General features: G+C 31.6%; 57 protein-coding genes, 1 pseudogene and 1 riboswitch. Of the genes and pseudogenes, 25 read left to right on the top strand and 33 right to left on the bottom strand.

The genetic code is table 11. The annotated features are described in order from the left end of the window. Positions 1-386: 386 nt before the first annotated feature. Together nhaC and ACVBFA_RS09340 are read right to left on the bottom strand one after the other, a co-directional pair. Positions 387-1,784 carry a Na+/H+ antiporter NhaC gene (gene nhaC / locus ACVBFA_RS09345; protein ID WP_447158813.1) on the bottom strand — a complete coding sequence of 466 codons (1,398 nt, stop codon included), beginning with the start codon at positions 1,782-1,784 and terminating at the stop codon, positions 387-389. Positions 1,785-1,848: 64 nt separating this feature from the next. After that, a complete protein-coding gene (locus ACVBFA_RS09340; RefSeq protein ID WP_046044432.1) occupies positions 1,849-2,919 on the bottom strand; it encodes an NAD/NADP-dependent octopine/nopaline dehydrogenase family protein in 1,071 nt (356 codons plus the stop codon). Between the two features lie 379 nt (positions 2,920-3,298). Between ACVBFA_RS09340 and ACVBFA_RS09335 the strand changes: the two genes are divergently transcribed. The 5 genes from ACVBFA_RS09335 to ACVBFA_RS09315 all read left to right on the top strand — a co-directional run bounded on the left by ACVBFA_RS09335 (position 3,299) and on the right by ACVBFA_RS09315 (position 6,421). Further along, positions 3,299-3,793 carry a DUF4870 domain-containing protein gene (locus ACVBFA_RS09335; protein ID WP_002457976.1) on the top strand — a complete coding sequence of 165 codons (495 nt, stop codon included), beginning with the start codon at positions 3,299-3,301 and terminating at the stop codon, positions 3,791-3,793. A gap of 321 nt (positions 3,794-4,114) precedes the next feature. After that, positions 4,115-4,588 carry a CHAP domain-containing protein gene (locus ACVBFA_RS09330; protein WP_046044433.1) on the top strand — a complete coding sequence of 158 codons (474 nt, stop codon included), beginning with the start codon at positions 4,115-4,117 and terminating at the stop codon, positions 4,586-4,588. A 152-nt stretch (positions 4,589-4,740) separates the two neighbouring features. Further along, positions 4,741-5,067, top strand: a complete 327-nt coding sequence (locus ACVBFA_RS09325) for a DMT family transporter (protein WP_001830041.1) — start codon at positions 4,741-4,743, stop codon at positions 5,065-5,067. A gap of 5 nt (positions 5,068-5,072) precedes the next feature. Then, positions 5,073-5,390 (top strand): DMT family transporter, encoded by a 318-nt coding sequence (locus tag ACVBFA_RS09320; protein ID WP_002447282.1) that lies wholly within the window; start codon positions 5,073-5,075, stop codon positions 5,388-5,390. A 77-nt stretch (positions 5,391-5,467) separates the two neighbouring features. After that, positions 5,468-6,421 (top strand): 2-hydroxyacid dehydrogenase family protein, encoded by a 954-nt coding sequence (locus ACVBFA_RS09315; RefSeq protein ID WP_046044434.1) that lies wholly within the window; start codon positions 5,468-5,470, stop codon positions 6,419-6,421. Between the two features lie 140 nt (positions 6,422-6,561). Here the strand turns inward: ACVBFA_RS09315 and ACVBFA_RS09310 are convergent, their stop codons facing one another. From ACVBFA_RS09310 to ACVBFA_RS09280, 7 genes are all read right to left on the bottom strand, one after another. Beyond that, a complete protein-coding gene (locus ACVBFA_RS09310) occupies positions 6,562-7,686 on the bottom strand; it encodes an FAD-dependent monooxygenase (RefSeq protein WP_046044435.1) in 1,125 nt (374 codons plus the stop codon). 378 nt (positions 7,687-8,064) lie between these two features. Next, the gene (locus ACVBFA_RS09305) at positions 8,065-8,841 is read right to left on the bottom strand and encodes an N-acetylglucosaminidase (RefSeq protein ID WP_046044436.1); all 777 of its coding nucleotides are present in this window, start codon (positions 8,839-8,841) and stop codon (positions 8,065-8,067) included. A gap of 21 nt (positions 8,842-8,862) precedes the next feature. Further along, entirely contained in the window at positions 8,863-9,138 is a 276-nt protein-coding gene (locus tag ACVBFA_RS09300; RefSeq protein ID WP_002447277.1) for a hypothetical protein, read from the bottom strand. Between the two features lie 125 nt (positions 9,139-9,263). Beyond that, complete coding sequence (locus ACVBFA_RS09295) at positions 9,264-9,734, bottom strand: DUF1641 domain-containing protein (protein ID WP_002457980.1); 471 nt, start codon at positions 9,732-9,734, stop codon at positions 9,264-9,266. Positions 9,735-9,736: 2 nt separating this feature from the next. After that, positions 9,737-12,688 carry a formate dehydrogenase subunit alpha gene (fdhF, locus tag ACVBFA_RS09290; RefSeq protein WP_046044437.1) on the bottom strand — a complete coding sequence of 984 codons (2,952 nt, stop codon included), beginning with the start codon at positions 12,686-12,688 and terminating at the stop codon, positions 9,737-9,739. 478 nt (positions 12,689-13,166) lie between these two features. After that, positions 13,167-14,117, bottom strand: a complete 951-nt coding sequence (locus tag ACVBFA_RS09285; RefSeq protein ID WP_002447274.1) for an LCP family glycopolymer transferase — start codon at positions 14,115-14,117, stop codon at positions 13,167-13,169. Between the two features lie 188 nt (positions 14,118-14,305). Beyond that, the gene (locus tag ACVBFA_RS09280) at positions 14,306-15,121 is read right to left on the bottom strand and encodes an inositol monophosphatase family protein (RefSeq protein WP_002487145.1); all 816 of its coding nucleotides are present in this window, start codon (positions 15,119-15,121) and stop codon (positions 14,306-14,308) included. A gap of 426 nt (positions 15,122-15,547) precedes the next feature. On the opposite strand from ACVBFA_RS09280, the gene ACVBFA_RS09275 reads away from it, so the two are divergent. Next, entirely contained in the window at positions 15,548-16,237 is a 690-nt protein-coding gene (locus ACVBFA_RS09275) for a helix-turn-helix transcriptional regulator (RefSeq protein ID WP_046044438.1), read from the top strand. 181 nt (positions 16,238-16,418) lie between these two features. Here the strand turns inward: ACVBFA_RS09275 and ACVBFA_RS09270 are convergent, their stop codons facing one another. After that, positions 16,419-17,165 carry a CPBP family intramembrane glutamic endopeptidase gene (locus ACVBFA_RS09270; protein WP_002457985.1) on the bottom strand — a complete coding sequence of 249 codons (747 nt, stop codon included), beginning with the start codon at positions 17,163-17,165 and terminating at the stop codon, positions 16,419-16,421. A 51-nt stretch (positions 17,166-17,216) separates the two neighbouring features. Between ACVBFA_RS09270 and ACVBFA_RS09265 the strand changes: the two genes are divergently transcribed. From ACVBFA_RS09265 to ACVBFA_RS09245, 5 genes are all read left to right on the top strand, one after another. Further along, entirely contained in the window at positions 17,217-17,552 is a 336-nt protein-coding gene (locus tag ACVBFA_RS09265; RefSeq protein WP_002457986.1) for a hypothetical protein, read from the top strand. Positions 17,553-17,731: 179 nt separating this feature from the next. Further along, positions 17,732-18,784 carry a MupG family TIM beta-alpha barrel fold protein gene (locus ACVBFA_RS09260; RefSeq protein WP_046044439.1) on the top strand — a complete coding sequence of 351 codons (1,053 nt, stop codon included), beginning with the start codon at positions 17,732-17,734 and terminating at the stop codon, positions 18,782-18,784. Further along, complete coding sequence (gene murQ / locus ACVBFA_RS09255) at positions 18,781-19,668, top strand: N-acetylmuramic acid 6-phosphate etherase (protein ID WP_002447268.1); 888 nt, start codon at positions 18,781-18,783, stop codon at positions 19,666-19,668. The genes ACVBFA_RS09260 and murQ overlap by 4 nt, the downstream gene beginning before the upstream one ends. A gap of 12 nt (positions 19,669-19,680) precedes the next feature. After that, positions 19,681-21,105: a PTS transporter subunit EIIC gene (locus tag ACVBFA_RS09250; RefSeq protein WP_002487139.1), complete on the top strand. Its 1,425-nt coding sequence runs from the start codon at positions 19,681-19,683 to the stop codon at positions 21,103-21,105. Positions 21,106-21,118: 13 nt separating this feature from the next. Further along, the gene (locus ACVBFA_RS09245) at positions 21,119-21,991 is read left to right on the top strand and encodes a MurR/RpiR family transcriptional regulator (RefSeq protein ID WP_002447266.1); all 873 of its coding nucleotides are present in this window, start codon (positions 21,119-21,121) and stop codon (positions 21,989-21,991) included. Positions 21,992-22,119: 128 nt separating this feature from the next. Here the strand turns inward: ACVBFA_RS09245 and ACVBFA_RS09240 are convergent, their stop codons facing one another. Beyond that, a complete protein-coding gene (locus ACVBFA_RS09240) occupies positions 22,120-23,490 on the bottom strand; it encodes an amino acid permease (protein ID WP_002487136.1) in 1,371 nt (456 codons plus the stop codon). Positions 23,491-23,887: 397 nt separating this feature from the next. Between ACVBFA_RS09240 and ACVBFA_RS09235 the strand changes: the two genes are divergently transcribed. Next, positions 23,888-24,244 (top strand): hypothetical protein, encoded by a 357-nt coding sequence (locus ACVBFA_RS09235; protein ID WP_126122372.1) that lies wholly within the window; start codon positions 23,888-23,890, stop codon positions 24,242-24,244. Next, positions 24,241-24,426, top strand: coding sequence for a hypothetical protein (locus ACVBFA_RS09230; RefSeq protein WP_046044440.1), 186 nt, complete (start codon positions 24,241-24,243; stop codon positions 24,424-24,426). The genes ACVBFA_RS09235 and ACVBFA_RS09230 overlap by 4 nt, the downstream gene beginning before the upstream one ends. Positions 24,427-24,740: 314 nt before the next feature. Here the strand turns inward: ACVBFA_RS09230 and ACVBFA_RS09225 are convergent, their stop codons facing one another. Both ACVBFA_RS09225 and ACVBFA_RS09220 read right to left on the bottom strand, forming a co-directional pair. After that, a complete protein-coding gene (locus ACVBFA_RS09225; protein ID WP_002447262.1) occupies positions 24,741-24,929 on the bottom strand; it encodes a hypothetical protein in 189 nt (62 codons plus the stop codon). Positions 24,930-24,946: 17 nt separating this feature from the next. Next, entirely contained in the window at positions 24,947-25,582 is a 636-nt protein-coding gene (locus ACVBFA_RS09220; RefSeq protein ID WP_002500881.1) for an HAD-IA family hydrolase, read from the bottom strand. Between the two features lie 301 nt (positions 25,583-25,883). Here ACVBFA_RS09220 and ACVBFA_RS09215 point away from each other — a divergent pair, with 301 nt between their 5' ends. Then, complete coding sequence (locus tag ACVBFA_RS09215) at positions 25,884-26,414, top strand: hypothetical protein (protein WP_002457258.1); 531 nt, start codon at positions 25,884-25,886, stop codon at positions 26,412-26,414. Positions 26,415-26,518: 104 nt separating this feature from the next. Here ACVBFA_RS09215 and ACVBFA_RS09210 read toward each other — a convergent pair whose 3' ends face one another. Further along, positions 26,519-28,108: an alpha-glucoside-specific PTS transporter subunit IIBC gene (locus ACVBFA_RS09210; RefSeq protein WP_002487152.1), complete on the bottom strand. Its 1,590-nt coding sequence runs from the start codon at positions 28,106-28,108 to the stop codon at positions 26,519-26,521. 197 nt (positions 28,109-28,305) lie between these two features. Here ACVBFA_RS09210 and ACVBFA_RS09205 point away from each other — a divergent pair, with 197 nt between their 5' ends. After that, a complete protein-coding gene (locus ACVBFA_RS09205; RefSeq protein WP_002438434.1) occupies positions 28,306-29,067 on the top strand; it encodes a MurR/RpiR family transcriptional regulator in 762 nt (253 codons plus the stop codon). A 144-nt stretch (positions 29,068-29,211) separates the two neighbouring features. Here the strand turns inward: ACVBFA_RS09205 and ACVBFA_RS09200 are convergent, their stop codons facing one another. The 7 genes from ACVBFA_RS09200 to hutG all read right to left on the bottom strand — a co-directional run bounded on the left by ACVBFA_RS09200 (position 29,212) and on the right by hutG (position 36,644). Then, complete coding sequence (locus ACVBFA_RS09200; RefSeq protein ID WP_002457260.1) at positions 29,212-29,724, bottom strand: SRPBCC family protein; 513 nt, start codon at positions 29,722-29,724, stop codon at positions 29,212-29,214. 296 nt (positions 29,725-30,020) lie between these two features. Beyond that, complete coding sequence (locus ACVBFA_RS09195) at positions 30,021-31,322, bottom strand: Na+/H+ antiporter NhaC family protein (protein ID WP_001831611.1); 1,302 nt, start codon at positions 31,320-31,322, stop codon at positions 30,021-30,023. Between the two features lie 133 nt (positions 31,323-31,455). Next, positions 31,456-31,552, bottom strand: a riboswitch (SAM riboswitch). Positions 31,553-31,627: 75 nt separating this feature from the next. Then, complete coding sequence (locus tag ACVBFA_RS09190) at positions 31,628-32,215, bottom strand: hypothetical protein (protein ID WP_126122373.1); 588 nt, start codon at positions 32,213-32,215, stop codon at positions 31,628-31,630. Positions 32,216-32,258: 43 nt separating this feature from the next. Beyond that, positions 32,259-32,870: a flavin reductase family protein gene (locus ACVBFA_RS09185; RefSeq protein ID WP_002487147.1), complete on the bottom strand. Its 612-nt coding sequence runs from the start codon at positions 32,868-32,870 to the stop codon at positions 32,259-32,261. Between the two features lie 281 nt (positions 32,871-33,151). Beyond that, a complete protein-coding gene (locus tag ACVBFA_RS09180) occupies positions 33,152-34,033 on the bottom strand; it encodes an SDR family oxidoreductase (RefSeq protein WP_126122374.1) in 882 nt (293 codons plus the stop codon). A gap of 85 nt (positions 34,034-34,118) precedes the next feature. Beyond that, positions 34,119-35,237, bottom strand: coding sequence for an amidohydrolase (locus ACVBFA_RS09175; protein WP_002490809.1), 1,119 nt, complete (start codon positions 35,235-35,237; stop codon positions 34,119-34,121). A 471-nt stretch (positions 35,238-35,708) separates the two neighbouring features. Continuing rightward, a complete protein-coding gene (gene hutG, locus ACVBFA_RS09170; RefSeq protein ID WP_126122375.1) occupies positions 35,709-36,644 on the bottom strand; it encodes a formimidoylglutamase in 936 nt (311 codons plus the stop codon). A 247-nt stretch (positions 36,645-36,891) separates the two neighbouring features. On the opposite strand from hutG, the gene ACVBFA_RS09165 reads away from it, so the two are divergent. After that, entirely contained in the window at positions 36,892-38,040 is a 1,149-nt protein-coding gene (locus tag ACVBFA_RS09165; protein WP_126122376.1) for a CPBP family intramembrane glutamic endopeptidase, read from the top strand. Between the two features lie 405 nt (positions 38,041-38,445). Here the strand turns inward: ACVBFA_RS09165 and ACVBFA_RS09160 are convergent, their stop codons facing one another. After that, the gene (locus ACVBFA_RS09160) at positions 38,446-38,625 is read right to left on the bottom strand and encodes a hypothetical protein (RefSeq protein WP_002447249.1); all 180 of its coding nucleotides are present in this window, start codon (positions 38,623-38,625) and stop codon (positions 38,446-38,448) included. Between ACVBFA_RS09160 and ACVBFA_RS09155 the strand changes: the two are divergent. Then, positions 38,603-38,826 (top strand): annotated as a pseudogene (locus ACVBFA_RS09155) (hypothetical protein). The gene ACVBFA_RS09160 and the pseudogene ACVBFA_RS09155 overlap by 23 nt on opposite strands. Before the next feature lie 197 nt (positions 38,827-39,023). Here ACVBFA_RS09155 and ACVBFA_RS09150 read toward each other — a convergent pair. Continuing rightward, positions 39,024-39,716: a ribose 5-phosphate isomerase A gene (locus ACVBFA_RS09150; protein WP_126122377.1), complete on the bottom strand. Its 693-nt coding sequence runs from the start codon at positions 39,714-39,716 to the stop codon at positions 39,024-39,026. Positions 39,717-39,881: 165 nt separating this feature from the next. Between ACVBFA_RS09150 and ACVBFA_RS09145 the strand changes: the two genes are divergently transcribed. Continuing rightward, the gene (locus ACVBFA_RS09145) at positions 39,882-40,562 is read left to right on the top strand and encodes an MOSC domain-containing protein (protein ID WP_002457270.1); all 681 of its coding nucleotides are present in this window, start codon (positions 39,882-39,884) and stop codon (positions 40,560-40,562) included. Between the two features lie 77 nt (positions 40,563-40,639). Here the strand turns inward: ACVBFA_RS09145 and ACVBFA_RS09140 are convergent, their stop codons facing one another. Then, on the bottom strand, positions 40,640-41,650 hold the full coding sequence (locus ACVBFA_RS09140; RefSeq protein ID WP_126122378.1) for an aldose epimerase family protein: 1,011 nt from the start codon (positions 41,648-41,650) through the stop codon (positions 40,640-40,642). A 590-nt stretch (positions 41,651-42,240) separates the two neighbouring features. On the opposite strand from ACVBFA_RS09140, the gene ACVBFA_RS09135 reads away from it, so the two are divergent. Continuing rightward, positions 42,241-43,851, top strand: a complete 1,611-nt coding sequence (locus tag ACVBFA_RS09135) for a ribulokinase (RefSeq protein ID WP_126122379.1) — start codon at positions 42,241-42,243, stop codon at positions 43,849-43,851. 507 nt (positions 43,852-44,358) lie between these two features. Here ACVBFA_RS09135 and ACVBFA_RS09130 read toward each other — a convergent pair. Beyond that, positions 44,359-44,931, bottom strand: coding sequence for a DUF805 domain-containing protein (locus ACVBFA_RS09130; RefSeq protein ID WP_126122380.1), 573 nt, complete (start codon positions 44,929-44,931; stop codon positions 44,359-44,361). Positions 44,932-45,138: 207 nt separating this feature from the next. On the opposite strand from ACVBFA_RS09130, the gene ACVBFA_RS09125 reads away from it, so the two are divergent. Beyond that, complete coding sequence (locus tag ACVBFA_RS09125; RefSeq protein ID WP_002457274.1) at positions 45,139-45,747, top strand: DNA-3-methyladenine glycosylase; 609 nt, start codon at positions 45,139-45,141, stop codon at positions 45,745-45,747. Positions 45,748-45,901: 154 nt separating this feature from the next. Here the strand turns inward: ACVBFA_RS09125 and ACVBFA_RS09120 are convergent, their stop codons facing one another. From ACVBFA_RS09120 to ACVBFA_RS09110, 3 genes are read right to left on the bottom strand one after another with little or no spacing between them, the layout of a single operon-like run. Continuing rightward, entirely contained in the window at positions 45,902-46,705 is an 804-nt protein-coding gene (locus ACVBFA_RS09120) for a DUF4097 family beta strand repeat-containing protein (protein ID WP_046044449.1), read from the bottom strand. Then, positions 46,702-47,262, bottom strand: a complete 561-nt coding sequence (locus ACVBFA_RS09115; RefSeq protein WP_002491130.1) for a DUF1700 domain-containing protein — start codon at positions 47,260-47,262, stop codon at positions 46,702-46,704. The genes ACVBFA_RS09120 and ACVBFA_RS09115 overlap by 4 nt, the downstream gene beginning before the upstream one ends. Then, a complete protein-coding gene (locus ACVBFA_RS09110; protein ID WP_002447239.1) occupies positions 47,259-47,579 on the bottom strand; it encodes a PadR family transcriptional regulator in 321 nt (106 codons plus the stop codon). Before ACVBFA_RS09110 ends, ACVBFA_RS09115 begins: the two co-directional genes overlap by 4 nt. A gap of 318 nt (positions 47,580-47,897) precedes the next feature. On the opposite strand from ACVBFA_RS09110, the gene gltS reads away from it, so the two are divergent. Further along, positions 47,898-49,106, top strand: a complete 1,209-nt coding sequence (gene gltS, locus ACVBFA_RS09105) for a sodium/glutamate symporter (protein ID WP_002447238.1) — start codon at positions 47,898-47,900, stop codon at positions 49,104-49,106. Between the two features lie 155 nt (positions 49,107-49,261). Here gltS and fni read toward each other — a convergent pair whose 3' ends face one another. Both fni and corA read right to left on the bottom strand, forming a co-directional pair. Further along, positions 49,262-50,311, bottom strand: a complete 1,050-nt coding sequence (gene fni, locus ACVBFA_RS09100) for a type 2 isopentenyl-diphosphate Delta-isomerase (protein ID WP_002487588.1) — start codon at positions 50,309-50,311, stop codon at positions 49,262-49,264. Positions 50,312-50,354: 43 nt separating this feature from the next. Further along, positions 50,355-51,302 carry a magnesium/cobalt transporter CorA gene (gene corA / locus ACVBFA_RS09095; protein WP_002447236.1) on the bottom strand — a complete coding sequence of 316 codons (948 nt, stop codon included), beginning with the start codon at positions 51,300-51,302 and terminating at the stop codon, positions 50,355-50,357. Between the two features lie 106 nt (positions 51,303-51,408). On the opposite strand from corA, the gene ACVBFA_RS09090 reads away from it, so the two are divergent. Continuing rightward, positions 51,409-51,885 carry a thioesterase family protein gene (locus ACVBFA_RS09090; protein ID WP_126122381.1) on the top strand — a complete coding sequence of 159 codons (477 nt, stop codon included), beginning with the start codon at positions 51,409-51,411 and terminating at the stop codon, positions 51,883-51,885. Positions 51,886-51,887: 2 nt separating this feature from the next. Continuing rightward, positions 51,888-52,274, top strand: coding sequence for a hypothetical protein (locus ACVBFA_RS09085; protein ID WP_002491122.1), 387 nt, complete (start codon positions 51,888-51,890; stop codon positions 52,272-52,274). Between the two features lie 138 nt (positions 52,275-52,412). Here ACVBFA_RS09085 and ACVBFA_RS09080 read toward each other — a convergent pair whose 3' ends face one another. Beyond that, a complete protein-coding gene (locus tag ACVBFA_RS09080; protein ID WP_126122382.1) occupies positions 52,413-53,312 on the bottom strand; it encodes an alpha/beta hydrolase in 900 nt (299 codons plus the stop codon). Positions 53,313-53,528: 216 nt separating this feature from the next. Between ACVBFA_RS09080 and ACVBFA_RS09075 the strand changes: the two genes are divergently transcribed. Further along, positions 53,529-54,161 carry a hypothetical protein gene (locus ACVBFA_RS09075; RefSeq protein ID WP_126122781.1) on the top strand — a complete coding sequence of 211 codons (633 nt, stop codon included), beginning with the start codon at positions 53,529-53,531 and terminating at the stop codon, positions 54,159-54,161. Between the two features lie 179 nt (positions 54,162-54,340). Here ACVBFA_RS09075 and ACVBFA_RS09070 read toward each other — a convergent pair whose 3' ends face one another. Continuing rightward, the gene (locus ACVBFA_RS09070; RefSeq protein WP_126122643.1) at positions 54,341-56,317 is read right to left on the bottom strand and encodes a DHA2 family efflux MFS transporter permease subunit; all 1,977 of its coding nucleotides are present in this window, start codon (positions 56,315-56,317) and stop codon (positions 54,341-54,343) included. A 12-nt stretch (positions 56,318-56,329) separates the two neighbouring features. Continuing rightward, positions 56,330-56,977 carry an HlyD family secretion protein gene (locus ACVBFA_RS09065; protein ID WP_001831502.1) on the bottom strand — a complete coding sequence of 216 codons (648 nt, stop codon included), beginning with the start codon at positions 56,975-56,977 and terminating at the stop codon, positions 56,330-56,332. Between the two features lie 140 nt (positions 56,978-57,117). Between ACVBFA_RS09065 and ACVBFA_RS09060 the strand changes: the two genes are divergently transcribed. Next, positions 57,118-57,669 carry a TetR/AcrR family transcriptional regulator gene (locus tag ACVBFA_RS09060; RefSeq protein WP_020363046.1) on the top strand — a complete coding sequence of 184 codons (552 nt, stop codon included), beginning with the start codon at positions 57,118-57,120 and terminating at the stop codon, positions 57,667-57,669. Positions 57,670-57,671: the final 2 nt, after the last annotated feature.

Genomic DNA, 57,671 nt, shown 5'->3' with positions numbered 1-57,671 from the left:
GGTATTTTTTAGCAGTATTTTACCAACTTATACAGTGTAGAGCCATTGTCTTTATATAAAATTAAAGTAATACATCAACACTCTATGATTATAGATATTAAAAAATTGAGATTAAAACGTATTAATAAACGCTTTAACCTCAATTACAACTTTTAACAAATTCAATTGTTGTGGTAGTTTTCTCAATAATTATGCCATTTCAAAAATAGTGTCAAAAGAATTCGTCGTGTACTGTCATGCATTTATTTCGCTACAAGACAAATACATGATATGTACATAAAGGATATTAACAAACTTGAAACGACTTATGATACTATAGCTACAATTCATATCGTAAGTTAATGTTTCAACTATTATTTACATTCCACTTACGATAATATTTAAACTTATTTTCTACTTATTTTTTTAATTCCTATACCTGTAAAGCCATAAATTATTGCAATGAAGGCACATAAGTAACATGGGATTGCCCATATAAAGAACTGATCAACTGAAACATTAAGTTGTTGTGCATAATATATACCAGATGTGCCCCATGGAATGAGTGGCAATACCATTGTACTTGAATCTTCAAGTGTACGCGATAACACTGCCTTTGAGACATTCATCTTTTCGAACATATCTTTCATAAGTACGCCTACCATAATAATAACTATTGAAGCAACTCCTGCTGCAAATACTAGCATAATACTACAAACTACAGTTATTAATACTAGTGTTCCAACTGACTTTACTCCTTTAGCTATTGTCTCTAAAATTACGTCTAAACAACCTGCCTTTTCAACAATACCAGCAAAAGCATAACCACAAAATATAGTTACAATGATTTGAGTCATGCTCATTATACCACCCTGCTCTATCAACGTTTTGGCATTATCTGAAATATGAGACTGGTGTAGCATCGTATGATTAAATCCATCAAAACAAGCTTTAAAACCATCTTTCATATTAAATTGATGATTAAATGTTCCAATAACCAATGCACTAATACTAGAGATAAGCATTGACGGTACTGTAGAGATTCTAAATATTAAACATAAAATGATGATAATAAGTGGGATCCACACCCAAAAATTCAAGTTATAAATTGTTGATAATTCTTTTAATAGATTTTGAATTTGTTTTGTATTTGCATCTCCCTTAAATTGTAATCCAACAATAAACCATATAGCCAACCCTATTATAGATGCAGGGATTGTTGTCCACATCATCGATTTAATATGAGCAAAAATATTAACTTTAGTTACGAGAGCTGCCAAATTTGTAGTATCAGATAATGGAGACATTTTATCACCAAAAACAGCCCCTGCAATAATGGCACCAGCAGCCATACCTGCTGGCACACCTAATTGATTAGCAATTGATATGAGTGCAATGCCTGCTGTTGATGCTGATCCCCAAGCTGTTCCTGTAGCAATTGAAGTCATTGCACTGATTATAAATGCAGATACTAATAAATAACTTGGGTTTAAAAATTTAAGTCCATAGTAAATTAACGCTGGAACTGTTCCAGAATACATCCAACTTCCTACAATGATTCCAACAGCTAAAATAATAAAGAGGGCTGGCATCGCCGTGCTCAATCGATGAGTAATCCCTTCTTCTAAATCCTTCCATTTTAACCCCACTCTATGTGCAATCAATGCTGCATAAGCTGAAGAAATTAATAATAGTACTTGTATCGGAACATCAAAGAAAACAAAACCGATTACCACAACGACAACCATAACTAAAATAGTTGAAATAGATTCTAAAAATGTAGGATATCTATACTTTTGAGTCATACTTTTGCTCCCTTCAGTATGATTTGAAACAAAACCTCTTTTCTTAAATTTTAATTGCTAAACATTACTCTAATCCTAATTTATCTAAGCCTAATTCCTCGATAGTGAGGCCTTCTTCAAAGAAATCGCGTTCAAGAATTGTTGAAGCTATCATAATAACAGCATCGATATTAGGTGTCGGGACATCAATGACACGTCCTAAACTAGACCATAGTACTAATCCATATGCAATATCTTCAGTTAAATAACGATTTTCAACATGATTCGGTCCTGGAATTTGAGAAAACACAGGGCTAGTATTAAAAAGACGATTTAACGGTTCATCCTCATCTTTACGTTCCAAATAACCTCTTTGAATCCTTGATTCTTTGGCAGTCGATAATTCAAAACCTAATTTTCTCCCTAAATTTAAACGTTCTATCTCAATAGCATGTAATAATCTCACAGTATGCTTTGTTATGCCTTCTTTATATAAAGAAAACTCATCTGAGTAATCAATACGTCCAACGTTCAATAATGTTGGTCCAGGATGTACTTCTGGGTTACCATTTTCAAGATTCGTTTTAAGTAAACTTTCTTCTTTCACAAGATAATCGTAAATTTTAGATACCTTTTCATAACTTTCATTTAACTCACTACGATCAAATGTTGAAAAGAACACACGGCGAACATTTAAAGATAAATCTACTTTAGCATTGTTAAAATCAACACGTGTACCATATGTTAATGTATTTGCTTCTGCAAAATGTGGATGTACATCAATATGACGATCTTCTAATACATTCATAAATCGTATTGAGCCCATTGAAGCAGCAATGTTAAAGAAAATGAGATGGTCGTTCGTCACAAATTTTGACATCACTTTAGCATAATATTCAATGAATGATGAAGGAATAATAACTTGGACGATGTCTGCACCATCTAAAACGTACTCCATATCATCACTAATATCAGTAAACTCTACAAACTTCTCTTCTCCCTCATTATTAAAATCAAAACCACCTTTTTCTAGGGCCGCATCAAATTTACTAATAGATTCATTACGACAATATAATCGTACATCATGCCCTTTATCTACCATATCCACTGCAGCAGTTACTGCACCATTACCTGAACCTACAATAGCTATTTTCATTTTTTTACCTCTTTTCACTAATTTTTATGATTATACTACAATAAGTCACTATAATATTTTGTATTCTTACCATAAAAAAGGAGTGGTTCTCAATTCAAACATAATCTGATTGAACGATGTGCCTCTCCACATGTATGTAATGATTAAAATATGTACTAGAACTGCATTATAATATGAAATTTTATCGTTTACTTTACTATTATATATAACGCTTAAAATTTTATTAATAACAACAGTACTATATAACCAAATTATCTATATTTCAAACTACTTCGTCAATCGATATAAAGACCAAATTTAACATTTAATAAATAATTAATTATTGATACAATTATAGTTATATTAAGTAAATTTTTTACAAATGGAGGCAAAACCTATTATGGACAAAGAAACGAATTACAATGAATTAGAATCTAAGAATGTGTCTAATCAAGCTTCAACAGACAATTTATCGAATGACAATACAATACACCACCAATCAACTATTCAAAATGAGGAAAGTCAAGATAATCGTTTAATGGCAATGTTAATTTATTTATTAAGTTTATTTACTGGTATCATTGGTCCTTTGATTATTTGGTTACTCAAACGTAAAGAGTCTCGACTTGTTGATGTATCTGGGAAAACGTATCTGAACTATTTTATTTCTTATACTATCTATTCAACAGTAGGCGTGATATGTATGTTTATGATTGTTCCTTTAATGAATATAAGTGAAAGTTTAGCCATCTTATTATTAATTTTGCTGCTGGTGGTAGTCTTCATCTTATTGGCATTGTTAATAATGTCATTTGTGTGTACAATTATTGCTTGCGTAAAATATATGTCTGGCAAAACTTACACTATCCCACTCACGATACCGTTTATAAAATAAGTTACATTATTACAGAATCATTGTAATAAAACACTTGAAATTATTTACATTATGACCCTTCAAATCTTGATTTGAAGCACATTAACAATATAAATTGAGTTCGTAATCTTGGTTATCTTTTATTACATAGATAATCAAGGTTTTTTTATTTTGTTTACGAATAAGTAACAATCCCCATATTTTCAATTAAATCTGTTAAAGTATTCAGTGTTGTTAAGAACAACTACATGTACACATGAATGAGTAAACATGTTAATAACTTTTTAAATCAATTTGCAGTACATCTAATAAATAATACAATTTTTGGAGGCGTTAAATATTATGAAAAAAATCAAAACAATCTCGACATTGGTAGCTGGACTTGGTATAGCATTCCTAGGTCACACAACACATGCAGATGCGGCTGAAAATAATAATCAACAACAAAGTACATATAACTATAGTACAACTGATGTATCATTTTCTAAATCAGGAAATTTATATACTTCTGGCCAATGTACTTGGTATGTTTACGATAAAACTGGTGGAAAAATCGGATCAACATGGGGGAATGCAAATAGCTGGGCAACTGCAGCTCAAGCAGCAGGATTCACTGTAAATAATACACCTGAAGAAGGTGCAATTATGCAATCATCTGAAGGTGCTTTCGGACACGTTGCTTTCGTTGAAAGTGTCAATAATGATGGTTCAATTACTGTATCAGAAATGAACTATGATGGTGGTCCATTCGCTATAAGCACACGAACAATCTCTGCCAATGAAGCAAGTTCATATAATTACATCCACCTAAACTAATCAGTATTTAAACTAATAAAATTGCTCCAATCTATTCTTATGTAAGAATAGATTGGATTTTTTATTTAATAGGAATGTTTGTGAGAAGCCATTGCCTCGAAGTTACTAATTTGAGAAAATGGTTCTATTACTTTAATAGGAGGAATAAAAGAATGCAATGGCTTAAAGTTATATTAGCCGGTTTTATTGAAATCATCTGGGTCACCGGACTTGATCAAGCGCATTCATTGTTTACATGGATATTCACCCTCTTTTTTATTGCTTTAAGCTTTTTTCTAGTCATTGATGCTTCGAAGCACTTACCAGTTGGTACAGTATATGCATTTTTTGTTGGAATCGGTGCTGTTGGTACAGTGTTAGTTGATATGATTTTCTTCAACCAACCATTTACTTTCACTAAAATATTTTTAATAATGACCCTTATTTTAGGAATAATAGGATTAAAACTTACAACTGATGCAACGAAAGAAGGGAGATAAAAAGTATGGCTTGGTTATTTCTAATGATAGCCGGAAGTTTTGAAATTTTGGGTGTTGTTCTTTTAAACGAGCTATCACGTACAAAGAATAAAATTTATGTCATTTTTTTAGGATTAGCATTTATATTAAGCTTTAGTACGTTAAAATTTGCAATGGTATCTATTCCTATGGGGACTGCCTACGCTATATGGACAGGAATTGGTACAGCTGGTGGTACATTGATTGGAATGATTTTTTATGGAGAGTCTACACGTATAAGTAGAATTTTATGTATTTTATTAATCATCATTTCAGTTGTTGGATTACGTTTAATAAGTTATTAATATCAATCATTAAGGTTTAATGATTGTTTGCGCTTTCTTATTTTACTATACTATTCATAAAAGAAGGAGTGATGGTTATGACAAAAGTTTATATTGCAGGCGCAATACCTGAAGTGGGACTTAACTTATTGAAAGAACATTTTGAGGTAGACATGTATGATGGCGAGGGGCTTATTGATAAAGAAACCTTAAAAAAAGGGGTAGAACATGCAGATGCATTAGTAAGTTTACTATCAACTTCTGTTGATAAAGATATTATTGATAGTGCTAATAACCTTAAAATTATAGCGAATTATGGTGCAGGTTTTAATAATATTGATGTCGAATATGCAAGACAACAAAATATAGATGTTACAAATACACCACACGCTTCGACAAATGCTACTGCTGATTTAACAATCGGCTTAATTTTATCAGTAGCGCGTAGAATTGTAGAAGGAGATCATTTATCCAGAACAACAGGTTTTGATGGTTGGGCACCCTTATTCTTCCGAGGTAGAGAGGTATCAGGAAAAACTATTGGTATTATAGGTTTAGGTGAAATTGGAGGTGCAGTGGCTAAACGCGCACGTGCATTTGATATGGATGTACTTTACACTGGTCCTCATCGTAAAGAGGAAAAAGAGCGAGATATCGGTGCGAAATATGTAGATTTAGATACTTTACTTAAAAATGCAGATTTTATTACAATCAATGCGGCATATAATCCATCACTGCATCATATGATTGATACTGAACAATTTAAGAAAATGAAATCTACTGCCTATCTAATTAATGCAGGACGTGGTCCAATAGTAAATGAACATGCTTTAGTTGAAGCACTTGATAATAAAGCTATTGAAGGTGCTGCATTGGATGTATATGAATTTGAGCCAGAAATTACCGATGCATTAAAATCATTTAAAAACGTTGTGCTTACACCTCACATTGGTAATGCAACATTTGAAGCTAGAGATATGATGGCTAAAATTGTTGCGAATGATACAATAAAAAAATTAAATGGTGACGAACCTCAGTTTATTGTCAATTAACTGATGCATTCAACAACATAAACACAAAAAGAGCTATGAAGATATTGAGTTGAGTCTCTATCTTCATAGCTCTTTATTTATTAAAATTACTGCATTTTTAATATTTAACTTTATCATTTAACAATATATGTCATCATATATTACTTTTCTTTGGATTTGTATAAAAATTTTGTTTGAGCTGATGCCAAAGCATTTGGTATCAATTTCATCGCGGTATTTCTAAGTTTAACAGTTAATTTATGATGCTTTTGAGCCATTTTACCTATCTTTTTCGAACGTCTAATCACTTTTGCGGTATGTTTAACTCTAAGTTTATCGTAACGCTCAATCGCTTTATTAAAATCATATTTTTCTAAACAATTAACTAATACAATTGCATCTTCCATAGCTTGACTAGCACCTTGTCCCATATTAGGCGTAGTGGCATGCGCAGCATCGCCCATTAAAATAGTACGTCCATAAACGAATGTCTTCAGCGGTTTTAAATCATATATGTCATGAAGTAATATACCTGTTTCACTTTGCTTTTCTAACACTTTTCTCACTTCATCTGGAAAGTGATTAAAATATGCTTGAAGATGGGGTTTTCCAAAAGATTGATATTTTGGATCTCCTTCTTTAGCATGAACAGAAATAAACCAATAAGCACGTTGATTAATTAATGGGACTATACCTACTCGCCCTTTAACACCCCAATATTCATTCGCAACATGTTGGTCATTAAATTGTACATCTTCAACCATTCCTCTAAAACATGTGTAACCATTGTAACGAATTTTAGTTCGCGCACCTACAGACTCTCTTACTACAGAATGTATCCCATCAGCACCAATACACAAATCAAATGATTCACTTTCCTGTTTGATAAAATGTAGGGTAACCTTACAACTCGTTTGTTCAATTTTAGTAACTTTAAAGCCTGTGTGAATAGATGATTCTTTGACATATGACTGTATGATTTCAATTAAAGTTTGTCTAGATAATGCGACATTTAGGGAATGAGTCTTCAACTTAGCGCTCATTAATGGGGTGCCTTGCTCATCATAAATATTCATTGCAGTAAGATTTTGACCAGCATTTTTAATGCCTTTAGCAAGGTCATGATGCCCTAATTTTTTTAAAACATTATCTCCTATCCCAATACCAGCGCTCAATTCGTTTATAGAATTATTTTTTTCAAACACTTTAACTTGATGACCTTGTTCTTCTAATAACGCAGCAGCAGTTAAACCACCTATACCTGCGCCTACTATTGCTATTTTCATGTTTTACACCTCAAATTTATCATTCTTTATTATTTTAGCACACACACACATGTTGAAAAGCAAACCCTTCTATTTTAATTGTCAATTAATACAATTCTCTTGTTAAAAATAATGAATATATCTATTCGTTCTATCGTTAATGCTCAATTTAAATTTTCACTCTATTGAAAAAAATATTTAAATATTCTACATGGATATATGCTTCCGAATATTCTTTTAAAGCTAAAAAACCTGAGACATCTTTTATTGTCCCAAGTTTTTTATCATATAGCTAATCATTGGCAAAGTTAAAACTATTCTGTTTGAAGCTTTTCATATATAAATTGCCCAAATAGAATGAAACACTTAGTTGATTGCTCAATCATTCTCTAATTTTATTTATTTGTAATATTTTTTTCTTATATGATCTTTTTTTATTCCATATTTATCATAGTATTTCTCCATTAAATCAGCTATATTATTAGCCCACTGAATATCACTAGCATATTGATGTTGGCCTGGATTTTGTGGATTCCACCGCATTTGATATAAGTTCAATTGATTATTTTTAAAGTAATGGAATCTCACAAACCACGCGCCGCCCATTATCGCTTTTTCAGGAGTGGTCCACTTCTTCTGTTTAGCAAAACTTTTACCAGTCTTTACAGCATCTTCGTCAAAAGCACCAATACCAAAAAAGTTATAATAGTGATGGTCACCTTCTTTAATTCCATTTGATAAATCTGATTGACCATTTCCTGTCTCAACTAGTGCATGACTAATGAGATATAGGATATTCACTTCATATTTATCTTGGGCTTTAATAAACGTTGATCCCTTATTTTCTAAAATACCTTTTCCTTTTAAAATATGGTTAACTTCCTTCTCTGACATAGGTACTTTTTCTGATATATCCATGTACTTCAAATTGTTATCACTATGTTTTATTTGCATAGCTTTCTCTATATCTTGTTTGGAAGCATATATAAACTTACCATTAACTTCTTTAGTATGGATATTTCCTTCACTTGTTTGAAGTGACACCGCTTCTTTAAATGTATGTTTAACATCATTTTTAAAAAGGTTTGTATCAAATATAAGAAAAAGTATTGCTAAAATAGCGAGTATGCTAATTATGAACAATGTTGTCATACGAAGCCGAGTATTCTTTAACATTTCAACAAACTCCTAAAAATTTTAAGATAATACAAAATAGGCTACTACGATAGCAATCATCACTATAAAGAAAGAGACATTAATTGCAATTTTCATACCTGTACGGTGTCTGAACATAACATTAAAAATAACGAGACTAATTGTTAATGATACAACAAAAAATGCAATAGCTAACATGAGTTTTAGCATAATTAGACAAATGATTCCAATAACTAATAGTACATTAGATGTGATTGCTAGAGCTTTTAATACTTTAGGATTGATATGCGTCACTCCTTCTATGATTTTTAATAACATTATTAATCATACATGATTAGAAGAATAAATGTCGACTCATAATACGTTAAAAAGTTTTTATATCAAATGTACTAGAAATTTAAGGTATAGATGTTAGTTTAAAAGTGTATTAAACCGTAATAGATTTAGTTATTACTAGACATTCCTCTAAGCAGATTTAACATATAAGTCATACTACGATTGAGATCATCATCACGTAAAAATCCAACAAGACTTTTAATTGTTGTTTTGTCACCAGGTTTTGTTAGATTCGCAGCATGTATCCCTCTGTTTAAACGAGATAATAATTCACTTAAATCTTTAACATCTAATTCTCCTAGCAAAAAGACAAGTTGTGCCATATTTGTTAAAACGCCTGAATATATATCTTTATTCAATTCAACGGCAAATTTATTAATGATGACTTGTCTTGCTTTTAAACCACCATTTAATGCATCCAGAATTTTAGCTTCATCTAGTATACCAATTAAACGTATTGCTTTTAAAATACTATCTTTATTTTCTACAATTGCATCGATAACATCATTCAAACTTTCTTGTTTAATTTGCTCATATGATTTTTTTAAACGTTTAATTTCAGTAATTCTCTCTGCCATTATCAATCACTCATCTTTCCTGGGAATACATAATCTGAGCGCTCCCATTTTTTTTGAACTTGAACACTATATTGTGGTTGCCGCTGTTTATTAACTCGGAAATTCGTTGGATTCAATGGAGATTTGCCTCTTTTCTTCACAACTTCCATTCGTGCATGTGTTCGTTTGTAGGAAGGCGTATCTGTATAAGGATCTACGTCACTATTCGTAAGAGCATTAATAGCACCTAAATCTCCATTTTCTAATGCATCATTATTTAATGGAATATATATTTCTTTTCCTTTTACTCTATCAGTAATGTGTGCTAGTAAAGAAGCCTCTCCAGTCTCAGAAATCAATTTAATTTCAGCTCCTTCATGAATGTCACGACTTTGTGCAAGCTCGGGTGAAATTTCAACAAATGCTCGAGGTACTTTATATTTAATCATTTCTGTTTGATACGTCATATTACCTTCATGGAAATGCTCAAGTAATCGACCGTTATTGACATGTAAATCATATACTTCATCTTCTTTAAAATAGTTATCAAAGGTTAATGGATATAATTTAGCTTTCTTATTTTCAAAATTAAACCCATCGATATAAAGTATTGGAGTGTCTTTACCATCTTTATTTACAGGCCATTGTAAACTATTAAAACCTTCTAAACGATCATAACTTACACCTGCATACGATGGTGTTACTCGTGCAATTTCATCCATAATTTCACTTGGATGCTGATACTCCCAATTCGCCCCTAGTCGATTTGCAATAAGTTGAAAAATTTCCCAATCCGGCTTTGAATCTCCAAGCGAATCTAATGCTTTATACAATCTTTGTATGCGTCGCTCCGTATTAGTAAAAGTTCCATCTTTTTCTAGTGAAGGACTTGCTGGTAGAACTACATCTGCAAACGTAGCTGTAAATGTTAAAAACTCATCTTGAACTACCATAAAGTCTAACTTTTCAAAAGCAGCTTGAACAAAATTAATATTAGAATCTACGATACCTGTATCTTCTCCATACAAATACAACGAATGAATATCACCATTATGTATTCCTTCAATCATTTGATGATTATCTCTACCAGGTTTATCATTTAACTTTACTCCATACTCTTTTTCAAATTTAGCACGTATTTTATCATCACTGATAAGTTGGTACCCAGGAAATTGATCTGGCATACTTCCCATGTCACTACATCCTTGAACGTTATTATGACCTCTTAAAGGATATGCTCCAGCACCAGGTTTTCTATAATTACCAGTAATGAGTAATAAATTAGAAATAGCAGTACTTGAATCACTTCCAATATCTTGTTGTGTTATACCCATCGCCCAACATATCGCTACTGAATCAGCTTTTGCTACTTCATGCGCAAATTGTATTAACCGTTCTTTCGGAATTCCTGTTACTTCCTCTGCAAATACCATTGAAAATGGTTCTAGTGATTGGTAATATGTATCAAAGTGATCAACCCACTTTTCTATAAATGATTTATCATGTAAGTTGTTATCAATAATATATTTAGTGACAGCACTTAACCAAGCTAAATCGGTGCCAGGTTTGGGTTGATAAAAAACATCTGCACGTTCTGCCATTTCATGTTTTCTTATATCAAAAACATGTGACTTTTGACCAAATAACTTTTGTGCACGTTTCATTCGTGAAGCAATTACAGGGTGCGCTTCTGCCGTGTTAGTACCTATTAATACAGTCATAGATGCTTTTTCTAAATCAACAATCCCGCCTGCATCTCCACCGATACCTACTGTTCTTACCAATCCTTTGGTCGCTGGTGCTTGACAATAGCGCGAACAATTATCTACATTATTTGTACCAATAACTTGACGAGATAATTTTTGCATTAAATAAGATTCTTCATTAGTTGCTTTGGATGAAGAAATAAATGACAAGCTATCCGCGCCATATTGCTCTTTAATTCTTTCAAAATTGTTAGCAATAACTTGTAGGGCCTCTTCCCATTCAACTTCATGAAACATACCTTCTTTTCTCACTAAAGGTTTCGTTAATCGTTGATCTGAGTTAATGTGTCCCCATGAAAACTTACCTTTTACACATGTTGCTATTTTATTTGCTGGAGAATCATGGGAAGGTTGAACTTTTAATATTTCTCTATCTTTCGTCCATACTTCAAACGAACAACCTACGCCACAATATGTACAAACAGTTTTAGTTTTATTGACACGTTCTTTACGCATTTCTGCTTCAGAATCAGATACAGCTAATAAAGTACCATAGCCAGGTTCTGATTTTTTAATAATATCAATCATAGATGCTAGTGAACCAGGTTCTGTATCTGTGAGATATCCCACATTACCTTCCATATTAACTTCCATCATTGCATTACATGGGCATACAGTCGCACATTGACCACATGAAACACATGATGATTCATTAATTGGGACATCATTATCCCAAATTACTCTTGGATAATCTCTTTCCCAATCTATTCGTATTGTTTCATTAACTTCAACATCTTGACATGCTTCAACACAACGTCCGCATAAAATACATTGATTTGGATCATATCTATAAAAAGGGCCATAATCTTTTTCATATGGTTTTCTCTTATACTCATAAGTTTGATGTTGTATTCCCCACTTATCCATCGCATTATGTATTTCACAATCGCCATTATTATAATCACAAACTGTACAATACAACATATGTTTTTCTAAAATACGATCTAATGCTTCTTTTTGGCTAGTTTTTACGTGGTGATTGTATGTATTTACCGTCATTGAGGATTCAATCGATGTTCCACATGCTCGGGCAATATCTCCATTGATTTCTACCATGCATGTATCACATGTTTGAATTGGTCCCATCGATTCGTTATAGCAAATGGCTGGTACAAATGTATTTCTAGAGCGTATAAATTCAAGTAAATTCGTCCCTGCTTCAACAAGATAATCTTTACCATCTAGATTAATTTTTATCTCCTTAGACATATATTTTTCTCCCCCCATTAAATTATTCACTGTTAAACACTTTAGACTTTATAACTTAATTGATTAAATCTACAATTTAACTTTTAGTAGAATTACTTAAATTGTATTACTTTACTCTATAAAAGTTAAGCGTTTACATAATAAATATAATAAAATCAATTTAATTGAAAATGAATATCAATTAAAGAGTGAAATGAATAAATTAATTTCTTTATTTCAAGCCATTTAACATTGAATATCTTAACTTTTTGCTTATAAGACATTGAATTACATAGTGCCTCATTTTATTTAAATATTAGTTAGAAGAAAATGGTATATAATGCAATATATTCCTTAAAAATAAAGCAAAAATGTTTAAAAACTAAAATAAGAATATTTAACTCAGCCATCCTTAATTTGTCAAAAAAACCTAGAACATTTCGTTCTAGGTTTTAAACTCAAGCATTACACTATATGTGATTTTAAAGCTTTTTCTTTTTTATAAATTTAAATTGTCTCTTAGTAATTGTGTATTTTCATTTTTAGATGCATCACTTGGTATGAAATAGTACAAACCGTCATTTTGTATACCACCTTCACCCTCTAACTGATGTCGATTAACTTGGTCATTAGCATCTTTATACTTAGTTCTAATTGTATTGAGATCACCTAATTTTAAATCTGTTTTAACATTTTTCTGGATTTGATTCATTAATGTATTAAAATGAGTGATTGAAGATGCGCTTGTCATCTTATCTGCCATTGCTTCTAAGATAAGTTGCTGACGCTCTTGTCTACCAAAATCGCCTCCTGCACCATCTTCTTTACGACTTCTAATAAAGTCCATGGCAGCATCACCATCTACATGTGTTTTTTCACCTTTAACAAAATGATTAGCACCCATTGTAAATGTACTATTACTTACGACATCTACGCCACCTAATGTATCAATCATGTCATGTAGTCCATCCATGTCAATCGTAGCGTAATGATCGATTGGAACATTCATTAATTTTTCAATTGTTTTAACAGCCATGTTAGGACCGCCATAAGCATAGGCATGGTTAATTTTTTCTTCAGTACCTCGACCTGCAATTTCTGCTTTGGTATCACGTGGAATACTTACTAGCTCAGTTTTCTTTTCTTTCGGATTAATGGAAAGTACCATGATTGTATCACTACGTTCCCCACCGCCTTGTTGTTTTCGCTTTTCATCAGAATCTACGCCAAAGAGTGCAATAGTAAATGGATCACCATTTTTTAAATTTACTTTTCCAGAACGTAGTTCAGAATGATTTCGATTTAAGGGGTTATGTATCTTGTCTCCTGTAATAAATATTTTTGCACTTACATAAATAACTGCAATGATTGCTAATAGAAATAAAATTCCCACTACCCATAGTAGTATTTTCATCGGCAGGCTCATTTTTCTTTTATCTGATCTTTGCATCCCTACCACTCCTATTCAATAATTTTGTTGTTTTATGATACATAGGTCATTATATTATAAATAAATTTATTTGGTATACATCTACAGACCTATTCATTAATTATTTTAAATTTTCTTTAAGAAATCGTATAGCTTAAATGTATAAAATCTCTATAGAGCTAATTTGATATAATTTATAAAAATATACATTAACCATGCTCTATATGATGAATACTCTTTGAATAGGCTTCTCCTTCATTTAAGATACGTATCATATCATCGTAACAACCAGGATTGCTAATGATAAATGGGCCTGCCGTACTAAAATCAAGAGGTTCACCATTTATTTGTGTCATAATCAAACCTAGTTCTCTTGCAAAAAGAAATTGTGCTGAAATATCCCATGGCTTAGGATTCGTGTTAATGTGTGCCCCGAACTGACCTTTTATCACTCGAATAGAATCAAGACCACAAGACCCAATAATTCTAAAATCAAAGGCTGATTGAAATAAAGATTGAATCGTCTCTTCTTTTAACACTTGTGGTTTAAATGAAATAATTGCATCTCTTAAACCTATTCTTTTTGGCAATGTCATTAATTGATTGTTCTCGTAAGCTCCCACACCAGCAATTGCTCTATATAATCTTTGATGTGGATAATCATAAATATATGAAAGTTTAGGTTCCCCATCAATAAAATATCCTATAATGATACAGTAATCTTCTTGTTGTTTCACTAAATTACTTGTTCCATCTATAGGATCCATAATCCAAAGGTGACCCTCGTAAGGTGTTATATCTGAGTTATCTTTCTCTTCAGCTAATAATTGATGTGTGGGATAATGTTCCTGAAGAAAGTTTTGAAAATGATTCTGAATTTGTTTATCAACATTGGTAACTAAATCAAACCTATCTTTTTTTGTTGATGTTTCCATCTTCTCAACCAAACGCGGAATGATATTGTCTAAACCGCGTATCCATTGACATATATATTCATCTAATTTTTTTAAATAAAGTTCTGTCATATTTTCACCTTCATTTCATTATTTCAAAGACTATAGTGTTATCATTTAAATCATTATAGTTATATGTAAAATCTATTGTAAATCATAGAGTCATAAAATCAGAATTTGTATTAATAAATATTAAAAAATCGGCTAGTCAATAACTAGCCGACAAATAGAAAGGAAAGTAAGTAATAAATATTGAAGATGTTTTGATGTAACTTGAACGATTATACAGCTATCTAATATGTAGCTCTACCCCTTTGTCTAATCGCTCCCCCTGTTACAAATATTATATTATCATATTGTTTTTGTTTTTGTAAGCGTTTTCTAAAAGTTTTTTGTATAATTTTACACTATTATAGAGTTAAAACAGACAAAATGTCATCATTGTCGCTTATATGTTATAATAATTGTAATATGTAATGTTTATGGAGGTGACTTTCATTGAATAAATTAGAACGTCAAAATCGAATAATTCAAACTATTCAAAATTCTGACAAAATTACTGCTTCGCAACTTGCAAAACAATTTAAAGTATCTAAGCGAACTATTTTACGTGATATTGATGAATTAGAAGATCAAGGGGTAAAAGTATATGCTCGTCATGGCAAATTAGGCGGTTATCAAATCAAAGATGCACATGCTAAAATCACCTTATCGTTAACTGAACAGCAACTTTCGGCATTATTTTTAACACTAAATGAAAGTCAGTCCTATTCCACTTTACCTTATCAAAATGAAATTCGAGCAATAATCAAGCAATGTTTAAATTTACCTCAAACACGATTACGTAAATTGCTTAAAAAAATGGATTATTATATAAAATTTGAAGATTCTAATCATGTCACATTACCTCATTTATTTTCTGATATTTTAATTTATTGCACGGAGCGCAATGTGATGTTAGTAGATTTAAATGAAGATGGTCAAACTCAAGCTGAAAATGTTATTTTTATAGGTTTAATATGCAAAAATGCCGTTTGGCATGCTGTAGTATTTGAAATCGGTAGAGGTTACACTCGTGAATTATCTATCATGAATATTCAAGATATCTCATATTCTTTTGAAAAAACAATACAAACTCAAGATATCTCAATTGAAAATTATAGACAGTTTTTAGCGCCTTCTGAATGATAAAAATAAAGCCTGGGATAGCCGAAAGGCCCCCAGGCAATTTAGTACACTAGTAGTTGTCTATAGAGTTATAAATGTACATTTATCCATTTTTAAACTTTTATTTTCTTCCCAGTGACAAAACTATACCTCTCTTTAGTCATTTCCCGTTATAACTACTGCTCGGAAATATATTTTCAAATCATTTACTGAATACAACTATAATTGTCCAAATGAATGATATGAAATTATTTAACATATGTAAGCTAATTGATGAAGCTAAGTTTCTATTCGATTTTAAGTAAACATATACTAATGCTATTGCCAGTATTAAATATGCTCCAAATTCAAATGGGGACTTAGCATCACTCACATGTATATATGTAAAAGACAATGCTGATATAACCCCCATCACAATAAAGTTAAACTTTTTACCTAGTTCACCTATTAACAAATGTCTAAATACCAATTCTTCAACAATAGGTCCTACAATTACAATAAGTACAAATGCAAAAGGAATAAATATACCACTTTTAAATAATTCATTAAGTTCAAGTTCATTTTGCGTTTCACTATATTGCAAATATTTAGGTAATAGTTCAATTAATTTGTCATAAACATTAGAAATAATAAAAGATGCACACATGACGATAATTATAAACAACCAATGCTTTTTCAAATAGTCAAAACCACTCTTAACTCTATCTACAAATGAATTGATATGTAAAAAATAAAAAGCTAATATCACTAAAATATATGACATAAATTGTCCTAAAGTTCCAATCATAGTAAGTTGTAATTCATTAATATTTTGAAAAGCTATAGCAGCAATTGTTAAACCTATAAAGCTAAATATAAATATACATAGAAAGCCTATCGCAATTAAACTGAAATCACGCCATACTATATCTTTAAACCTATAACTTTGCCTTTTTTTATCTTTTTTCATCATTGTATCCTTTCCACTCACCAACAATTATTCAATCATATGGGAGGCTTTATGAATTATTTAGAAATTTCACTACATATTGAACAACAACTTGTTAAATTACTCTCTCTGAGTGAAAGTGCGAAATACTATGCACTCATACATCATAACAAATTTGAATCTTTTATAGATGATTTCAACCTTACTGTAAATCAAGAGATGAAATGGGCAATGTCTCATCAATTGTTGTTGAATTCTAATGATACGCTTGTGTCATACTGTCAATTGATTCGAAGGTTAAACGATTCCCCACTTTTAACTTTAAACCAAGGACATATCATTTATTACATTAATACACAACAAACACTCATTCACCGACAGTTACTTAAACATAAACAAGCCCTTTAGTATATTCAAATGTTACTATACTATTATACTATTAATTATATATTAACGTTAAAAATAATTATAAATATCAATCTCTTATAATTAAAACATTAAATTATTTATTCTATTTACTAAATTGTAAACTTGTTGCAATAAGGTTATAATTAGCCATGATTAGGTATCAAGAAGGAGTGTATAAAATGCTTGGTTTCTCAGTCTATCTAGGACAGAATTTAGATCGAGATTATATTTTAAATATGGCTGACTTAGGCTATGATGTAGTTTTTACTTCACTACAGATACCTGAGGAAGACAAGAAAAATCAAATGGCTTATTTGGGAGACTTATGCCAACTATTATCAGCCTATCAAATCACTTATATTATCGATGTAACCCCTTCATTACTTAATCAAACTATTTACAGTTATATGAACCAATTACCTCATGGGGATTTTTATATTCGTATAGATAATCAATTAAATATTGACCTTATCAAAGACATTATCAGTCAAGGCTTCAAATGCTGCCTTAATGCTAGTACGTTAACTGATAGCATGTTAGCGCACATATATCGTACTGATTTTAATAATCAACTTTTATACTGTCATAATTACTATCCTAGACCTGATACTGGTTTATCTATCTCATTTATTGAAGAAAAAAATCAACTCATTAGAAAATACGATGCGCATGCAAAAATTTGTGCTTTTATACCTGGCACGCAGAAAAGAGGTCCCTTATTCAAAGGTCTTCCTACAGTTGAAAAACATCGTTTTGAACACCCTCTTATTGCTGCACAAGACCTTCAATTAAAGGGTATATCTAACATTATAATTAGTGATACGCTATTATCACACATTTATGCGGAACAATTATCTAATATGTGGCTATATCGACACTTTATTTTACACTTAGATCAACTAGACTCCTCATTTACATCACAAGTTTTAAAGATACACACATCAAGATTAGATTCACCTGAACATTTAATTCGGTCCCAATATTCTCGTACAGATAATCAACAGACTGTCCCAATGATAGGATCGGCACATAGAGATCAAGGAGATATCACAATTGATAATCACCTGAATGGTCGTTATGAAGGAGAAATTCAAGTTATAAAAGCTCCTATGCCAGGTCATTCCCACATCAATTGTATTGGTCATGTTTGTGATAAAGATGTTCCATTGTTATCACTGATTCAACCAGGAGATACTTTTAAATTTGTATATACGAAGGAGAATAACAAATGAATCATTTAACTACTGAAACGAGAAATATACAAACAATGCATTTGGATGAAATGAATCTAAAAGATGCATTAAAGACTATGAATCAAGAAGATCAATTTGTACCTAAAGCGATAGAACCTGTTATTCCTAATTTAACAAAAGTGATAGAGAGTGCAATTCAACGCTTTAATAATGGAGGGCGAATTATTTATATTGGTGCTGGTACAAGTGGAAGACTTGGCGTACTAGATGCGGCAGAATGTGTCCCAACTTTTAACGTTTCACCAAATGACATTATTGGGATTATCGCTGGTGGACAAAAAGCTATGACGGTAGCTATTGAAGGTGCAGAAGATGATGCTGAACAAGGTGCACAGGATTTAAAGAACATTCATCTTCAATCCAAAGATATTGTAGTGGGTATTTCTGCTAGTGGACGTACACCATATGTAAAAGGTGCACTAGATTATGCAAATAAATTAAATGCAGAAACAGTCGCACTCTCTTGTAACGTTCACAGTGATATAAGTAAAAATTCAAATCACGTATTAGAAATCAATGTGGGGCCTGAAGTATTAACAGGCTCTACGAGATTAAAATCAGGTACTGCTCAAAAACTAGTTTTAAATATGATTTCTACAATGACAATGATTGGCGTGGGTAAAGTTTATGATAATTTAATGGTTGATTTACGGCCTACAAATCAAAAGTTAATCCATCGTTCTATTCGCATCATTCAAGATGTGTGTGATTTAAATCATCAAGAGGCTATAGAATTATATGAAAAATCAGACCACAATATCAAAATAGCTATCGTAATGCACTTATGTTCCACAACACAACAAGATGCAAGACTTCGTTTAAAACAAAATAATGGAGTGATTAAGCAAGCTATCAACACTTAAGGAGGAGATTCCATGAGTAAAGAAGAACGTCTTGCCAAAGACATTACCCACGCATTAGGCGGTTCTCAAAACATAAGTAATATCATCCATTGTATGACTCGAGTTCGTATTAAAGTACACAATGATGCAAAAGTTAATTATGATGAATTAAAATCTATCAATGGCGTATTAGGCGTTGTTGAAGATGAAAGAATTCAAGTTGTTGTTGGGCCGGGTATTGTTAATAAAGTTGCTAAACATATGGCTGACCAGTCAGGAGCAACTCTAGCTGAAGAGACGACTGAAAATCAAAGTTATAAATCACAAGCAGAAAAACGTGCGTATGAACATAAACAACAATTCCAAAGTCAACGTAAACAAAGTAAATGGAATAAAGTGTTAAAATCTATTGCTAATATCTTTATACCTTTAATACCAGCATTTATAGGTGCAGGATTAATCGGTGGGATTGCAGCAATACTCAGTAACTTGCTTACAGCCGGTTCCATTTCAGGTCAATGGATTGAACAAATTGTGACAGTCTTAAATGTTATTAAAGATGGCATGCTATTTTACTTAGCTATTTTTACTGGTATAAACTCTGCAAAAGTATTTGGTGCTACACCAGGTTTAGGTGGTGTCATCGGGGGTACTACACTACTAACCGGTATCACGGATGACAATCCAATTAAAAATATTTTCACTGGAGAACATCTAGCTGCAGGACAAGGCGGTATTATTGGTGTTATCTTTGCAGTTTGGTTATTAAGCATGGTTGAGAAACGTCTACATAAAATAATACCTAACTCTATTGATATCATCGTAACGCCCACAATAACCTTACTACTTATTGGTTTGTTAACTATATTTATAATCATGCCACTAGCTGGCTTTGTTTCCGATGGACTTGTTTATGTCATTAACTGGATTATTGGAGTAGGAGGTATTTTCAGTGGATTCATTATAGGAGCATTCTTTTTACCTTTAGTCATGCTGGGATTACATCATATCTTCACCCCAATCCATATCGAGTTAATCAATCAAACTGGCTCCACTTACTTGTTACCTATTGCCGCAATGGCTGGTGCTGGACAAGTCGGTGCGGCGATTGCATTGTGGGTGAGATGCGGTAAAAATAAAGAATTACGTAATACGCTCAAAGGTGCCCTTCCTGTAGGGTTCTTAGGTATAGGTGAACCTTTAATTTATGGTGTAACACTGCCGTTAGGTCGCCCTTTCTTCACTGCGTGCATAGGTGGCGGTGTTGGTGGTGCTGTCATTGGTGGTATCGGTCATATTGGTGCGACAGCTGTAGGACCAAGTGGTATTTCATTATTACCATTGATTGCCAATAATATGTATCTCGGTTACATCGTAGGTTTACTAGCTGCTTATGCGGGTGGCTTTATCTTTACTTATTTCTTCGGCACAACTAAAGAAATGAGAAATCCTGAATAAATGGGTGATTTAATTGCCAAACATTTTGTATAAGATTGACAACCAGTATCCCTATTTTACTAAAAACGAGAAAAAAATTGCGCAATTTATTCTCAACTATCCTCATAAAGTTGTTAATATGACTTCTCAAGAAATTGCAAATCAATTAGAAACTAGTTCTACTTCTATCATACGTCTAAGTAAAAAGGTGACACCAGGTGGTTTTAATGAACTTAAAACACGTTTGTCTAAATTTTTACCTAAAGAAGTCACACAATATAATGTTGAGTTAGTTGATAACGAAAGTACAATTTCACTTAAAAACAAATTGCATTCTCGCTCTAAGGCAGCGTTAAGTAATGCTAATGAAACCATTAACGCTGCTATCATCGATGAAATTTGTGATCTAATTAAAAAATCTGAAACTATATTTATTTACGGCTATGGTGCCTCTTTTGTTGTAGCAACAGATTTATATCAAAAATTATCTCGCATCGGTCTAAATATTCAACTAGTGCATGAAACTCATATTTTTACCACTATGTTAGCAACACGTAACTCTAATGATTGTGTTATATTTATATCTAACAATGGTACTCAAAGTGAAATGCAATCTATTGCCAAAGTCATTGCAGATTATCACATTCCCATTGCGACTATTTCAAGCACTTCTGATAATCCAGTTGCAAAGCAATCTAATATTGTTTTAACCTATGGACAAACCGATGAAAATGAGATGCGCATGGGAGCCACAACTTCATTATTTGCACAAATGTTTACTATTGATATATTGTACTATCGATATATTGCGCTAAATTATCAATCATCTTTAGATTTTATTACTCAATCAAAAATCGCGTTAGATAATTACCGTAAACATCTCTCGAATATAGATTTCAAACATTAAAATAATAAAAAGCGATTCTTTATACTTATCCTAGAAAAGATAATGTATGAAAGAATCGCTTTAATTTATACTAACTCTTAAAAATTACTGATTTTAACAATCAATTGTCATTTCATCTTTTATTATATTTATCGTTCCTTTTTGTGATATCTAATAAAATAATAAAGTGTCACAGCTGTTAAAAACACGATACCAATGACAACCGATACCACAGTTTCTTTGTTAAGTAACATACCAACTAATACTAGGAGTAAAAACATGATAGTTAAATAATTGGCAATTGCTCCTCCCGGCATTTTGAAAGGATGATTGTGAACCTTTTCAGGATGTAACCTTCTAAATCTTAGATGACTAAATAAAATCATAAACCAAGGTATCATTCCCGGTAGAATAGAGGCGCTATATACATATACAAAGATACTATCAGCTCCATCAATAATTAATGGAAGTATGACATTTAATAAAGCACCAATTAATATTCCCATAGATACTGCAAATACAGTATAGAAAGGTACGCCATTTTTCATTACTTTAGTAAATACTTTAGGCATTTGTCCTTTTTTTGCCAAAGTATAAATCATTCGACTTGCACTAAAAATACCTGAATTACAACCAGACAATGCTGCCGTTAAGACTACAAAGTTAATTAAACCAGCAGCAAACGTTATTCCCACTTTAGCAAAGGTTGCAACAAAAGGACTACCAATATTACCTAATTGGTTCCAAGGATATACTGATACAATGACAAAAATTGCACCAATATAGAAAATTAAAATTCTCCATATTACTCCGTTGACTGCCTTTACAATATTTTTTTGAGGATTTTTGGTTTCACCTGCTGAAATCCCAATCAATTCAACACCTTGGTATGATCCAATCACAATAGATAAAGCAAAGAAAAATCCAATGAATCCATTTGGCATAAATCCACCATGTGACCATAAGTTAGAAATCCCTATTGGATTCCCTCCATTACCTATACCAAATAAAATTAATCCTAATCCTGCAATAATCATTAATACAATAGTTACAACTTTAATTAAGGCAAACCAAAATTCAAACTCTCCAAACGCTTTTACTGAAACTAGGTTAGCCGCCATCAAAAAGAGAACTGCTATCACTCCTGGTATCCAATTAGGAAGGCTTGGAAACCAGTAGTTCATATATTCTCCTACTGCAATCACTTCACTCATGCCGACGACAACCCATTGAAATACATTGCTCCAAGCAGTCATGTAGCCAGCTGCTGGATGAATATAGTCACTAGCAAACGTCGCAAAAGAACCAGTGGTTGGATTAATATATATCATTTCACCCATGGCTCTCATGATTAAAAATAAAAAAATACCAGCAATTAAATATGCGAGAATAACTGATGGACCTGTCCACTTAATTGTACTTGTTGCTCCCATAAAAAGACCAACACCAATTGTTCCACCAAGAGCAATCATCTGCATCTGACGTGCATTCAATCCCCTTTGCAACTCATTATTTTCCATAACTTGACCCCATCTCTAAATCTAGATTGAATTTTTGATAATCTTATTTCCGTAATTATACTACAAATTGACAAAATTGAAACAATATTTTTACAATTCTGTAAAAGCGCTTACCTATCCTGCTAAGATGTTTTCTTGCTTTTTGAAAACACTCATATTAAAATCTTTTTGATAATAGAGATTATAGAGCAAACGAAATAGTTCAGAACACACTCTTATAGTTGATTTAAAATATTAACAGCTTACCACCTAGCTATATAACACAAAAGATTGTTAAAACTATATACAATGTCATTTCAAATTTAACTTAAATCACTTTACCATTTTACCTATGTCTTTGCTCTTAATAATTATTTAAATATGATATACTTTTTTTAAATAGTAAAGGAGTGCTCATATGAATAAAGCGCTTGTTATACGTGCAATCAAATTTTCTTTAATATTTATGACTGCATTTTTAATTCTTAATTTATTGACTATGAAAGAGGCTTCAATATCGTCTATTATTGTACGAACTGTCATTGCAGCTATTGTTTTCTTTGTCATTTATATCATTGTATTTACAATTTTAAGTTCGTCAGAACGTAAAATTATTTATGGTACAACTTTACCTATTGCGCTTTTTATATGCCTTATATTCGGAGCAATTTTCTTCACTCCGCGTATAGGTATCATTGTCGGACTAATTTTGGGTGTGATTGCTGGTGTCATATGGGAGTTCTTAAATAGAAAAAATGGAGGTCACACATCTTGACTATTATTATCGGACTCATTGTAATTATTTTGTTAATCATTAGTTTACTTCCAAATTATAAAGCAATGGTATTAGCTAAGCAGCAAGGCCAAAGACCTACACGATATACTATTATGGTAGGCATTGACTTATTATTAATTATACTTATATTAGTAACATTAGTATTAAAATTGATTATGTAGGTTCAACAAATTTACTGTTGAATAGACGATAAAAAAGTCTGGGACATTATGATTTATGTACCAGACTTTTTTAGTAAAGACACTCGATGATGGACTTAAACATATGCCACAATCTATCATGGTTTTCAAATCTCATTATTGGTGAACAACTAAGATATTCATACGAATTTTGAGCCTTTCATTTAATAATTTTATTCAAACTAGTATAAATCACTAATGTAGATTTTAGATTTTTTCTATAATATAAATAACAAGTTGATTTTAGTTAAGTTAGCTTAAACATTGTTCTATATCAACTCATACTGTAAGTAGTATTATAATTTGCCTTGAAGTAACAAAAAATAGCAAACCGTAGCGAGAATAAGGTATACAAGAGAGCCAATAATAAACGATCGAAATTGAACATGTAAAGGTGTGCGTTTATTAAATATCGGTCCCAATATGAGATTACCCACTCCTATAATAACTGGACCTGCTATGAAAAATAGGATAATATAGCCCATTTTTAAATACCTCCAATTTATTCTTTAAATAAAAAATTCTTTATATCTTCAAATTCCATATCTTGTCCAACATATTGAACTGTCGAAAAATCTTGATCCTTCGTTATTATATTCGTATTAACGACAACATCTAATCCTGCTAGCATCGCTGCAGTAGCACCATTGACAGAATCTTCAATTGCTAAGCAGGTTGTAGGATTATAATTCAGCTCTTGTACAGCTTTTAAATAAATTTCGGGATTAGGTTGAACACTCTCAACATTTTCACGACCAACAACAACATCAATGTATGTATCTAGTCCTAATTGTTTAAATATAGGATATATATTCTTTTTATAACTACTTGTGGCAATCGCCATTGGGATATGACGTTTTTTTAAATATTGCATCAATTGAATGATTGTGGGATTTACCGGCAATTGAATAATTGTTTGATAATATTGATCATAAATTTTTTCTTTATTTTTGAAACCAATAGCATCTTCTAAATATGTATGTAATCCAGTAGTTTCACCGCCAATAAATTGTTTATAAAATTCTAAAGAAATCGGCGCTTCTTGATGGATTTTTAAATGTGTATTTATTAAATCGAACAAATGTTTTTCGGTATCAATGACAGTACCATCAAAATCAAACACTACTGCTTTATACATGTTGTCATCTCCTTTCAATATTTATTATTTTTCATACTAACATAATTTGATATAAACTTGCCTCTAAATAACTAAGCATCAAATAATATAAAATCTAATTCATAACTATGCTATGAATAAAACTTTTCCTTCAATGATTACTCATTCGAAATAAGATAACTATAATTCTTTCAACTTCAATCAAAAGTCTTAGTGATTCTAAAAAAAAAGAGTGGTACAATTTATTTAAACGAACAGCGTATAAAATATAAGCATTCATATCATTTCCACACATATATTGTTAACGATTGGAGGTCCCCATATGTTGATTGATAAATTTGAAACCTACATCATTAATGTTGCAGGTTTGAAATCTCGCTCAACGCGAAAAAAATTAATACATTTATGTAAAGAAATTACTTTTTGTGAATCCTTTCAGTATTCTATCATTAAGCAAAACGATGTGTTCGCATTGGAAGTTAGCCTCCCCAAGCAACAACTACCTTATCTGATAAGTTTCTTAAGTTTCCACAATTATGCTATTTATCAAATACTTTTACCCAGCCGTGTAAATGAACTTCTTGATTCAGAACAACTTTACCAATCTATTAAGCGCTTTGATTTAGCAATCGATGGTTTACAAGATGCCTTCATTAAAGATAAAGTCATTGATATTATGAATATGTTTGTGAATCATCACAATGTGAATTATACATTAAATAATAATTGCGCAAGCGTCACATGTCCTCCTGAGATTTTCACAAAGCTGCTTCAAACTATTGCAACGCGTAACATTGATATCCTATCAGCAAGTTATAGAGCAAAGATGCTACATAAAGCACGCATTTCATAAATAGAAAGATAGAATATATAAGCAAGAATAACTTATTTACAAATATAAATACAAAAACTCCCAAAATAATCTCTATTTGAATTATTTTGGGAGTTACTTTATTTCTAAGATAGATCATCATTTACAATATTTTCAAACGCTTCTCTTACCTGAGGTACAGACATTCCAACGACAACTTGAACACTCTTGCCGCTTTTTACTAAACCATGAGACATTTGATTATGTGTAAAATAGGCACTTTCTTGAACTTTACTTTCGTCTTTAACAGTTAAACGTAGGCGCGTCGTACAATTTGTAACGTCTTTAATATTTTCTTTTCCTCCAAGACCTTCTAGGTAGTACATCGCCTTTTCTTCATATTCACTATTAGGTGAATGATTGCGAGTTGAATCTCCTTTTTTATCATTATAATCTTGTTTAGAAAATAATTTGACTTCTTCTTCACCTTTCTTACGTCCTGGTAATGGAATATCAAATTTTAAAATTAAATATTTAAATAAGAAGTAATAAATCGCAACAAAGATTAGACCAATTACTACTTGAAAGACATATGTCATCCAATGTGCTTTTCCTAAAGGTATCCAGTTAGTTGCTATAAAATCTAGTACACCGCCACCCATATTACCTACGACACCAAATCCATACATCAGTGTATCCATAGTTGCTGCTAGTAGTGCATGTAATACGAATAAAAATGGCGCAATAAATAAGAAAGTAAATTCAAGTGGTTCTGTAATACCAGCTACTACTGCCGTAAGTGTTGCTGGTATTAATAATGCAGCAACTTTTTTACGATTTTCTTTTGGTGTAGTTGCATACATTGCCAATGCTATACCTAGGCAACCAAAAACTTTGCCATTTCCTTGCAACATAAAACCATATGGAAATTGTTCTTTAAGTGGTTTGTTACTTTCGGCAAACTGATTTAAGTGTTGCAACCATTCTGCTTTCAAACCATGATTAACAACTACTGGACCTACTTCGATTGGTGCATAGATAAAATGATGCAATCCTGTAGGTATTAGTACACGTTCTAAGAAATGATATAACCAAACACCTATATATCCTGATGCAACAATAAAATATTGAATTGAAGCAATACCGTGTTGAATCGTTGGCCAAACAACACATGTGATTGCTGCCACTGGTAGCATGACAAAGAAAGAGATTGTTACAACAAATGTTAATCCTTGAAATACACCTAACATTTCAGGTAAACGCTTACTGTAATATCTATTATGTATCCACGTTATTATTCCTGATATAATGATTGCACCTAAAATATTGGTATCTAACGTTTCAATACCTGCAATCGATTTTAATCCTGTTGTGTTTTCTACACCTTTTTTTAAATTAGCGCCAAAAGTATGTGGCCATTGAGTTAAAATTGCATTGATAAAAGTGTTAAACATTAAATATCCCATTAGAGCTGCTAAAGCTGCATGTCCTGGAGCTTTTTTAGCAAGAGATAACGGTAAACCAACTACAAAGACAATTTCCATATGTGTAAATATTACCCAACCACCTGATTCAATAACAGACCAAAATTTAAACCAAAATGTATGCTGTTCAGCTAAGCCTCCCATGATGGTTGGATTTTTAAATAATGTAGCGAATCCCAAAACAATACCGAAGAAAGCAAACATCAAAACAGGTACTATCATTGCACTACCAAATCGTTTAATTGCATTCATTTTTGAATACCTCCCTCTTCCCTTAACTATGATAACTAATATATGTTTACCTTTATTGCTCTTTATTTAATAAGTTATTACCAATATATAGTAAACGCTTACATAATGACAATGACGTTGACGCACTTTGAAACATTTTTGTATAATTAGATTATATTTTCATATAAAGAAAATATTTTCAATGATGAGGTGTTAAGATGATTTTAGATGAACGAGTAAACTCTAATTTCGATCAATTAAATGATAATGATATACAAATTGCACATTATGTTAATACACATATAGATGTTTGTAAAAATATGAAAATACAAGATTTAGCCTCACAGACACATGCTTCAAATGCTACGATTCATCGCTTCACTCGTAAACTAGGTTTTGATGGTTATAGTGATTTTAAATCCTTTTTAAAATTTGAAGATAGTAAGAATCATCAACTTCCTTCTGATTCTATGGAGCAATTTAAACAAGAAATTGAAAATACATTCAACTATTTAGAACGTATTGATTATCGTTTATTAACTCACAAAATGCATCATGCTACAACAATATACTTATATGGTACTGGACGTGCACAGATGAATGTCGCTGAAGAAGCACAACGTATACTGTTGACTATGCATAAAAATATTATATTGTTACATGATGTTCATGAACTAAAGATGGTGTTAAACAAGACAATTCCTGAAGATTTGTTTTTCATTATTTCACTTTCTGGCGAAACACATCAACTTAAAGAAGTCACACAATTGCTTCAACTGAGACAAAAATATTTTATTTCCGTAACAACAATGAAGGACAATACATTGGCACAACAAGCTGATTACAATGTCTATGTTTCAAGCAATACCTTCTATTTAAACGATGGTACCGATTATTCCAGTTTTATTAGTTATCACATTTTCTTTGAAACACTACTAAGAAAATATAACGAATATAAAGAGAATCATGAATTAACATAGGAAAGTGAGTCATCATTATCATTGAATGCAATTCTCACTTTACATATAAATATTATTTGGCATTTCCATTTTCAACTTAGACAATGACTATTAAAACGTTAAAAAGCCTGGAACAACAACTTTTGTTGTCCCAGGCTTTTTAGTTTAGTTATGACGCTGTTCCTCAATTTCATCTATCACATTTTGCATTTGATCAATCATCAATTCAAATCCATGTGCTGTTGAATCATGATATTCTTTTTTCTTTTGCTTATATTCTAATGTTGTTAAACGTCTTTCCTTTTCAATAAAAGAGCGATAGTAAAAGAACATTTGAGTCCCGCCATTCTCTCTTTCAAAGAACTCTACTTCAATGACATCCTCTTCCTCACTTAGTCCTGGCATTCCAATCGTCATCTTGATATATTCATCTAAAACTAACTCTTCATATGTACCTTCTATGATGTTTTGTTTACCATTTCTACTATCAATGATGCGATACTTTCCTCCCTCTTGAATATCTGCATCAAACGATTTATTCGTGCGTTGTGTGGTCATAAACCATTTTTTTAAGATATCTGTTTTTGTCCATGCCTCATAAACGACCTCTGGTGTATATTTAAGTAATCTCTCAATGTCGATTTCAACATATTCATTTTCCACATTATATTTTGCCATTTCATTTCACCTACTTTCACTCTTAATACTATTTTAACGTATTTGAGCTAGGTCACAAACTTTGAGCTCTATAAAATTAAATTATATTAAATAAAACTTATAATTTTAGTGATTTTTAACTTTTTAAATTCAAGATTGAGTGTATAGTCTTGTCCTTATCAACATTTTACTACTATTCTAAATTGCTTGATACTCAACTTAAAAATAAGATACAGATGGTGAGTATCAAAGAATCATTATAAAACTGTCAACAATCATAAGATTGTTGACAGCCAATATATACTATGGGTCGTATTTTATTTCTTTGACGATTGATTTAAACGAGGTACTCTTAAAATAATTGCTACTAATCCACAAACACCTAATAATATTGGATAAATACTATATTGTAACATTAGGAATGGGGAAATTCCGGCTACACCTGCTGCTGAAATCACTTGCGGGCTGTATGGTAATAATCCTTGAAAACACCCACCAAAGATATCTAATATACTTGCTGATTTCCTTGGATCGACATCATATTCATCAGCAATATTTTTAGCTAATGGTCCAGCCATAATAATAGAAATTGTATTATTTGCTGTTGAAATGTCAGCTGCACTCACTAAACTCGCTATACCTAGTTCTGCACCACGCTTTGATTTTACTTTTGACCTTACAAAATTAAGCAACCAATCAATACCACCATTATGTTGAATAATTCCTACTAGACCGCCTATAAGCAATGCAATCATAGCAATATCTTCCATTCCGATAATCCCTTTAGAAATAGCATTTAAAAGGCCATTCCAACCAAAAGAACCATCAATCAGTCCAATTATACCGGCTAATACAGTACCTCCTATTAATACAATAATTACATTAATACCAACTAACGCAAGAATCAAAACTAACAAGTATGGTATAACTTTAATTAAATTATAATCATAGTTTTTAGTATGATCTATGGAAATACCATTTGTTAAAAAGAATAAAATAATGATTGTAATAATCGCACCTGGTAATACAATTTTAAAATTGACTTTAAATTTATCACTCATTTTTGTTTTTTGTGTTCTTACTGCTGCAATAGTGGTATCAGAAATCATAGATAGATTATCACCAAACATCGCTCCCCCAACAACTGTTGCCATGGCTAATGCAGCTGGTACATCTGTTGCTTGTGCAAATCCAAAACCTACTGGTGCAATAGCTGCAACTGTGCCGACAGAAGTTCCCATTGAAATTGATACAAACATACAAATAATAAATAGTCCAACAATTATTAAATTTTGAGGAATAAGTGATAAGCCTAAATTAACTGTAGATGACACGCCACCCATTTTTTCAGCAGTCGTCGAAAAAGCTCCAGCAAGGATAAAAATAAGCATCATCAAAATGATATTAGAGTGACCTGCACCTTTTGTAAATACCTCTACTTTTTTCGCAAAAGTTTCCTTGCGATTCATCAGTAAGGCAACAATAACAGTAATTGTAATAGCAACATTTAATGGCATAGTGGTAAAATCACCAGAAATAATACCAACACCTAGAAATAGTAAGACAAATAACAATAAAGGAATTAATGCCCAAGCATTGCCATTCTTCATCTCTTTCATAATCTAACCTACTTTCCCGTATAATGGATTGATAAATTTTATACTAAAAAATTCCTATCTATTTAATCAATAACTCAAAAATAAAAAACCAGGGCACGTAATCATGCCCCAGTCTCAGTTAACATCGTGTTTAACCTTATCTTCTAACCTTCTCGGTTACTGGAATTGGCACATGATACAATGTTGCCGAAGCTTCTTTGGGCCAGTCCCTCCACTTCTCTTGATAAGTTATTGAATTGTGTTTAACGTTACAAGATATTTGCAATAACGTCAACACTTATTATTTTAAATATTTTAATAATAGTTTACATATTTTCAATAATAGTAAAGTATTTTTCAAAAATAGCCACACTTATTGATGCAAAGATGAATATCGCTAATGCAAGTCCAAAAATAACCATTAACTTTAAATATAATGATATGAGCATTGAAATGATTACTACAACAATCACAGTAAAAAATATATTCTTAAGACGTTGTGCCTTATGTCTTGATATTACTTTACGTTTTATCCGTTCAGATGATAACCTCTCCTCTAATTGAGATGATGTAATATGTAATTTCGTTTCTAATAAAACTGCAGTACCCACTGTTAATACCAGAATAAGTATCACTATCCATAAAGGCTGTTGCTCTATAAAGCTAACCACGTAAATACCAGAATATAGTATGCCCGAAAGCATACCAAGGATACGATCGAGTTTAGGGCTCATCCATATAATATGATTTCTAATATTATTATTAACAAAATATACATTTTTCAATCCACTCGTTATAAAAGTAATAATCACTATGACATGTAACAATATGGGATAATCATTAATAACGTATAAGACAATCAGTCCTATAACTAAAATGAGCAACGGCATGAATTTATATAGATATGCTTTCATCAATGACACCCTTAAAATGATATTTGTAAATATCTTTTTATCTTTATGAAGTAGGACGATTAACTGTAAATGTTTGACCTAACAAAGAGTAATCATTTCCAGCTAACCTAGCTACCGGATTTAATTGATTTGCATCAATTTTACTATCTTCAAAATAAACTTCTTCATCAATATGGTACATGACAATTTCACCAATTATCAAATCACTCCCGTTATCTTTGTTGCCCAATTGTACTATTTGATGAAGCTTACACTCAAACCTTACTTTTGCTTCTTTGATTGCTGGAACATTAATTAAATCAGAATCAATCATACTTAGAGAAGTTCTCTTAAGTTCATTAACACCATATTCTAACGGGGCAGCAGTTTCATTCACATCATTAACAATAGCCTCATCAGTAATATGCACAACAAACTCACCTGATTGTTCTATATTTATTGAGGTGTCTTTTCTATTTCCATTTGTACGTTGAACAGCAATTGCGATCATAGGTGGTGTATGATTAACTACATTAAAAAAACTAAACGGGGCTGCGTTGATATCCCCTTTTAAATTTTGAGTAGTTACAAATGCTATCGGCCTAGGTATGATACTTCCACTAAGTAATTTGTAATTTTGCTTATCTGAAAGTGTTTCAGCTTTTATTTTTTTCACTATCAATCAATCCAATCAATTTTTATTTAAAGTATAAAATTTACTATTTAACTATTGTTGTCCCTTTGTAGACAAAATTGAAAAAGAGTTAAAGAAGATCGTATATTCAATTGAATCACTGTTTGCCTATAAGATAAAAAACCTAGGACATTGATATTTGTCCTAGGCGCTTATTATCATAAACAAATCTTATATTAAACTGTATAGTTTTGTAAGATGTTTAGCACCTTCGTCGTGCTTTCACTTTGAAAATATATACTAATTAATATGCTATAGTTAATTTAATCTATTTGAGTCCCACCAGTCACACCATATACTTGACCAGTAATATAACTTGCATCATCAGAAGCCAATAACACATATATCCCAGCACATTCAACAGGCTGACCAGCACGTCCTAACGGTGTGTTTTGCCCAAAAGTAGGTATAGCGCTTTGTGGTTGGCCACCGACAATTTGAAGTGGTGACCAAAACGGTCCAGGCGCAACACAGTTAACACGAATACCTTTAGGACCCAATTCGGCTGAAAAACTCTTTGTTAAAGATATAATTGCAGCTTTCGTTGCCGCATAATCATGAAGAATTGGACTAGGATTATAACCTTGAACTGAAGATGTTGTTGTAATTGACCCTCCTGGTTGTAAATACTCAAGCGCTTTTTGGACTGCCCAAAATACCGGATAGACATTCGTTTCAAACGTTTCAGTAAAATCTTGAGTTTTAAACTCCGATAATTCATCTTGATAAAGTTGATGACCAGCAACCAACGTTACATTGTCTAAACCACCTAATTGCTGATAAGCCTCTTCAACCATGTCATAGTTGAATTGTTCATCTCTAATATCACCAGGAATTAAGATAGCTTTTTGCCCAACATTTTCAATGATCTGTTTTACATCATCGGCATCTTGTTGTTCACTTGGTAAATAATTAATCGCTACATCTGCACCTTCTTTAGCATAAGCAATTGCTGCCGCACGTCCAATTGCTGAATCGCCACCAGTCACTAGTATTTTAAAGCCATCTAATCGATGGTGGCCATGATAAGAATCTTCCCCACAATCTGGTTGTGGTGACATTTTAGCTTGTATACCTGGAACTTCTTGTTCCTGTTTTTCATAATTATCAGTTTTAAATTTATTGCGCGGATCTTGAGCTGACATTTCAAATCATCTCCTAATTCATTTAATGCTTTCTGTATACCCAGTTATCATGTACGTTTAATCATAGAAAATATGAAATCACAAATTATGTCAATAAACGTTGAACGAGCTGTACGAAATATTGAGGAACTTTTTCCAAAATACGCTCATCCGGATGATAATTAGGATGATGTAAATCAAATTTACTGTCGGAGCCAATAAATGCGAAAACACCGGGGTACTCTTCTGTATAACCTGAGAAATCCTCTCCAATAGTAACCGGTTCATCGAGCATTGATACATGATAGCCAACATTTTTAGCGACCTCTATTGCTTCTTGTGTTAGATGTGCATCATTTACTACTGCACCAGGTAGTCTTGAATAAGTTAAATCAATATCCACATTAAAAACACGACTTAAACCATCAGCAATATTTTTCATCCTATTTTCAATATAATGACGTTTATCCTCATCGAATGAACGAACAGTGCCCTGTATATAAGCTTTGTCAGCTATAACATTCCATGTGTTACCACAAGAAATTTCACCGATTGTTACAACTGCACTATCAAAAGCTGATAAATTTCGACTAACAATAGTTTGTAAACTATTGATTAGTTGTCCTACAACGATGACTGGATCGTTTCCTTGCTCAGGTTTTGCAGCATGCGCACCTTTACCTTTAACATTAAACTCAAAACGATCTACAGCAGAGGTAATTGCACCCGATTTAATAGCAAATTCACCAACTTTTAAAGTGGGATAATTATGAAAACCAAGTACTGCTTTAGCTCCTTTAAGTACTCCAGTATTTATAATTTCAAATGCACCATGTCCTAATTCTTCAGCAGGTTGAAATATTAATCGAACGCGTCCATTTAATTCATCTTCAATCTCTTTTAGTTGAGTACCAGTAGCTAATATACTTGCCATATGAATATCATGACCACATGCATGCATTGCACCATGATGCTTTGATGTAAATTCATGCTTCACTTGTTCTTCTATGGGCAGAGCATCAATATCTGTTCTTACCGCTATCATTTCCTCTCCTTGCCCAATTTCTGCTACTAAACCTGTTTTTAAAGGGACATCCAGTATACGTATACCATAACTTTTGAGTATTTTCCGTAACGTTTCTGTAGTTTCATATTCTTCATCTGAAAGTTCAGGATATTGATGAAACGTTCTTCTCCAATTTACATAAGTAGAATAATTTGTCATATATCGCTCAGCCCTTTCTCACACTTCTAATTTATTCATATGCTTTACTTGTGATTTAGCATTCTTTTAATTAACTTAATTGTCAATTTTAGTAAAGTTATCTTAACATTTTATCGGAAAATTCTAAATATTCAACGTTTTTAAGAGCTAGTTTATTAAAATAATTTAAAAAAGCGCAAACATTTTGAAACAGTTACATGTCTCATTAGTTACTGCTTAGATTACTGGAATATATGATAAACATGCATTAAAAATTCTCTTTCATAGTGAAATGAACGATCTTCACAATAAATGGTTATTCCTATTACGATAACAAGTATGACATTTTAATTTGTGACTAACACACCATTTCTTATTCAGTCATAAACTGTCAAAAAACGTCAAAATGCCCGAGACATCAACGAATATCACAGGCATTTTGAAACTAAGTATATCTAAATTTATTAAATTTTTACATGACGACTTCTAACTTTAAATTAAACAATGATGTACTAAATTAGCAACTAATTTAGCAGTTCTTTGATCTGAATCATACGTTGGATTCATTTCAGCTATACTTATAGATTTTACTTTTTCACTTGGAATGACACGTTTAGCAAGTTCGAAAACTGTATGTGGATATATACCTAGGACAGCTGGTGCACTTACTCCTGGTGCAAATGCACTATCTACTACATCCATGCAAATTGTGAACATAACCGTATCATGATTATGGATAAAACGTTCTATCATATCTTTAATAGGGGGAGACACCTGATGTAGTAATTCATCTGCATATACAAATTGAATATCTTTTTCTTTAGCATAATTAAATAAAGCTTGTGTATTACCACCTTGAGATATACCTAACACTAAATAATCTGCATTATCATCTTCTTCTAGAATTTGTCTAAAACTAGTACCAGAGGTTGAATAATCCTCATAACGTGTGTCAAAGTGCGCATCTATATTAATCACACCTATTGACGACTCAGGAAAAACTTTACGAGTAGCTAAATATTGTGCATATGCTATATCATGACCACCACCAAGTAAAAATGTTTGTTTATGTCGTTTCATAGACTTAGCAGCAAGGTCTGCGAATTCGCGCTGTGTATCTATTAGCAACTCATGATTGTGTTCTACATTACCATAGTCTATAATCTCTTCACATTGATTCAAATCTGGCAATCCAGCAAAAGCTCGCTTAATGGCATTGGGGCCTTCTTTTGCACCTACACGTCCTTTGTTTAATTCTACTCCTTTATCAATTGCATATCCTAATAAGCCCACGCCTTTGTGTTTCTCCGAAAAATCTAATTGACTTAAATCACCGAATTTAACAGTTTGGAAATGCCTAAATTGTGTAGGATCAGTTTCACTATCTAAACGACCTGTCCATAGATTAGATTGCGCAAGTTGATACATGATATATCCCCCTTGAATTTTTATCAGTTAAGTTAATTAAAGTATAACTATTGAATTTTTCTTTATCAATGCTTGCTCTTTTAACATACCCATATAATGATAAAATTATTTACGATTAGCTAACAAAATGATTCAAGACTATTACATTTTGATTATAATTAAAATAGACAATTTAAACATATGCTTGTAAGATGTATAATTGTAAATAAATCAATTTAAGCTTGTTACCTAATGGAGGTTACATACAATGAAAAACTCTAGATTTTCTGGGTTCCAATGGGCTATGATGGTCTTTGTATTTTTCGTTATTACAATGGCATTGTCCGTGATACTCAGAGATTTTCAAGCGACTATCGGAGTGAAACGTTTTGTCTTTAGCATTAAAGATTTAGCTCCTTTCATAGCTGCAATTGTGTGCATATTAATATTTAAACACAGAAAAGAACAATTAGCAGGATTGAAATTTTCTATCAGTTTAAAGGTGATTGAGCGTCTACTTTTAGCACTCATTCTACCACTTATCATTTTAATGATCGGCTTGTTTAGCTTTAATACTTATGCTGATAGTTTCATCCTATTACAAACTTCAGATTTATCAGTATCATTACTAACTATACTAATTGGTCATATTTTAATGGCTTTTGTAGTGGAGTTTGGTTTCCGTTCTTACTTACAAAATATTCTTGAAACAAGAATGAATACATTTTTTGCGAGTATTATTGTTGGTCTTATTTATTCAGTATTTACAGCTAATACGACATATGGTGTAGAATACGCCGGATACCATTTCTTATATACATTCATGTTTTCAATGATTATTGGTGAATTAATTAGAGCTACTAATGGTCGTACAATTTATATTGCAACTGCCTTTCACGCATCCATGACTTTTGCTCTCGTCTTTTTATTTAGTGAAGAAACAGGCGACCTTTTCTCAATGAAAGTCATTGCACTTTCTACAACAATTGTGGGTGTTTCATTTATTATTCTTAGTCTCATCATTCGTGCTATTGTTTATAAAACGACGAAACAAAGTTTAGACGAAGTTGATCCTAATAATTATTTATCTCATATTCAAGATGAAGAACCAAGTCAAGAAGACGCCTCTTCAACTTCAGATCATGATGTATCATCTAAAGATGAAACAAAGCAACAAGAAATTGATAATGACAAATATCAATCAAAGAAACCTAATAAGAGTGACGATGCGATTGCTACTTCTGATTATAAAGAAGACGCCTCTTCAGTTAATAAAGAAACGGATACAAATCACAATGATAAGCTTAGAGATCATTCAACTTATACCGAAGATAGACACTCATCAGTGGTCAACGATGTTAACGATGAAATTCACGAAGTTGAAGATCATAAAGCCGACACAGATAAATCACAGTAATAATTGATACTTTAAAATAGATCTTGTATTAATGATTCGCACTCTAAAAGTTTGATTTTAGTATTACTTTTTATTTTTAGTATTAAAATGCATAAATAAGCCAGTCTAATGATTACGTTCAACACCTTAATCATTGGACTGGCTTTTTCATATCTATCAATTTAAATAACAATCAATATACATTCGCTATATTGATTAAAGATAATTTATTGTGTTTCATTAGAACTATTAAGATGATAACTGCTTTTGCATTTAGAATCTTAATCTACTTACTAGGGTTTGCATTAGCAGGATATTAAATTCATCCATATTACTTTATTAATCGTAATATTTAAACACCATAACATTTTTACGCTTAAATATTCTTCTCAGTATCTATCAATTTTTCCATTATATATCTTTATTCTATTTTTTGTTTTTGTCTTGTTTTAATACAAAAAATAATGGTGTCATAAAAACTGCAAAAAAGAATGCAGTAATTAAATTTGTATACACATCAAATTCAATTGGAAATACCAAGCTAATTAAAGAATCAACAACAAAAAACGCAACGAAAAAGTAAATGAAATATAAAAAAACTTTCAAAATAAAACCTCCTTTTACCCCAGCTAAAGACCTAACTATTTTTTCAAAAATTATTACTAAAACACCAATAAACTTTTGCTTAAAAAATTAGTTGATGTCTTACATCAATTAGATAAATTGATTTTAACGTTTATAACAAAATTGAATTTAAACAAAATAAAAATGCTTGCCTCAATCAATAACATAGAAAACAAAAATTGACATACAATCTTACATTTTCGGAGTTCAGCACAAATCAGTTATTGAACTAACTTTATTACAAATTGGCGGACTCAATGACTATGATAAGATTGTATGTCATTCATGTCTTTACAACTCTAGTATGTATTGTTTGTGTAAGTTAATCACTTTAACACAAATGCTTTATCTAAATTTAACATCTCAGCTTAATATAATGGCTAAGTTTCTTTATTTAATATTTTTACGCCTTCTTGTGTTCCTACTATTACTTGATCGGCAATATCGAGGAAATATCCTGTTTCAAGAACACCAGTTAAATGAATTAAAAATTCGTGTAGCTCATAAGCAGGAATTCGATTTTGCAATGAACAATCTAATATGTAATTACCATTGTCGGTAATAAACGGTACATCTTCATTAACTCTTCTGCTTACATGAATATCATAAGTACACTCAATTTTTTTGGCAACTTGGTACCAATTAAATTTATCGACTTCAACTGGTAATGCAAATGTTTCTCCTAAATAGTTGACGAGTTTACTTTCATCTACAACAACGACAAATCGGTCAGCCATTTCATCTATGACCTTCTCCCTAAATAAGGCTCCACCACCGCCTTTAATAAGGTTAAGCGCACTGTCTACTTCATCAGCGCCATCTATTGCTAAGTCGATTTTCTCAACATCATTTACATCAACTATATTCATAGCTAATTCTTTAGCTAAAAATGCTGTTTTATTAGAAGTACAGACGCCGGTGATTGTATAATTCTTTTGCTGAATTAATTCAGCAATTTGGGGAATTAATAATTCAATTGTGCTCCCTGTTCCTATTCCTAGTGTCATTCCATTTTCAATTTGACTAAGTACATCTTCTAAGGTCATCAATTTTAGCTCTTTTGCATCTTTCATGGGTCGTTGCTCTCCTCTTCATAAAAGTATCTAATTATATTCTACATGAGATTCAATTTTTTAACATACCTCATTTTTGATTTCATATTAATCATTTCATTTTATTGTTAAACTATTTGTATCAACACTTGATAATAGCTTATAAATTAAAAGGTCGTGATATACATGATTAAAGTGAATGCCATATCTATTGGCAAAATAGAAACATTGTCTTATGGTAACTATAAACCAATGCAATCAGCGTTAAACAAAATTCCTTTTAAAGGTCAAATGTGGCTCAATCGACTTGGGTTCGTGGACGATGAACAAGCCTATCATAAACATGGTGGTATACATAAAGCGATATGTTGTTTTAGTAAATCTAATTATCAATTATTTAAAGATGACTTACATCAATTACCTGAATATGCAATGTTTGGTGAGAATTTGACAGTTGAACATCTAGATGAAGCCGATGTTTATTTTGGTAATCAGTATCAACTAGGCGATACAATCATAGAAGTATCAGATATACGAGAACCTTGTTGGAAAATTCAAGCTAAATATGCAATACCTAATTTAGTTCAAAAAATGTCGCAATCTGGTAAAACTGGATTTTATTTTAGAGTTATAAAAGAAGGATATGTACATCAGAGTGATAATTTAAAACTCATTAAAAAGGCAGAATCAAACACACGTCTATCTGTGAAAGACTTAAATCATCTATTCTATAATGAGCGTGATAATTTAAGATTAATTTATCATGCTCTTCGAAATCCTTATCTTTCACCTGATCGAAAGGAAAAACTACAGAAAATGAAAACGCGTGCCGAAAATAGAAAATTCATTAATTCTGACGATAAGTAGTTTAAAAAGAGTCTGAAACTTTTAAGCTCAGACTCTCATATGTATTGCAATGAATGATGATAATCATCATAAAAATACTACTTTTCATGAATTTGAAAACTTGTTTTAGATGTAAATAATGTATCTGCCTCTAAAATAGACTGAGCTTTGGCGCCGTACATATTTATATCATTAGGCATATATTGAGTTTCGATGGAAAATCCAGAATGCGCCTTATAAATATTAAAATCATTGTTCCAAACTTGTGGATCATTAAACGTAAACATTACAAAGTGAGGCATATCAGTCTTAATATTAAGTTCAAATTCAGAATTATCAATGGTAAGCTCATTTCCACCAAATTCGAAAGGATGATCAATGCCATTATAATGATTAATTTGTTGTTGCAAAGTTTCATTGTCACTTTCAAAAATATCTTTTAAATAGACTTTATTTGTACCCAATAATCGATGTAAATCAAGAGATTGCTCCTCTTTAACAATATGTTTATCATTTAACATATACATTTTTAATTCTGAACTATTAATACAGTGGTTATAGACAACATTGTTATCACGATTCAAATTAAAATAAACATGATTTGAAGGATTAAATACTGTTTTTTTTGTTGATTTTGCCTCATATTGTACGGACCATCGATGATTGGCATCATAAGTGTGAATAACCTTTACCATCATATCTCCAGGATAATTGTCCTCTTCTTCTTTAATCGTTGTTGTGAATATAATCTTTACTTGTCCAATATCATCAACTATTTCATAATCAAAAATACGTCTATTTAATCCATGACTGCCCCCATGCAAATGATGTTGACCATCATTTGATTCTAATTGAAAAGTATCATCATCTAATTTAAATGATGCATTTTCAATTCTACCTGCATAGCGACCTATCGTAGCACCAAAATTAAAAGATTCTTCAAAATAAAATTCATCTGCTTCTACTACATTCCCCAAAACGATATTGTTATCATGGTATTTCCAAGAAACAATTCTTGCACCATAGTTTGTAAATACAATTTTCGTATCGTCATTATCAATTTTAATTAAATCTAAACCGTGTCTTTGATGTTCAACTTTAGATATCATTACATAATCTCCCTTTCAACCTTGTAAAATTAACGCCCTTCTAACTATATTTCAATGACTAAAGGCCTCTATCTCACCTGTCCTAATTCCCCTCATCACCTTAGTTAACAGTGTTTATAATTACTTACTTATATCAATTTGATTTGTATTTATAATCGCCAGCCTAGCGATTGATTTAAAAGTTAATAATGATATAAGAACATCTGCTTTTAATTGGACAAATTTTTACATAGAAGAACGTTCAAAGTCTTACATTACTTTCAATTCCCTGATTTTTTAAGACGTTCGCCATAAAAGGGGTAGCTTTTTGGCTAAACAAATCAAACACTTTATACTTTAAAATAGCAATATAAGACTTTTTAAATTCAACTTTTATCAACAGTGTTTCACTTACATATTGTTACACTTTTTCTTGTAATATTCCATAGATTTCGGCAATTAACGTAAATAAATTGTATGTCAGATGATTCGAAAATATAATTATTATTTTTGTAAACACTTACATTCATGTAAACTATACTTGAACATCAAATCGTCGACTCAGAACAATATGATTGATTACAATTACGCTATATATAGGAGGCATACACATGAGTTATAGTATAGGAATTGATTTTGGAACCGCTTCTGGAAGGGTGATATTAGCTGACACATCCAACGGACATATCATATCAAGATATGAGGAAGACTATGCGAACGGAACTTATATGAACTCATTATATGATAAACCGTTACCTGAAAACTACTTCTTACAAAATGCTGACGACTATTTACAAATTCTTGAACAAGGTGTTCAATTTGTATTAGAAGATAGTAAAGTTAATAAAAACGATGTGGTTGGTATTGGAGTCGACTTTACAAGCAGTACAATTATCTTTCTCGATGAACAATTTGAACCGCTTCATCGTCATGAAGATTTAAAGACAAATCCACACGCGTACGTAAAATTATGGAAACATCATGGAGCTCAAGATGAGGCAAACCATATGATTCAGATGAGTAAGAATAAAAATTGGTTAGATTATTATGGCTCAAGCGTAAATAGCGAATGGATGATACCGAAAATCATGGAAGTTAAACATGAAGCACCAGAAATTCTTAGAAGAGCAAGGTATATAATGGAAGCTGGAGATTACATTACTAGTATACTAACAAATTCAAATGTACGATCAAATTGTGGTATTGGCTTTAAAGGTTTTTGGGACAATGATGCAGGGTTTAATTACGAGTTCTTCCATAGCGTGGATCCAGATTTACCTAAAATCGTCAAAGAAAAATGTGAAGCGCCAATCATATCAATTGGAGAAAGTGCAGGTCGTTTATGTAAAGACTATCAACAGATATGGGGTCTTTCTCAAGATGTCCAGGTTTCACCTTTTATCATAGATGCACATTCTGGCGTCTTAGGTGTTGGGGCAATAGAAGCTGGAGAATTCACTGCAGTCATTGGTACAAGTACTTGTCATCTCATGTTAGATTCAAAGCAAGTACCCATTTCTTCTATAACTGGCTCAGTTAAAAATGCTATTATACCTGGATTATATGCCTATGAAGCTGGTCAACCAGCTGTCGGTGATTTGTTCGAATACTCAAAGAACCAAGCACCTAAACATATTGTGGATAAAGCAAATGAACATCATATGCCTGTGCTTAACTATTTAGAAGAATTAGCAAGTCATATTAAAATAGAAGAACAACATGTTGTTGTTTTAGATTGGTTGAATGGAAATCGTAGTATACTAAGTAATAGCCATCTAACTGGAAGTATCTTTGGTCTTACACTTCAAACACCATATGAAATGATTCATCGAGCATATATTGAAGCTACAGCATTTGGAACAAAATTAATTATGAAACAATTTGAAGATAATCATATCCCTGTTCATACAGTATATGCATCTGGCGGTATCCCACAAAAGAGTAAATTACTCGTTGAAATTTATGCAAATGTCTTAAATAAAAAGGTTGTCGTCTTAGATTCGTCTAATGCTTCAGCATTAGGTGCAGCGATGTTAGGTGCAACTGTTGGTAACGCATATAGTACATTAAAAGAGGCGGCATTATCTATGAAGCAACCTATAGCTTATATACAAGAACCTGAATTCCAAAAAGTTCAAGCATATGAACCACTTTACCATAAATATTGTGAACTACATGATTTATTAGGTCGTCAATATCCTGAATTATCATATTTGATTTAAGTTGTTATCCCTTTCAAGACGTTTAATTTTAATCACCGATACCATGATTAAAGTTGAAATGAATAAACATGTCAGCATTGATGCAATAGGACGTCGATGCATAAGAAGTTCCACAGTGATATGAATCAGCGAATATATAGCGAAATTAATCTTAAGCTAAACTCGTTGTTTTTTATTGACTTAATGACGTTTAATAAATTCTGGTTTGCTGTAAACACGTATTTTTCTATTATCATATAGCATGAAGAACAAAATAAGTATCACAAAAATAACTAAACTTGATAATTAAAGCTTAACTTGATAATTAAAGCTTAACTTGAGCTTTTGTTATCAGAGGAACGACAACAAAAGAGCTAAAATACATATAAAGGCATGCAAGGATTAATAACTACTTGATAACGCTTACGCTGAATACATGAACATTTTCAAATCAATTAAAAAACTATCGATACAATTAAAGTACCCGAGACAATCAAGATTGTCTCGGGCTATATTATTGTTTAAATTTTATTTATCAACTGGATTAGCATTATTACCATGGAAATTTGTCTCGTTACGATTGTACTTTGGACTTGGTCCATATTTATTAGACTCTGTTTTACTATCTAAGCAAGTCAATACTAATATTAATATCGACCCAATCCAGTAGATTAAGCAGATAATTCCCATAAATATTAATACCGGTGAATTATCTATATCTGGTATATAATTAAAACCAGATAAAATGACAGTGAAAACATAAAAAATAATCGGGAGAGTCATCGTCATTGAGCGATCATGGAATCTTCTTGATAATATCGCAACATTAGGTATTAATGTAACTAAACTATAAATCAAAATATAAATCACAGAAAAGATTAAAATTCCTACCCCCAACAAGAGAAATCCATAACTTTTAAAAGTTTCACTTAATATTAAAGAGATAATTCCAAAAGCGTAACCAATAATTGTAGGAATCATAAAAATTAAATGCCATAACATAGCAAACCAATACTCACTTCTACGAGAGCGCCCTTTAAAATTAAAATAGTTAGTCCAAAATAATTTAAAAGCTTGTGTAAATCTAACTTTTTCTCTCATTAGATATACTCCTTTTCATTTTGTCATTAAAACAAGTGTTTTAAATCAACACATTATTTGTTACATTAAAAAGAGTTTATTTCTATTAAAACTCATATTGAAAGTATAACAAAAAGTATTTTAAATAAAAATAGTAATATAAAATATAATATTTCAATTTACATTTTTTTAAGTAAATTCTTTTAATAAAAAAGAGAGATGATATATTTGGACTTTATAAATCAGCAGACAACCCAAACTGCAAAAGCTTTATTAGGTGTTAAAATTATATACCAAGATGACTATCAAACATATACTGGATATATTGTAGAAACTGAAGCTTATTTAGGTATACAAGATAAAGCGGCACATGGTTTTGGTGGCAAAATAACGCCAAAAGTGACATCTTTATATAAAAAAGGTGGCACAATATATGCACATGTGATGCATACACATTTATTAATCAATTTTGTTACACGAACTGAGGGCATTCCAGAAGGTGTACTTATTCGTGCTATTGAACCAGATGAAGGTATCGGCGCTATGAACGTCAATCGTGGAAAATCTGGATACGAGCTCACTAATGGTCCAGGAAAATGGACTAAAGCTTTCAATATTCCACGGTCAATTGATGGCTCAACCTTAAATGACTGTAAATTATCTATAGATACCAATCATCGCAAATATCCAAAAACTATTGTAGAAAGTGGTCGTATCGGTATTCCTAATAAAGGAGAATGGACAAATAAACCACTACGTTTCACTGTTAAAGGCAATCCATATGTCTCTAGAATGCGCAAATCAGATTTTCAAAATCCCGACGATACATGGAAATAAAAAAGGGAGCAGGATATTATTATTTGTCCTACTTCCTTTTTCTAAATTTATTCAAATTAAAATCTGCAGAAAAGTGCATTTTAAAATACACCATTCATTGTTTATTGAAAATACCTCTTTCCTCAATTTTTGAGCTAATGATAGAAAAATGCCTTTATTTTACTGTAATATCTCCATTTTCATTAATTAATTTCACTTTATTATTCCCATTGTCAACTTTACTATTATTTAACACACGATGATCGATGTCTGTTTGCCCTTCTTCATTACGAGTGATGATTTGGGTGTGATGAAGTTCTTTTTTATAATTCAAGTTTATATCCCCTTCTTCATTTTTAATACGTAAAGGAATATCAGGGGTCAATTGTTTCATTTGAATATCCCCATTGTCATTTTGAATATCAGCATGATTAAAATGAATATCTTTTGTATGAATATCTCCATCCTCATTATGAAGTGTCACCTTTTTATATCGTCCGTTTTGAACTTTAATGTCTCCAGATTTAGTATCAAATCTTCCTGTGTCACTATTTACTCCAACAACATTTAAATCCCCATCATTAGTTTTAATATCTATGTTTTTAATATATTTAGGTACTGTAATCGTAATATGATTACTAACATTACCTTGTATTCTAAAATTAATATGCGGCCTTGTTTGACGCTCTGTAATTACCCAATGTTGATTGTTCACCTTGCTAGTGACGTTTAAATTTTTGTCATTCCCTTTGGACTTAACCGAAAAATGTTCACCTTTTTTCACAGTTATATCGCTTACTTTTCCATCAACATAAATACTTTTCACAGTATTATCATCATAGTTTTTCATTAAATTTGTTGTTTGATCATTATATTGCTTGTCTTTACTCAATTTTTTATTTTGTGCATATACTCCCACGCTACAAATAATAATTAGTGACAAGCCTATTAATAATATTATCGCTGCAATTTTTTTCATGATTGTACACTTCCTTTGACAATAGAGATATTCCATTTTAAATATTTCATAGTTAAGTAAAATAGCCACTTAATGAGGTAGTAAGTCACCACTGCAAGTACAAGTCCAACACCAAACATTAAACCAGTCATAAATATGTCATATAGGATAATGGAATGAAAACCATCCATAATTCCTTTAATGAGCAACATCAATGGTGCAACTAGTGAAGCTAGAGTAAAAATGATGAAGGTTAATACGAGCAGAATGCTTAAAAAAGCTGGTATTATAACAATAAAAAAGTTAAGCAAACTTAGCCCCATTACTGCTACAATTGCGGATGAAATATTCATTAAGGACACTTTTTGATGTGCATTTTCTACACTAAAAGTAGCTGTAAGTTCCTTACCTATTACTTTTGGATTACCTAACTCTTCACATACTTCTGATTCAGACTTTCCCTCTTGCTGTCCGCTATAAAAGTGCGTATCGTACTCATTCAAAATATCTTCTTTTTCTTCTTTATTCATATGTTTCAAATGCCTTTTAAGTTCTTTTAAATAATCATTTTTATTCATTCATTCTCACTCTCCTCAATGAAATGTTCTACAGCTTCCGTAAACAATTTCCATTCCTCTTCCAATTGATCAACCCTCGCAGCCCCCTGTTGAGTTAATTGATAGTACTTTCTAGACGGTCCTTCAGTTGAAGGTTGATAATACGTACTCAGTTCCCCACTTTTAACCAAACGCCTTAGTAGAGGATAAACTGTACCTTCAGCTATGGTCATGTATCTCGAGATATTTTGTACAAGTGAATAACCATACTGATCTTCTTTTTTAATAATAAGCAGAACGATTAATTCTAAAGCACCTTTCTTAAACTGTGCATTCATATACCTACCTCCTCAATCGTATAAACAGTATTAAACTATACACAGTAGTGATTCAAAATAACTATAGCACCTACTACTATACATTGCAAGGTACTGTGTCTAATTTATTAATACACATATCTTTATACAAATTTCATCATCTTTTATTGATAAATTATAAAAATTAATATTTTTAATATACTTATATCATTATTTGACAAACTGGATTTATTTCATTCGTGTATGTATAATGTGTATTATGGGACTTTATAAGGTTTACATTGAGTTACTCTAATATATAACTAGTTATATAGGGTTTCATACAAAGGGGGCTTTTAAATGATAGAATTTGATGCAATTACCACATTATGTTTGGCATGTGTTTTATATTTAATTGGTCAAACAATAATCAACCATGTTTCTATTTTAAGGCGAATCTGTATTCCGGCACCTGTCATTGGTGGTCTTTTATTTGCAATATTAGTGGCTATATTAGATTCATTTAATATCGTTAAAATAAAACTTGACTCGGCGTTCATTCAGAATTTCTTTATGCTCGCTTTCTTTACTACAATTGGACTGGGCGCATCATTAAAACTATTCAAAATTGGTGGAAAAGTCATGTTGATTTATTTCACTTTTTGTGGAATTATGGCTATTTGTCAGAATATTATTGGTGTATCACTCGCTAAACTCTTAAACATTAAACCTTTATTAGGTCTTACAGCAGGTTCAATGTCAATGGAGGGTGGTCACGGTAATGCTGCAGCTTATGGTAAAACCTTACAAGATATGGGTGTAGATTCAGCAGTTGCAGCTGCTTTAGCTGCCGCTACACTAGGCCTTGTATTCGGTGGACTCATTGGTGGTCCCATCGTTAAATATTTAATAAAACGCTATGATCTTAAGCCAGAGCATCGTGACGATTCATTTAAAAATTATGGTATCGTTGAATACAATCAATCATTACATACAAAATATAAACCTATTCAAGTCTTTTTTATACAATTTTCTATACTCGTATTTTGCATGGCATTAGGAACATATATTGGCAATACTTTTACCGATTTAACCGGAGTTAATATTCCAATGTATGTTGGTTCAATGTTTGTAGCAGTAATTATTAGAAATGCTACAGACTTTATTGGTTGGGATATCGTTGATTTAAAAATGAGCGAACAAATAGGTGATATTTCATTAGGCATCTTTTTATCATTAGCTTTAATGAGTATCCAACTAACTCAAATATATTCTTTAGCTATCCCACTAATCATAATTGTTCTTGTACAAGTCGTATTTATGGTACTGTTCTCGATTTTCATATTATTTAAAGGACTCGGCAAAGATTACGACGCTGCTGTTATGGTAGGAGGATTTATTGGTCATGGTTTGGGCGCAACACCAAATGCGATGGCTAATTTAGATGTTATCACTAAAAAGTTTGGCAACTCTCCTAAAGCATATCTAGTAGTTCCTATTGTTGGTGCTTTCCTCATCGACTTAATCGGTGTAATTATTGTTATGAGTTTTATTCAACTTTTCAGTTAAACCAATCACCTTTTTTATTATAAGTACACGCTTTATAATAAAAACCCATTACATTTCGGCATAACTATATAAAAAACGATAATTCCTATAAATCTCACTTGGGAATTATCGTTTTATTTGTATGTTGAAATTATTACAATATACTATTTCATTTTTTATTTTCTATTTAAATGAAGACCACGTTGATTGATCCATGATATCAACTCCGGACTCATTACGATATCTGCTTGTCGTAAACACTCAATGTTCGGCGCATCTAACATCGTCATAATTTTTTTCATATGTTGAATAAAAGACTCTACATAGTCGATGGTATTTGTAATACCTGATTGTTCTACTTGATTTAAGAACGGGCGAGACATCCCTATTGCTTTTGCACCTAATGCTAAACATTTCACAGCATCGAGTGGCGTTCGTAAGCCACCGCTAGCAAAAATATTTAATCGATCTTGAAATTCAGTACTCTCAAGTAAGGATTCTACGGTAGATTGTCCCCACTGAGATAAATAATTCATATCTTTCTTCGAACGTCTTTCATTTTCAATATCAACAAAATTAGTCCCACCGCGTCCACTGACATCAACATAGTTAACACCAATATCATGCAACGCTTGTAACGTTTCTTTACTCATTCCGAAACCAACTTCTTTAATAATAACTGGAACATCAACGCGTTTAACAATAGATTCAATATTTGACATCCATGAAGCAAATTCACGGTTCCCTTCTGGCATGACTAATTCTTGAGGAGAGTTCACATGAATTTGTAGCGCTTGAGCGTCTAATAATTCAACCGCTTGTAGAGCTTTATCCACTGGTACATCGGCACCCACATTGCTGAAAATGGTTCCTTTGGGATTTGTTTTACGCACAATGCTAAATGTTTCAATCATATTAGGATTTCGCAAAGCTGCATGTGTTGATCCCACCGCCATTGCAATTCCAGTTTCTCTAGCAACAATTGCTAATTTTTCATTAATTTGTTTTGTCCAATCACTTCCACCAGTCATTGCATTTATATAGATTGGGTATGCCAAATCGAATTTCGTTGTATGACTTGTCATATCGACCTGACTAACATCAATACTGGGGATGGAATGATGAACAAATCTCATTTTATCAAAATCTGAAACCAGCGCATCTTTCTGTGACATTGCGATTTCTACATGTTCATTTTTCCTCTGTTCTCTTTGTGAGTCACTCATTAAAACACCCTACCTTTGTTAAATTATTTATATATATATAGTTTTAAAACCATTTTTTCTTTTTAAAGAATATGATTAATATTATTGTTATAATTAGCATTAGAGTTAAGCACACGAAATAAGCATAATGCCATTTCAACTCAGGCATAAATTCAAAGTTCATTCCATATACACCAGCAATAAAAGTGAGTGGTGAGAATATAACAGATACAAGCGTAAGTATCTGCATTATACTGTTCATCCTAAATGACGTGAATGATTCATAATTTTCACGAATCTCATTCGTCATTTCTTGAGAAGTCCGAATAACACTTCTTTGTTTAATAAGATGATCATCAATATGTTGAATATACATTCTATGTTTGGCATCTTTAATTATATTTCCTTCTTGTTTCATTGTATCTACAACTTCTTGCATCGGAAATAATACGCGTTTAATTTTAATTAAATCCGAACGTAATTGAAAAACATTTTCCATAACGCTCTTACTATAGCGGTCATCGACATGCTTAGCTTCAAAATTATACACTTTATCTTCAATACCATAAACAAAGTTAAAATATTTATCCACCATACAATCCAGAATATGAATGACGATATCTGCACAATCTAATTCACTATCATGATTTTCTGAATTGTATTGAGCTACACGCTTTAATGATGGGAAATGTTTGTGATGGTATGTCACTAAAACATTACCTTCTAAAAATACACTTAGTGAGATTGGTGAGTAATCATCATTAATAATACTATGAAATATCATATATTGATACGCGTCATATTCTTTATATTTAACTCGTGGGTCACCATTGATAGCATCATCTATTTCTAAGTAATTGAAATCAAAATGATTTTTTAAATATTCATTTTCTTCATCAGTGGCATTTTCAAAATCATACCATATAATCGTTGCATCTTTAGGAATCTCTTTCACATTTGAAACTAATGTAAGAGGTTGCGATAAAGATTGAAATCTAACGGTCACCGTCATCTTTCTTACCCCCTCATACTTTATAAATTACATTTTATCATGAATTATGTTACATGTATGTGCTCTTTTCGGTTAGTATAGTGTTATAACTAAGGAGGTTAAATAAATGAACAAGACATTTACCGTAACCCGAACTGTGACAGAAGATGCTATAGATGATAATAATCATATGCATGACGCATATTATAATATTATTTTTAGCGAAGTCATTAATAAATTCAATGAGGTTCATGGTTTATCATTACCAGAGAGAGACCGTCTACAGTATACAGTTTTTACTGTTGAAACACATACTACTTTTTTACATGAATTAACACTTGGTCAAGAATTCAATATAGAGTTATTCCTTTATAATTACGATGACAAACGAACTCATTTCTTTCTGAGAATGTTAATTGATAATCAAGAAGTTGTTGCAACCAATGAGGTTATGATGTTAGGAATAGATAGGACACAACGTCGTGCTGCACCATTTCCAAAACATTATCTGAATGCTATACAAGATTATGCTCATAAGCAAGAAAAAATTGAATGGCCACCACAATTAAGCCACTCAATTGGAATACCATATAAAGGAGAATAATAATGTCTATAAGAGAAAAATTAGTAATAGAGCTCATGAATTTAAAAGACACTGTAAAATACGAATTGTCAGAATTAAATGAACAACAATATTTGTTTATGAACGGCCCAGCACCTCAATTGATGAAGCGTGCTATGAAAATGAGCTATATTCTAGGCCAAAAAGAAGCAATTGATTACCTTTTATTACTCATCGACACTAGCCATGAGAATGTCTTACTAGATCACTGTCATGACTATCAAAAACAAATTCAAAGTAAACAATTCTCTTTACAAGAAGATATTATTCACCAAATAAATCAGTCAAAGGACTTCGAATCATTTCTATCAACTTACTATGTAAATAAAGGCAAATATGATATCATCAGCAAAATACAAACTTTCCTTTAATAAATACTATTGTTTAAACAAAATGATTATCTCATTCATCACTAGTTGATAAGCATAGCATTGGTAATTGACTTCATCCTTCCTTTTAGAACAACATTCATATCACTTTTAAAATTCAGTTAGCAATCTATTCAATTCCTACTCTAAAATTGATTTAGTGATGTGTTTTAACACCTTGTGGGATTGGCGTATGGGATAGATAGGAAAATCATGCACCATTTTAGGATACTCTTTAAACTCAACATCGTTCCCACATTCCTCTAGAGCATGAGTAAATGCATGCATGTCTGGGCTTAATATTTCTCTGCCACCTCCATACATATATATAGGTGGCAACCCTTTTAGAGTACCATATAATGGTGATATACGCGCGTCTGATAAAGGTAAATCATTTGCCCAAGATTTCATGAGTTGATGAACACCAAATCGACTAACTAAGATATCATTTTCTTCCAACGTTTGCGTAATATTAGGATTAGTTAAAGTGGCATCTAAAAGCGGTGAAAGTAAAAATAACTTTCTAGGGACTTCTTGATTATCATTGATAAGTGATTGAACAAAACTTAATGCTAGTCCCCCACCAGAACCATCCCCCATCATAACAATGTTTTCCGCACCAACTTCTTCAACTAATTGATTATAAACATCACGAATCGCTTTGAACGTTTCTAAGTAGTGATAATCCGGTGACTTTGGATAGATAGGTAAAACGACCTCGTGCAATGTATTTAAAGTTAGTTTATCCAAAAGTCTCCAATGAAATGGAGAAGGTTGCAAAGTATTATATCCACCATGTAGATAGAGTATCTTTTGATTCTTCTCATGTCTAAAATTAAATCTAAACACTTGCATATCATTTAGAGTAAGTTTATCTAAATTTGACTTTACATTAAGTGTCGCAGGTTGCTGATGTTTTTTACTATTTTCGATACTTCTCTTTTCTAAAAATTTTTTAACTTCATCATGACTACTAAAAAGTATCGATCTATTGTGAAGAATGTATTTATTAACCACGCGATTCATCATTCTATTTTTCATTAATCAATCTACCTACCTCTATTAAAATTTTAAATTTAAGAAATAATTTGTTTAAATATCTATATACCTTTGCAAAAAAAAGATATAATGATAAGTATGTCATTTTAAAGAAATATTTTTTAATCAATACTAAGGATACTAGATTAAACCCAATTATAACAGACATAAAATCAAAAAGATAAACTTAGTAAATTTGCATATAAAGGAGGCATTTAAATGTCTGAAACATTACAAAACCAAAGACAATTCAACTCTCAATTTGAACATCAAGAAATCCATCGTGGAAAAAGATATGGTAAAAAGAAACGTTCATGGGTAAGTCTCATTATTCAAGTTTTCGTTTTAGTATTAACTGCTATTACTGGCTATAGCATGCTTAAACAACCTATATTTAAAATTTCATTTGTAAATGAAACTATAAATTTTCATCAATTAAGAAATTTTCAAGATACCGTTACAAAAATCGGTAATTTAAATTTAGGTAATATTGATCAATTACAACAGTCTGTCGATAATCTCATCATTATATTTAATATTTTCTTTGTCCTATGTCTGATTAGTTTGTTTATAACCGTAATTACAATTATTTTTAATCGCACAGCACTTAAAGTAATCAATATATTACTTTTAGCTATTATGCTAGTCATTACATTGTATTTCAGTTATATCATACATACAATTGCTCAGAAAATTTCCGAATCTCTAAAACAATATTATTTAACAGTATCACCAGAACAAGTATTAACTGAAGCAGATGCGATTCACAATGCACTGATACTCATTGGATGTAGTATTGCGTTATTGATTGTAAGTTTGTTTTTCCGTAATCGTTTACCACGTATTAAATAAAGATGATTTTAATGTTCTTTTAATACGAGAATCATCTCTTTTGTTTATGATTCCGGGACATAAAGTTTCTGGATAAGTGAAAAAGACAAATTCTATTGAAATAATATAGAATTTGTCTTTTTATAAAAATAACCACCTAGACGCTCTTAACGTCGTAGGTGGTTATTTACATCTCTTAATTATTTATCTTGTTGCGAAGGATAATCTTCAGCATTTGCTTTTTCAGCTGATAATTGAGCCTTTTTCTTGGCCTGTAAGAACAAGCTTAATATCAGTGCAATCGCACTAATAATTGTAGCAACAATGAATGCATCATTTACACCTTCTACAGATGCAAGTTTATTGACATGTTCGAGTAATACTTTCATTGCTGCAGACTCACCACCATACTGTTGGGCAAGTTCACGCATATGGTCTTGAATGACGGGATTCGTTTTATCTAACTCTTCACTAAAAGCAGAAAGATGATTTGTTTGTTGTGTCGTCATAACCGTAACCAAAATAGCTGTACCAATTGAACCAGCTAATTGTCTCATTGTATTAACAAACGCATTACCATGAGAAATTAAGCGTGGTGGTAAAGCATTCATACCTGCTGTCATAATAGGCATCATTATAAACGCCATACCAAATGAACGCACAATATATATCCACATAATATGAAGATATGTTGTATCCATGTTTAATTTACTTAATTCCCATGTCGCATACGTCATAATACCAATACCAAATATTGCTAATGGTTTAATACCGATTGTATCTAACAATTTACCTGCCACCGGACCTAATGCTCCCATGACTAATGCACCTGGCAATAGTAATAATCCAGAGTCTAATGCTGAAAAACCTCTAAGATTTTGTAAATATAATGGAAGTAAAATCATTCCTCCGTATAAACTCATCATCACAATCATATTGATAATAGTTGTAAGTGTATAAGTTGGATATTTTAATACTTCCAAGTTCAACATTGGCGCTTTCATTCTTAGTTCTCTTAAAATAAAGAAGATAATGAAAACCGTACCAACAATAAACATTGTTACAATCTCGGTTGATCCCCATCCTTTATTACCGGCTTCTGAGAAACCATATAATAAGGAACCAAATCCAATCGTACTATAAATAATTCCAGGGATATCTGCTTTCGGATTTGTCGTACTTTGATACAACTTAAACCAAAATAGACCAATTACGATAGCAATAATACCTATAAAGAACATGCCGTAAAACATCACATTCCAATGATAATTTTGCACAATATAACCTGAAAGTGTTGGACCGATTGCAGGTGCTAATATCATTGCAATGCCCATTGTCCCCATTGCCACACCGCGTTTTTCAGGTGGGAAAATGGTAACAATAACGTTAGAACCTAACGGCATCAATATACCTGCGCCTATGGCTTGTAATATACGTCCACTCATCATAATTGGGAAATTAAATGAGATTGCACAAACTAAGGAACCTAACGTAAATAGTGCTAAACCTATAATAAACAATTTTCTATAAGAATATTTATTAAATAAAAAGGCACTAATAGGTATTAATATACCGTTCACTAACATAAAACCAGTCATTAACCATTGACCAGTTGAGGCAGAAATATTAAACTCTGTATTTATTTTAGGCAATGCCACATTTAATAGAGTTTGGTTTAGAATCGCGATAAACATACCAAATAACATTGCCGCTAAAATTTTACCTCTTGTTATACCTTTACCAAAAATAAAGTTAGACTCTTGATTTTTAATTCTTTCATTCACTCTACCTTCAGTAGAATTTGGATCGATAGGGTTCAACACATCGTTTGATGCGTCATCTTCCTCTTGGTTCTTATGACTTAATGCGTTTCTATCCTCTTTACTTTCTGTATTGATAGATTGAGATGCATTATCTATTTCTGAGTCAAAGTGATTTTTTCGTTTTTCATCTTCAATATCATTTGATTGCGTTGAATCAGTATTTGACTTAGTTGTTTGTTCTAAATCGCTTGCTTTAAATTTAGATTGATTGCTTTCTCTCTTAGAATCTATTGTCGAACGTTGTTCCACTCTTCTGTCTTTATTTTTTCTTTTACGCTTAATTAAAAAGAAATTAATAAAACCAATGAGTATGAGCGCTACTACAATATATATAATAATGAAGGTCGCTGTCATAAAATGACCCCCTTAATTTTTATGAATTTTAACTTCAGCGTTCATACCTGGGACAACATTTTTAGATGGATTAGAATCTAAAGAGATTTTTACGGGTACTACCTGAGAAACTTTCGTATAGTTACCGTCGCTATTTGATGAAGGCATCAATGAAAAGCTAGCTGCAGTCGCTTGGCCTACTTCTTCAACCTTACCTTTGATTGATGCTTTTTGACCGTCGATATCTACATCAACATCGTTGCCTTTTTCCACGTCAGAAATATCTTTTTCATCTACATTAGCTGTTATATATAGATCATCTAAATTATATGCATATGCAATTGGGTTCCCTGCTTGAGTCATAGAACCTTCGATACCATCTGTTTTAACAATCGTACCTTTTTGTGGCATTTTGATGTTCATATCTTTTGATTGCCCATCTTGGCCTTGTGCTAAAACTTCTGCTACTTTATCACCTTTATCAAGTTTGTCTCCTTGCTTAACATTAAGAGATTTAATTTGTCCAGATGCAGGACTTGAGATTTTTATTTGATCTCCATCAACTTTTGCATTGTCAGTTGTCACATAACTTGTTGTGTTATGCCAGAACCAAAAGCCTAACACACCAATAACAACTAGGACAATGATAGTAATCACATTGATTAATATCATTTTTTTCATGAATATACCCTCCTATTTGCTTTTAAAATTCACTTTATCTATTATAGAGATGTGTAAATAAAAAATACACCAACATTTTTAATAATTGTGTTGGTTTAGAGTTTATTTATTTAAATTTTCTTTTTGATTTAGGTGAATATATGAAACAACGTGCGAAATATAAAATAATAAAAAGTTTAATCGAACTTTTAGAATACTATCCTTTTGATGAAATAACCATTAAAATGATATGTGCTTATAGTGGCGTGAATCGCTCTACTTTTTATGATCATTTTCAAGATAAATATCAATTACTAGATAAGATTCAAAATTATCATTTAAACAAATATATGTCATTACTACAATCCTTCTATAACGATTTTCATCATATCAAAACAGATCAAAAAAAATTATATAAATTTTTCTTATTGATAGCCAAATATATTAAACGTAAAGAAGCGTTCTACAGAGCAACGCTTGTAACATATCCTAATAAAGATATTGCATTAGATTACATTAACGCCACTAAAACATGTTATGAAAAAGTCATGGATAGATATGAAACCTCAATAAATAATAAACGTATGTTTATCATTTATTCAGTTGGTGGTCAAGCAGGTGTATTTATCGATTGGTTACGTAATGGATGCCTCGAATCTCCTCAAGAGGTTGCTCAAGTTCTTTTAGCAAATACAATTAAATTACAACGATAAAA

It is taken from the genome of Staphylococcus sp. MSU001 (assembly GCF_052976705.1).
This window is presented reverse-complemented; position numbering and strand designations above follow the sequence as displayed.

Coding starts and splice junctions, on each gene's coding strand:
- ACVBFA_RS09190 (WP_126122373.1), bottom strand. CDS start 32,215: ATGAAAGCATATCTATATAAATTCATGCCGTTGCTCATTTTAGTTATA.
- ACVBFA_RS09200 (WP_002457260.1), bottom strand. CDS start 29,724: ATGGCAAAATATAATGTGGAAAATGAATATGTTGAAATCGACATTGAG.
- corA (WP_002447236.1), bottom strand. CDS start 51,302: ATGACGGTGACCGTTAGATTTCAATCTTTATCGCAACCTCTTACATTA.
- ACVBFA_RS09300 (WP_002447277.1), bottom strand. CDS start 9,138: ATGTTATTAAAAATCATAGAAGGAGTGACGCATATCAATCCTAAAGTA.
- ACVBFA_RS09115 (WP_002491130.1), bottom strand. CDS start 47,262: ATGAATAAAAATGATTATTTAAAAGAACTTAAAAGGCATTTGAAACAT.
- ACVBFA_RS09195 (WP_001831611.1), bottom strand. CDS start 31,322: ATGAAAGAGATGAAGAATGGCAATGCTTGGGCATTAATTCCTTTATTG.
- ACVBFA_RS09085 (WP_002491122.1), top strand. CDS start 51,888: ATGTCTATAAGAGAAAAATTAGTAATAGAGCTCATGAATTTAAAAGAC.
- ACVBFA_RS09150 (WP_126122377.1), bottom strand. CDS start 39,716: ATGAAAGATGCAAAAGAGCTAAAATTGATGACCTTAGAAGATGTACTT.
- ACVBFA_RS09285 (WP_002447274.1), bottom strand. CDS start 14,117: ATGCAAAGATCAGATAAAAGAAAAATGAGCCTGCCGATGAAAATACTA.
- ACVBFA_RS09065 (WP_001831502.1), bottom strand. CDS start 56,977: ATGAAAAAAATGATATTAATCAATGTGATTACTATCATTGTCCTAGTT.
- murQ (WP_002447268.1), top strand. CDS start 18,781: ATGAATCATTTAACTACTGAAACGAGAAATATACAAACAATGCATTTG.
- fdhF (WP_046044437.1), bottom strand. CDS start 12,688: ATGTCTAAGGAGATAAAAATTAATCTAGATGGTAAAGATTATCTTGTT.
- ACVBFA_RS09070 (WP_126122643.1), bottom strand. CDS start 56,317: ATGACAGCGACCTTCATTATTATATATATTGTAGTAGCGCTCATACTC.
- ACVBFA_RS09110 (WP_002447239.1), bottom strand. CDS start 47,579: ATGAATGCACAGTTTAAGAAAGGTGCTTTAGAATTAATCGTTCTGCTT.
- ACVBFA_RS09175 (WP_002490809.1), bottom strand. CDS start 35,237: ATGACAAATTATTCTACTTATGTAAATTGGAGAAGAACGTTTCATCAA.
- gltS (WP_002447238.1), top strand. CDS start 47,898: ATGATAGAATTTGATGCAATTACCACATTATGTTTGGCATGTGTTTTA.
- ACVBFA_RS09330 (WP_046044433.1), top strand. CDS start 4,115: ATGAAAAAAATCAAAACAATCTCGACATTGGTAGCTGGACTTGGTATA.
- ACVBFA_RS09310 (WP_046044435.1), bottom strand. CDS start 7,686: ATGAAAATAGCAATAGTAGGCGCAGGTATAGGTGGTTTAACTGCTGCT.
- ACVBFA_RS09135 (WP_126122379.1), top strand. CDS start 42,241: ATGAGTTATAGTATAGGAATTGATTTTGGAACCGCTTCTGGAAGGGTG.
- ACVBFA_RS09320 (WP_002447282.1), top strand. CDS start 5,073: ATGGCTTGGTTATTTCTAATGATAGCCGGAAGTTTTGAAATTTTGGGT.
- ACVBFA_RS09165 (WP_126122376.1), top strand. CDS start 36,892: ATGAAAAACTCTAGATTTTCTGGGTTCCAATGGGCTATGATGGTCTTT.
- ACVBFA_RS09305 (WP_046044436.1), bottom strand. CDS start 8,841: ATGTTAAAGAATACTCGGCTTCGTATGACAACATTGTTCATAATTAGC.
- ACVBFA_RS09205 (WP_002438434.1), top strand. CDS start 28,306: ATGATTTTAGATGAACGAGTAAACTCTAATTTCGATCAATTAAATGAT.
- fni (WP_002487588.1), bottom strand. CDS start 50,311: ATGAGTGACTCACAAAGAGAACAGAGGAAAAATGAACATGTAGAAATC.
- ACVBFA_RS09210 (WP_002487152.1), bottom strand. CDS start 28,108: ATGAATGCAATTAAACGATTTGGTAGTGCAATGATAGTACCTGTTTTG.
- ACVBFA_RS09260 (WP_046044439.1), top strand. CDS start 17,732: ATGCTTGGTTTCTCAGTCTATCTAGGACAGAATTTAGATCGAGATTAT.
- ACVBFA_RS09145 (WP_002457270.1), top strand. CDS start 39,882: ATGATTAAAGTGAATGCCATATCTATTGGCAAAATAGAAACATTGTCT.
- ACVBFA_RS09140 (WP_126122378.1), bottom strand. CDS start 41,650: ATGATATCTAAAGTTGAACATCAAAGACACGGTTTAGATTTAATTAAA.
- ACVBFA_RS09130 (WP_126122380.1), bottom strand. CDS start 44,931: ATGAGAGAAAAAGTTAGATTTACACAAGCTTTTAAATTATTTTGGACT.
- ACVBFA_RS09250 (WP_002487139.1), top strand. CDS start 19,681: ATGAGTAAAGAAGAACGTCTTGCCAAAGACATTACCCACGCATTAGGC.
- ACVBFA_RS09220 (WP_002500881.1), bottom strand. CDS start 25,582: ATGTATAAAGCAGTAGTGTTTGATTTTGATGGTACTGTCATTGATACC.
- ACVBFA_RS09265 (WP_002457986.1), top strand. CDS start 17,217: ATGAATTATTTAGAAATTTCACTACATATTGAACAACAACTTGTTAAA.
- ACVBFA_RS09235 (WP_126122372.1), top strand. CDS start 23,888: ATGAATAAAGCGCTTGTTATACGTGCAATCAAATTTTCTTTAATATTT.
- ACVBFA_RS09315 (WP_046044434.1), top strand. CDS start 5,468: ATGACAAAAGTTTATATTGCAGGCGCAATACCTGAAGTGGGACTTAAC.
- ACVBFA_RS09120 (WP_046044449.1), bottom strand. CDS start 46,705: ATGAAAAAAATTGCAGCGATAATATTATTAATAGGCTTGTCACTAATT.
- ACVBFA_RS09280 (WP_002487145.1), bottom strand. CDS start 15,121: ATGACAGAACTTTATTTAAAAAAATTAGATGAATATATATGTCAATGG.
- nhaC (WP_447158813.1), bottom strand. CDS start 1,784: ATGACTCAAAAGTATAGATATCCTACATTTTTAGAATCTATTTCAACT.
- ACVBFA_RS09240 (WP_002487136.1), bottom strand. CDS start 23,490: ATGGAAAATAATGAGTTGCAAAGGGGATTGAATGCACGTCAGATGCAG.
- ACVBFA_RS09060 (WP_020363046.1), top strand. CDS start 57,118: ATGAAACAACGTGCGAAATATAAAATAATAAAAAGTTTAATCGAACTT.
- ACVBFA_RS09090 (WP_126122381.1), top strand. CDS start 51,409: ATGAACAAGACATTTACCGTAACCCGAACTGTGACAGAAGATGCTATA.
- ACVBFA_RS09295 (WP_002457980.1), bottom strand. CDS start 9,734: ATGGCAGAGAGAATTACTGAAATTAAACGTTTAAAAAAATCATATGAG.
- ACVBFA_RS09225 (WP_002447262.1), bottom strand. CDS start 24,929: ATGGGCTATATTATCCTATTTTTCATAGCAGGTCCAGTTATTATAGGA.
- ACVBFA_RS09080 (WP_126122382.1), bottom strand. CDS start 53,312: ATGAAAAATAGAATGATGAATCGCGTGGTTAATAAATACATTCTTCAC.
- ACVBFA_RS09075 (WP_126122781.1), top strand. CDS start 53,529: ATGTCTGAAACATTACAAAACCAAAGACAATTCAACTCTCAATTTGAA.
- ACVBFA_RS09340 (WP_046044432.1), bottom strand. CDS start 2,919: ATGAAAATAGCTATTGTAGGTTCAGGTAATGGTGCAGTAACTGCTGCA.
- ACVBFA_RS09335 (WP_002457976.1), top strand. CDS start 3,299: ATGGACAAAGAAACGAATTACAATGAATTAGAATCTAAGAATGTGTCT.
- ACVBFA_RS09215 (WP_002457258.1), top strand. CDS start 25,884: ATGTTGATTGATAAATTTGAAACCTACATCATTAATGTTGCAGGTTTG.
- hutG (WP_126122375.1), bottom strand. CDS start 36,644: ATGTATCAACTTGCGCAATCTAATCTATGGACAGGTCGTTTAGATAGT.
- ACVBFA_RS09270 (WP_002457985.1), bottom strand. CDS start 17,165: ATGAAAAAAGATAAAAAAAGGCAAAGTTATAGGTTTAAAGATATAGTA.
- ACVBFA_RS09180 (WP_126122374.1), bottom strand. CDS start 34,033: ATGTCAGCTCAAGATCCGCGCAATAAATTTAAAACTGATAATTATGAA.
- ACVBFA_RS09325 (WP_001830041.1), top strand. CDS start 4,741: ATGCAATGGCTTAAAGTTATATTAGCCGGTTTTATTGAAATCATCTGG.